45 protein-coding genes (1 of these 45 cut by a window edge) are annotated in these 57,454 nt (G+C 71.2%); 19 read left to right on the top strand and 26 right to left on the bottom strand.

From position 1 onward, the window contains the following. Positions 1 to 1,235, top strand: partial view of a glutamate--tRNA ligase gene (locus ACX9MN_RS20240; protein ID WP_489725254.1) — the 3' portion only. 106 nt of this gene lie to the left of the window's left edge; the window shows 1,235 of its 1,341 coding nt (coding positions 107-1,341); its start codon lies beyond the left edge, outside the window; the stop codon is at positions 1,233 to 1,235. Positions 1,236 to 1,239: 4 nt separating this feature from the next. Here ACX9MN_RS20240 and ACX9MN_RS20235 read toward each other — a convergent pair whose 3' ends face one another. The 4 genes from ACX9MN_RS20235 to ACX9MN_RS20220 form a co-directional block, all read right to left on the bottom strand. Continuing rightward, positions 1,240 to 2,016 (bottom strand): class I SAM-dependent methyltransferase, encoded by a 777-nt coding sequence (locus ACX9MN_RS20235; protein ID WP_103984872.1) that lies wholly within the window; start codon positions 2,014 to 2,016, stop codon positions 1,240 to 1,242. A gap of 16 nt (positions 2,017 to 2,032) precedes the next feature. Further along, on the bottom strand, positions 2,033 to 3,241 hold the full coding sequence (locus ACX9MN_RS20230) for an MFS transporter (protein WP_103984871.1): 1,209 nt from the start codon (positions 3,239 to 3,241) through the stop codon (positions 2,033 to 2,035). A 91-nt stretch (positions 3,242 to 3,332) separates the two neighbouring features. Further along, positions 3,333 to 5,465, bottom strand: coding sequence for an OmpA family protein (locus ACX9MN_RS20225; RefSeq protein WP_489725253.1), 2,133 nt, complete (start codon positions 5,463 to 5,465; stop codon positions 3,333 to 3,335). A gap of 79 nt (positions 5,466 to 5,544) precedes the next feature. Beyond that, complete coding sequence (locus ACX9MN_RS20220) at positions 5,545 to 6,624, bottom strand: DUF2865 domain-containing protein (RefSeq protein ID WP_489725252.1); 1,080 nt, start codon at positions 6,622 to 6,624, stop codon at positions 5,545 to 5,547. A gap of 160 nt (positions 6,625 to 6,784) precedes the next feature. On the opposite strand from ACX9MN_RS20220, the gene ACX9MN_RS20215 reads away from it, so the two are divergent. Further along, a complete protein-coding gene (locus ACX9MN_RS20215; protein ID WP_020092910.1) occupies positions 6,785 to 7,297 on the top strand; it encodes a CreA family protein in 513 nt (170 codons plus the stop codon). A gap of 62 nt (positions 7,298 to 7,359) precedes the next feature. On the opposite strand, the gene ACX9MN_RS20210 is transcribed toward ACX9MN_RS20215, so the two are convergent. Beyond that, positions 7,360 to 7,707 (bottom strand): hypothetical protein, encoded by a 348-nt coding sequence (locus tag ACX9MN_RS20210; protein ID WP_042672904.1) that lies wholly within the window; start codon positions 7,705 to 7,707, stop codon positions 7,360 to 7,362. Positions 7,708 to 8,017: 310 nt separating this feature from the next. On the opposite strand from ACX9MN_RS20210, the gene cysS reads away from it, so the two are divergent. Then, complete coding sequence (cysS, locus tag ACX9MN_RS20205) at positions 8,018 to 9,415, top strand: cysteine--tRNA ligase (RefSeq protein ID WP_091682054.1); 1,398 nt, start codon at positions 8,018 to 8,020, stop codon at positions 9,413 to 9,415. A gap of 119 nt (positions 9,416 to 9,534) precedes the next feature. Beyond that, complete coding sequence (locus ACX9MN_RS20200) at positions 9,535 to 10,326, top strand: trypsin-like serine protease (RefSeq protein WP_447680205.1); 792 nt, start codon at positions 9,535 to 9,537, stop codon at positions 10,324 to 10,326. An 82-nt stretch (positions 10,327 to 10,408) separates the two neighbouring features. Here the strand turns inward: ACX9MN_RS20200 and ctrA are convergent, their stop codons facing one another. Further along, entirely contained in the window at positions 10,409 to 11,110 is a 702-nt protein-coding gene (gene ctrA / locus ACX9MN_RS20195) for a response regulator transcription factor CtrA (protein ID WP_010683835.1), read from the bottom strand. A 419-nt stretch (positions 11,111 to 11,529) separates the two neighbouring features. On the opposite strand from ctrA, the gene fliI reads away from it, so the two are divergent. The 3 genes from fliI to ACX9MN_RS20180 all read left to right on the top strand — a co-directional run bounded on the left by fliI (position 11,530) and on the right by ACX9MN_RS20180 (position 14,650). Next, entirely contained in the window at positions 11,530 to 12,882 is a 1,353-nt protein-coding gene (gene fliI / locus ACX9MN_RS20190; RefSeq protein ID WP_020092905.1) for a flagellar protein export ATPase FliI, read from the top strand. A gap of 149 nt (positions 12,883 to 13,031) precedes the next feature. Further along, positions 13,032 to 13,439 carry a flagellar export protein FliJ gene (gene fliJ, locus ACX9MN_RS20185; RefSeq protein ID WP_012322462.1) on the top strand — a complete coding sequence of 136 codons (408 nt, stop codon included), beginning with the start codon at positions 13,032 to 13,034 and terminating at the stop codon, positions 13,437 to 13,439. Between the two features lie 143 nt (positions 13,440 to 13,582). Continuing rightward, a complete protein-coding gene (locus ACX9MN_RS20180; RefSeq protein WP_020092903.1) occupies positions 13,583 to 14,650 on the top strand; it encodes a lysylphosphatidylglycerol synthase domain-containing protein in 1,068 nt (355 codons plus the stop codon). A gap of 186 nt (positions 14,651 to 14,836) precedes the next feature. On the opposite strand, the gene flhA is transcribed toward ACX9MN_RS20180, so the two are convergent. Next, on the bottom strand, positions 14,837 to 16,984 hold the full coding sequence (gene flhA, locus ACX9MN_RS20175; protein ID WP_091682035.1) for a flagellar biosynthesis protein FlhA: 2,148 nt from the start codon (positions 16,982 to 16,984) through the stop codon (positions 14,837 to 14,839). A 237-nt stretch (positions 16,985 to 17,221) separates the two neighbouring features. Here flhA and ACX9MN_RS20170 point away from each other — a divergent pair, with 237 nt between their 5' ends. Next, complete coding sequence (locus ACX9MN_RS20170; RefSeq protein WP_020092901.1) at positions 17,222 to 17,818, top strand: hypothetical protein; 597 nt, start codon at positions 17,222 to 17,224, stop codon at positions 17,816 to 17,818. A 40-nt stretch (positions 17,819 to 17,858) separates the two neighbouring features. Here ACX9MN_RS20170 and ACX9MN_RS20165 read toward each other — a convergent pair whose 3' ends face one another. After that, a complete protein-coding gene (locus tag ACX9MN_RS20165) occupies positions 17,859 to 19,100 on the bottom strand; it encodes a KpsE/RkpR family capsule polysaccharide export protein (protein ID WP_091682051.1) in 1,242 nt (413 codons plus the stop codon). 140 nt (positions 19,101 to 19,240) lie between these two features. Continuing rightward, complete coding sequence (locus ACX9MN_RS20160) at positions 19,241 to 19,894, bottom strand: ABC transporter ATP-binding protein (protein WP_012322467.1); 654 nt, start codon at positions 19,892 to 19,894, stop codon at positions 19,241 to 19,243. A gap of 395 nt (positions 19,895 to 20,289) precedes the next feature. Between ACX9MN_RS20160 and ACX9MN_RS20155 the strand changes: the two genes are divergently transcribed. The 3 genes from ACX9MN_RS20155 (at position 20,290) to ACX9MN_RS20145 (ending at position 23,332) form a co-directional block, all read left to right on the top strand. After that, positions 20,290 to 20,763, top strand: coding sequence for a PAS domain-containing protein (locus ACX9MN_RS20155; protein WP_020092899.1), 474 nt, complete (start codon positions 20,290 to 20,292; stop codon positions 20,761 to 20,763). A 55-nt stretch (positions 20,764 to 20,818) separates the two neighbouring features. After that, positions 20,819 to 22,069 carry a formyl-CoA transferase gene (gene frc, locus ACX9MN_RS20150; RefSeq protein ID WP_020092898.1) on the top strand — a complete coding sequence of 417 codons (1,251 nt, stop codon included), beginning with the start codon at positions 20,819 to 20,821 and terminating at the stop codon, positions 22,067 to 22,069. An 84-nt stretch (positions 22,070 to 22,153) separates the two neighbouring features. Next, entirely contained in the window at positions 22,154 to 23,332 is a 1,179-nt protein-coding gene (locus tag ACX9MN_RS20145) for an HPP family protein (RefSeq protein ID WP_489725251.1), read from the top strand. 3 nt (positions 23,333 to 23,335) lie between these two features. Here ACX9MN_RS20145 and ACX9MN_RS20140 read toward each other — a convergent pair whose 3' ends face one another. From ACX9MN_RS20140 to ACX9MN_RS20110, 7 genes are all read right to left on the bottom strand, one after another. Continuing rightward, on the bottom strand, positions 23,336 to 24,031 hold the full coding sequence (locus tag ACX9MN_RS20140; RefSeq protein ID WP_489725250.1) for an alpha/beta hydrolase: 696 nt from the start codon (positions 24,029 to 24,031) through the stop codon (positions 23,336 to 23,338). A 280-nt stretch (positions 24,032 to 24,311) separates the two neighbouring features. Beyond that, on the bottom strand, positions 24,312 to 26,057 hold the full coding sequence (gene oxc, locus ACX9MN_RS20135; RefSeq protein ID WP_489725249.1) for an oxalyl-CoA decarboxylase: 1,746 nt from the start codon (positions 26,055 to 26,057) through the stop codon (positions 24,312 to 24,314). A 145-nt stretch (positions 26,058 to 26,202) separates the two neighbouring features. Further along, entirely contained in the window at positions 26,203 to 27,489 is a 1,287-nt protein-coding gene (gene oxlT, locus ACX9MN_RS20130; RefSeq protein ID WP_020092894.1) for an oxalate/formate MFS antiporter, read from the bottom strand. Positions 27,490 to 27,623: 134 nt separating this feature from the next. Next, positions 27,624 to 29,429, bottom strand: coding sequence for a DEAD/DEAH box helicase family protein (locus ACX9MN_RS20125; RefSeq protein ID WP_489726340.1), 1,806 nt, complete (start codon positions 29,427 to 29,429; stop codon positions 27,624 to 27,626). Positions 29,430 to 29,603: 174 nt separating this feature from the next. After that, positions 29,604 to 30,692 carry a branched-chain amino acid aminotransferase gene (locus ACX9MN_RS20120; RefSeq protein ID WP_020092892.1) on the bottom strand — a complete coding sequence of 363 codons (1,089 nt, stop codon included), beginning with the start codon at positions 30,690 to 30,692 and terminating at the stop codon, positions 29,604 to 29,606. A gap of 115 nt (positions 30,693 to 30,807) precedes the next feature. After that, a complete protein-coding gene (locus tag ACX9MN_RS20115) occupies positions 30,808 to 32,568 on the bottom strand; it encodes an ABC transporter ATP-binding protein (protein WP_489725248.1) in 1,761 nt (586 codons plus the stop codon). Between the two features lie 92 nt (positions 32,569 to 32,660). Then, positions 32,661 to 33,206: a Spy/CpxP family protein refolding chaperone gene (locus ACX9MN_RS20110; RefSeq protein WP_091682022.1), complete on the bottom strand. Its 546-nt coding sequence runs from the start codon at positions 33,204 to 33,206 to the stop codon at positions 32,661 to 32,663. Between the two features lie 155 nt (positions 33,207 to 33,361). Between ACX9MN_RS20110 and ACX9MN_RS20105 the strand changes: the two genes are divergently transcribed. The 4 genes from ACX9MN_RS20105 to ACX9MN_RS20090 all read left to right on the top strand — a co-directional run bounded on the left by ACX9MN_RS20105 (position 33,362) and on the right by ACX9MN_RS20090 (position 38,548). Then, positions 33,362 to 34,306 (top strand): metal ABC transporter solute-binding protein, Zn/Mn family, encoded by a 945-nt coding sequence (locus ACX9MN_RS20105; RefSeq protein WP_489725247.1) that lies wholly within the window; start codon positions 33,362 to 33,364, stop codon positions 34,304 to 34,306. Positions 34,307 to 34,479: 173 nt separating this feature from the next. After that, the gene (locus ACX9MN_RS20100; RefSeq protein WP_020092888.1) at positions 34,480 to 36,228 is read left to right on the top strand and encodes a heparinase II/III family protein; all 1,749 of its coding nucleotides are present in this window, start codon (positions 34,480 to 34,482) and stop codon (positions 36,226 to 36,228) included. 84 nt (positions 36,229 to 36,312) lie between these two features. Further along, positions 36,313 to 37,911 (top strand): bifunctional phosphoribosylaminoimidazolecarboxamide formyltransferase/IMP cyclohydrolase, encoded by a 1,599-nt coding sequence (purH, locus tag ACX9MN_RS20095; protein WP_091925093.1) that lies wholly within the window; start codon positions 36,313 to 36,315, stop codon positions 37,909 to 37,911. A 397-nt stretch (positions 37,912 to 38,308) separates the two neighbouring features. Then, the gene (locus tag ACX9MN_RS20090) at positions 38,309 to 38,548 is read left to right on the top strand and encodes a hypothetical protein (protein WP_020092886.1); all 240 of its coding nucleotides are present in this window, start codon (positions 38,309 to 38,311) and stop codon (positions 38,546 to 38,548) included. Positions 38,549 to 39,148: 600 nt separating this feature from the next. Here the strand turns inward: ACX9MN_RS20090 and ACX9MN_RS20085 are convergent. The 5 genes from ACX9MN_RS20085 to ACX9MN_RS20065 form a co-directional block, all read right to left on the bottom strand. After that, positions 39,149 to 40,783: an MFS transporter gene (locus ACX9MN_RS20085; protein WP_020092885.1), complete on the bottom strand. Its 1,635-nt coding sequence runs from the start codon at positions 40,781 to 40,783 to the stop codon at positions 39,149 to 39,151. Between the two features lie 294 nt (positions 40,784 to 41,077). Then, positions 41,078 to 42,760 carry a cation acetate symporter gene (locus ACX9MN_RS20080; protein WP_103984863.1) on the bottom strand — a complete coding sequence of 561 codons (1,683 nt, stop codon included), beginning with the start codon at positions 42,758 to 42,760 and terminating at the stop codon, positions 41,078 to 41,080. Further along, positions 42,757 to 43,128, bottom strand: a complete 372-nt coding sequence (locus ACX9MN_RS20075) for a DUF485 domain-containing protein (protein WP_020092883.1) — start codon at positions 43,126 to 43,128, stop codon at positions 42,757 to 42,759. Before ACX9MN_RS20075 ends, ACX9MN_RS20080 begins: the two co-directional genes overlap by 4 nt. Before the next feature lie 135 nt (positions 43,129 to 43,263). Next, positions 43,264 to 45,210: an acetate--CoA ligase gene (gene acs / locus ACX9MN_RS20070; protein WP_489725246.1), complete on the bottom strand. Its 1,947-nt coding sequence runs from the start codon at positions 45,208 to 45,210 to the stop codon at positions 43,264 to 43,266. Between the two features lie 266 nt (positions 45,211 to 45,476). Beyond that, the gene (locus tag ACX9MN_RS20065) at positions 45,477 to 48,107 is read right to left on the bottom strand and encodes a PAS domain-containing protein (protein WP_489725245.1); all 2,631 of its coding nucleotides are present in this window, start codon (positions 48,105 to 48,107) and stop codon (positions 45,477 to 45,479) included. A 259-nt stretch (positions 48,108 to 48,366) separates the two neighbouring features. Here ACX9MN_RS20065 and ACX9MN_RS20060 point away from each other — a divergent pair, with 259 nt between their 5' ends. Both ACX9MN_RS20060 and ACX9MN_RS20055 read left to right on the top strand, forming a co-directional pair. After that, positions 48,367 to 48,855: a phasin gene (locus ACX9MN_RS20060; RefSeq protein WP_012322487.1), complete on the top strand. Its 489-nt coding sequence runs from the start codon at positions 48,367 to 48,369 to the stop codon at positions 48,853 to 48,855. A 130-nt stretch (positions 48,856 to 48,985) separates the two neighbouring features. Then, a complete protein-coding gene (locus tag ACX9MN_RS20055) occupies positions 48,986 to 49,321 on the top strand; it encodes a hypothetical protein (protein WP_489725244.1) in 336 nt (111 codons plus the stop codon). A gap of 113 nt (positions 49,322 to 49,434) precedes the next feature. Here ACX9MN_RS20055 and ACX9MN_RS20050 read toward each other — a convergent pair whose 3' ends face one another. The 5 genes from ACX9MN_RS20050 to ACX9MN_RS20030 form a co-directional block, all read right to left on the bottom strand. After that, positions 49,435 to 50,082: a L,D-transpeptidase gene (locus ACX9MN_RS20050; RefSeq protein WP_020092879.1), complete on the bottom strand. Its 648-nt coding sequence runs from the start codon at positions 50,080 to 50,082 to the stop codon at positions 49,435 to 49,437. A gap of 147 nt (positions 50,083 to 50,229) precedes the next feature. Next, on the bottom strand, positions 50,230 to 51,048 hold the full coding sequence (locus ACX9MN_RS20045) for a transglutaminase-like domain-containing protein (RefSeq protein WP_042672245.1): 819 nt from the start codon (positions 51,046 to 51,048) through the stop codon (positions 50,230 to 50,232). A gap of 75 nt (positions 51,049 to 51,123) precedes the next feature. Then, complete coding sequence (locus ACX9MN_RS20040) at positions 51,124 to 52,053, bottom strand: transglutaminase family protein (RefSeq protein WP_042672246.1); 930 nt, start codon at positions 52,051 to 52,053, stop codon at positions 51,124 to 51,126. A gap of 72 nt (positions 52,054 to 52,125) precedes the next feature. Then, positions 52,126 to 52,722, bottom strand: a complete 597-nt coding sequence (locus tag ACX9MN_RS20035) for a NepR family anti-sigma factor (RefSeq protein WP_020092876.1) — start codon at positions 52,720 to 52,722, stop codon at positions 52,126 to 52,128. Positions 52,723 to 52,842: 120 nt separating this feature from the next. Continuing rightward, positions 52,843 to 54,009: a transglycosylase SLT domain-containing protein gene (locus ACX9MN_RS20030; protein WP_020092875.1), complete on the bottom strand. Its 1,167-nt coding sequence runs from the start codon at positions 54,007 to 54,009 to the stop codon at positions 52,843 to 52,845. Positions 54,010 to 54,238: 229 nt separating this feature from the next. Here ACX9MN_RS20030 and alaS point away from each other — a divergent pair, with 229 nt between their 5' ends. Further along, the gene (gene alaS, locus ACX9MN_RS20025) at positions 54,239 to 56,917 is read left to right on the top strand and encodes an alanine--tRNA ligase (RefSeq protein WP_489725243.1); all 2,679 of its coding nucleotides are present in this window, start codon (positions 54,239 to 54,241) and stop codon (positions 56,915 to 56,917) included. Between the two features lie 195 nt (positions 56,918 to 57,112). Next, a partial coding sequence (locus ACX9MN_RS20020; RefSeq protein WP_489725242.1) for a transposase occupies positions 57,113 to 57,454 on the top strand: 342 nt, incomplete at its 3' end.

Here is a 57,454-nt window from a genome sequence, read left to right as displayed (position 1 = left end):
TCCTGCTGCGCCTCGACGACACCGACGCGGAGCGCTCCACGGAGGCCTTCGCGCAGGCGATCGGCGAGGATCTCGCGTGGCTCGGCATCGTGCCCGACCTGTTCGCCCGGCAGAGCGACCGCACGGCGCAGCACGACGCCGCCGCCGACCGCCTGCGCGCAGCGGGGAGGCTCTACCCCTGCTACGAGACGCCGGAGGAGCTGGAGCGCCGCCGCAGGCGTCAGCTCGGCCGCGGCCAGCCGCCGATCTACGACCGGGCGGCGCTGCGGCTGACCGCCGAGGAGCGGGCGGCGCTGGAGGCCGAGGGCCGCCGGCCGCACTGGCGGTTCCTGCTCGAGGCGCGGACCGTCGGCTGGGACGACCTCGTCCGCGGGCCGGCCCATGTCGACTGCGCGTCCCTGTCGGACCCGGTGCTGATCCGCGCCGACGGCAGCTACCTCTACACGCTGCCGTCGGTGGTGGACGACGCCGATCTCGGGATCACCCACGTCATCCGCGGCGAGGACCACGTCACCAACACCGGCGTGCAGGTGCAGATCTTCGAGGCCCTGGGCGCGCCCGTCCCGGTCTTCGGCCACCACAACCTGCTGACGACGGCCGACGGGGAGGGGCTGTCGAAGCGCCTCGGCCACCTGTCGCTGCGCGGCCTACGCGAGGCCGGCTACGAGCCCGCGGCGGTGCGCTCGCTGGCGGTGCTCACCGGCTCGGCCGAATCGGTGCGGGCGGTGCCCGACCTCGACACCCTCGCGGGCCTCGTCGATCTCGGCGAGATCTCGCGGGCGCCGGCCCGGTTCGACCCGGCGGAGCTCGACGGCCTCAACGCCCGCTTGGTCCACGTCATGCCGTACCCGGAGGCGGCCGCGCGCCTCGCGGCTCTGGGGATCCCGGAGGACCGGGCAGAGGCCTTCTGGCTCGCGGTGCGGGCCAATCTCGGGCGCGTCGCGGAGGCGGCCGACTGGTGGCGGGTCGTGGCCGGTCCCGTCGAGCCGGTGCTCACCGAGCCCGCCGTGATCGCGGCCGCCCGCGAGACCCTGCCGCCCGAGCCGTTCGGCCCGGAGACCTGGAAGGCGTGGACGACCGAGATCCGGACCCGCACCGGGGCCAAGGGCCGCGGCCTGTTCATGCCGCTCCGGCTCGCGCTGACCGGCCTGGAGCACGGGCCGGACCTCGCCGGCCTGCTGCCGCTGATCGGGCGGGAGCGGGCGGCGCGCCGGCTCTCCGGCGCGGCCGCCTGAGCGATCAGCGGCCGGGCTTCGGGCGCGCCTCGATCAGCGCGGCGTCGAGCAGGAAGCTGCCGTCGGCCTCGATGGCGAAATGCGCCGCGACCTCCGCGGGCGCGGTGACCTGCAGCGCCCGGATCGCCGCGACGTGGGTCTCCGGCGTCCGCATCCGGGCGATCCAGCTCGCGAACTCCATGCGCGGCCGGCTCGGCGTCGCGTCGCCGGGCGCGAATCCGGCCGCCTCCAGCAGGGCCCGCCATTCCGACGCCCGGTAGTCGCGCACGTGCGAGGGGTCGCGCAGCAGCTCCAGCGCCTGCAGGTGCGTGTCCAGCAGCGGATCCTCGGGCGCGACGATGTCGCTGACGATGAGGAACCCGTCCGCCCGCAGCACCCGTCGCGCCTCCGCCAGGGCCGCCGGCACGTCGCGCCAGTGGTGGGCGCTGTAGCGGGTCAGGACGGCGTCGAAGCTCGCGTCGGGGAATGGCAGGGCCTCGGCGCCGCCCTGCCGGGTCTCGATCCGGTCGAGCCCCCGCCGGGCCGCCTCGGCCGCGACCGCCGCCAGCATCTCGGCCGACAGGTCGTAGGCCGTGACGGCGGCGCCAGCGGCGGCCGCCGCGAAGGCGACGTGGCCGCCGCCGCAGCCGAGGTCGAGCACCCGCAGGCCCGGTCGCGCGCGGACCCGCTCGCCGATCCGGTCGAGATCGGCGCCGGCGGCGTGCACGGCGCTGGTCACGTAGGCGGAGGCCTGCGCGCCGAACTGGTCGACGACGTGTCGGGCGTGGCTGCGGGCGTTCATCGGCGGATCTCCCGGATCAGGTCGCGAGCGGCTTCAGGCGGGACAGCCGCAGGGCGATCATCAGCGCCAGACCGTACAGCCCGCCCACGAACAGCACCACGCCGTTCCACCCGGAATGGGCGAAGAACCAGCCGCCCGCGGTCCCGAGGACCGACGAGCCCAGATAGTAGAGGCCGAGATAGATCGCCGAGGCCTGGGCCCTGTCGCGCAGCGCCCGCCGCCCGACCCAGCTGCTCGCGACCGCGTGGGCGCCGAAGAAACCTACCGTCGTCACTACGATGCCGGCCAGGATCAGCAGCAGGCGGTCCGAGAGCGTCATCACGATGCCGGCCAGGCCGACGGCTGTGGCGACCCAGAGGACACGGCGGCGGCCGAAGCGGCTCGCCAGCTCGCCGGTGACAGGGCTGCTGACCATACCGGCGAGGTAGACCGAGAAGATCATCCCGATCACCGCCTGGCTCAGCGCGTAGGGCGGCTCGAGCAGGCGAAAGCCGATGTAGTTGTAGATGCAGACGAAGCCGCCCATCAGCAGGAACGCCTCGGCGAAGAGCCAGGGCAGGCCGGCGTCGCGGAAATGATGGGCGAAGCTGCCCGGGACTTCCGCCCAGGCGAGCCGGCGCGGCACGAAGCGGCGCGAGGGCGGCAGCCAGCGCCAGAACGCCAGCGCGGCGGCGAGCGCGAGGCCGCCGATGACCGCGAGCCCGGCGCGCCAGCTGACGAAGTCCGCCATCACGCCGCTGATCAGGCGGCCCGACATGCCGCCCAGCGCGTTGCCGCCGACGAGCAGGCCCATCGACAGGCCGATGGCCTTGGCGTCCATCTCCTCGGCGAGATAGGCCATGGCGACGGCCGGGAGTCCGCTGGCCGTCAGCCCGGTGAGCGCGCGTAGCGCCAGGAAGCCGTACCAGCCGGGGACCAGGGCGGCCACGACCGTGAGCACCGCCGAAGCGACCAGCGAGGCCAGCATCACCGGCTTGCGCCCCCAGATCTCCGAGAGCGGGCTGACGACGAGCAGCGCCACCGCCAGCAGCCCGCAGGGCAGCGACAGGGCGAGGCTGCTCGCGGCCGGCGAGACGCCGAAATCCTCCGCGTAGATGGGCAGGAGCGGCTGGACCGCGTAGAGCACCGCGAAGGTCGAGAAGCCGGCCGCCGCCAGGGCCAGAGCCGTGCGGCGGAAGACCGGTGTGCCCGACCGGATGAGCCCGTCCTCCGCCTCGCTGTTCATGACCGTCCCGCGCCGCTGTCCTCAACCGGTGGTGAGGCGCTGTGGCCGCACGGTCAACTGCCGCGCAGGACAGGCCCGCGCGGCGACCGCCCTAGCGCGGCGGCGGAGGCGGCGGAGGCGCTGCCTGGCCCTGCCCCTGACCTTGCCCCTGCTGCAGCAGCGGCGTGATCCGCTGGACGACGACGCGGCGATTCTCCCGCGACGGGCCCTGCGTGTTCACTTTCAGGTACTGCTCGCCGTAGCCCTGGGTGGTCAGGTTCTCCGGCGGCACGCGGAACTGCTCGGTCAGCACGGTCGCCACCGACTGGGCGCGCCGGTCGGACAGCGACAGGTTGTCAAGCGCGGAGCCGACGGCGTCGGTGAAGCCCTCGATCAGAAACACCTCCCGCGGGTTGGCCTGGATGGCGCGGTTCATCGCGCCGGCGATCACCGACAGCTTGGCCGCCTGATCGGGCGTGACGGTGAACGAGCCGGTGTCGAAGGTGATCGTGTTGATGTCGACCGAGCGCAGGCGGGCGCGGAGGTCCGGGCTGTAGCGGATCTGGTCCAGCGTGTACCGGCGGTCGACCTGCACCACGGGCGGCGCCGTCAGCGCCTCGTAGACCTCCGCCTCGTCGGCCTGGGCGTAATCCACGATGTAGCGGTCCCGCGGGATGCGGATCTCCGGCGGCGGCAGCACCACCACGTCCTCGTAGATCGGGCGGAGCGGGCCGGCGTAGCTGTTGTCGATCAGGACGAGCTCGCGACCGTCGCGGTAGCGGAGGTAGCGGCGCAGCATCCGACCGTCATCGTTCGTGACGGTGACGATCTGCTCGCCGCCGGGCCGGTCGACGTAGCTGTAGAAGTCCGCGCCCTGCCGCTCGAACCGGTAGCCGCGCGGGTCGAGGGTGCGGAAGCGCTCGTTCTCGTCGTGGCGGATCAGGTAGCCGTCGCGGTCCTGCACGATGATGCGGCCCGGCTCCCGGTAATAGGTCCGGCCATCCTCCCGGAACTCGCGCCGGTCTGTGCGGACCTGATCGAAGTCGCGCACGCCGTCGTTCTGGCGGAAACCGCCGGGGACGTAGCCGGGCTGTCCCGGCCGGTTGAAGGCGTTCGGGTCGGCCGGACCGCCCGGGCCGCCCGCGGGCGGCTGTCCCGGCTGTGCCGGGGCCGTCCCGGGCTGCGGTCCGCCGGGCGGTGGGGCCTGTCCGGGGGCGGGCGCCTGGCCCGGCGGCACGAACGGCCGTCCCGGAATCCCGGGGGCCATGTTGGGCGGCACCGGCCGTCCGGGCTCGGCGCCGGGAGCACCGTTGGGCTGGGCCGGCGCCCGTCCCTCGGGCTGGGCTCCCTGCGGCTGGAACGGCCGTCCCGGAACGCCCGGAGCGGCGTTGGGCGCCTGCGGCCGGCCGGACTCGGCGCCGGGACCGCCATTCGGCTGGGCGCGGTTCTCGGGCAGGCGGTTGTCGGGCTGCGCGTCTGGGCGCTGGGCCGGTCGACCGGGTGCGCCGGGGGGCGCGTTCGGCGGCTGAGACCGGTCGCCGGGCGCACCCGGACCGCCCGGACGCTGACCCGGCGGTCCGCGATCCGGCGCGGACCGGTCGGGGGCCGCGTCGCGCTGCGCGGGACGGTTCGGCTGGTCGTCGGGACCGGGGCGATCCCGGTCGGGCGCCTGGCGCTGCTGCGGCGGGGCCGGCGGACGCTCCGGCGCGGGCCGCCCCTGGGGCGGCGGAGCCTGATCGCGATCCGGCGCCTGCTGACGCTCGGACCGCCCCGGGCCGGGCCGATCCTGCGGCCCGCGGTCCGGACGGTCCGGCTGCTGATCCCGCCGGTCTTGCTGTCGGTCCTGCTGCCGCTCCGGTTGGCGGTCCTGCCGATCCGGCGCCGGGGGACGGGCCGCCGGCGGCTCCGGCCGGCGCTCGGGCGCGCGCTCCCGCGGAGGCGGTTCGGCCTGCGGCTGGCGCTGGGCGGGCGGTTCGGGCCGCTCGCGCGGGGGCGGCGGCGCCCGCTCCGGCCGGGGTTCGGGCCGCTCGCGCACGGCCGGTGGGCCCGGCGGCGGGCCGGGACGCTCCTGCGGCGGCCGCTCGGGGCGCGGGCCGCCGTGCGGGGGTTCGCCGCCGCGGGGGCCGCGCTCCTCCGGTCCGCCCTGCGCCACCTGGATCCGGCCCGGCGCGGCGTCTGCGAGCTGCACGAGCGTCAGGCCCGGCAGCACCGTGCCGGTGAGGAGGATCAGGCGGAGCAGGCGCATCGCGGTCTCGTGTCGGTTCAGGCCGAGCCGAACACCGGACGTCGCGTATGGTTCCGCGCCCGTCGGCGCGAAACAAGTCTCAGGGGGTGAGGCGCTGGGGCACCGCGATGACGTCGGGCGCGATGATGCGCACGGCAACGTGATCCGGCTTGGCTTCCGCGGCCTCCGCGGCCTTCGTGCCGTCGGCCGCGGCAGGTTGGATCTTCGCCGCATCGTCGCGGCCGGGTCCCGCGCCGCCCTTCGTGTCGACGCCCGCGCGGCCGGCGGCGTCGGCGGCGAGCTCCGCCGCGGTCCGGTCGGCCCGGCCGACGAGGGTCAGGCGCACCTTCGGCCGGGACAGGGCCTCGGCCTGCATCGGCGTGACGAAGATGTCGCCCTTGTGCCGGACGAGCATGCTCTCGGCCTTCACCAGAGACTGCGCCCAGGACTTGCCCTCCGGCTTGCAGGAGCAGTTCGGCACGAATTCCTTGCGGAATTTGAAGGCGTTGGCGAGGTTCGTGTAGGCGCGGCTGCCCTTCACCGTGGCGGCGTGCTTCAGGGCGTCGTCGCCGTACGGCATGGAATAGGCCTGCGCCTCGGTCCCCGGGCAGAGCGCCTGACACATCTCGTCGGCGCCGCCGCGGCCCTCTGGCAGGTTCTTCATCGGGAAGTAGCCGCCGTCGCAGGTCCGCACGCAGACCATCTGCGGGCCGCCCCGGCCGTAGGCCTCACCGGAGCCGGCATAGGCCTCGCGCGGCGGGCAGGTGGAGGCGACCAGCCCCTGGAGCTCCCGCTTCCGGGCGCCGCTGTCGTCGATCACGGCGCCGCCGTAGGTGGCCTTGAGCGCGCGGATGCGCTGCTCCACCGCGCCGCACTGGGGCGGCCGGGTGTCGAAGAACAGGAACTTGCCGCCCTCGCAGTTCAGGCCGCGGAAATAGGCTTCGAGCCGACCGATCTCGTCGTTGAGCGCACGCGTCGTGCTGGCGCCACTCTGGAGCGAGGCCAGCTCAGCCCGGTAGCGCCGGCACTGCGGCGACGGCAGCTGCGGCGCCGGCCGCGCCTCGGCGGGCGCGGCCTCCTGCGCGCTGGCGGAGGTCGCGAGCGGAGAGGACAGTCCGAGGGCTATGGCCGCGCTCAGGATGAGGCGGCCGAGCGTACGGACGATCGGGCGGTGAGGCATAGGCTGCATCGCGTTGATCGGGTGCGCGGCGATCCGGAGTATCCGGAGCCCGCGCGCATCCGCGCTTCGGGACGGAAGCGGGGCCATTCTACGCCCCCTCGCAAGACCGCGACACCCCTCCTACATCCGGCCCGCAAGCGTGAGGGGGAATTGACCGGCGATGTTGTTTCGGAGTCTCACCTATGTTGGGCTTCTCGCACTGGGCCTGGCAGCGGCCGGTCCGGCCGCGGCGCAGGAGCCGGACCGGATCTTCGACAAGTCGACGGTCTGGCGCCCGCTGACGCCCAACGACAAGCTCGTGGTCTACGGCGTCGACGATCCGGCGGTCTCGGGCGTGTCGTGCTGGTACACCCAGCCTGAGAAGGGCGGGATCAAGGGCACACTGGGCCTGGCCGAGGATGTCTCGGACATCTCGCTGGCCTGCCGGCAGACCGGGCCGATCGCCTTTAAGGGCAAGCTCAGCCAGGGCGAGGTGGTGTTCAGCGAGCGCCGGTCGCTGATCTTCAAGTCGATGCAGATCGTCCGCGGCTGCGACGCGAAGCGCAACACGCTGATCTACATGGTCTACTCGGACAAGGTCATTCAGGGCTCGCCGAAGAACTCGACCTCGGCGGTGCCGCTGGCGCCCTGGGGCACCGAACCGGCGCAGAAATGCGCCGACTTCATGAAGTGAGCGGCGCCCGGTGACGCGAGCTTTCCGCGCGGCGGCCCGGCGACGGGCCGTCCGCGGCCGGCTCAGTCCTGGCAGGTGATCCGGATCGGGCGCTCGGACGGCGCCGGGACCGGCTGGCTGATCGCGCCGGTATACTCGTCGGCGGCGGCGACGCCGTAGGAGTTCGCCGCGGCGTAGCCCTGGGCCTCGCACCACGCGTTGGCGACCACCTGGCCGCAGGCGCTGCCCGGCGTCGTCAGGCACTCGCCGACGCCGTAGCCGTCGCTCGACGGGATCAGGAAGGTCTTCTCGACACGGGCCGGCGCCTTCGCGGGCGTCTCGCCGTCGGTGCCGGCCAGCGCGGCGTGGGTCAGGCCCGCGCAGGCGAGAACGGTGGCGAGAGCGAGGGAACCAACGGCCGAGCGTCGCATGGATTGTCCTTGGGCACAGGATCTGTGGCGTGAGGATCGTGGCCCGGACGGTCCGACGGCGCGGTTAAGGAAGCCTTACCCGCATGGCGCGCAAGCCATCTCGAATTCCTCACGCTTTTGGGTTAGCCCCATCGCGCGGGCCGCGCCGTCGCCGCGATGCAACAGGGTGCCGTGCCGGGGCTGGCCGATCCGCCACGTTTCGGCCGCTCTTCGCCGCGCGGGGCCCTCAGGTCGTTGAAGGCAGGGCCGGATTTCCGGCCACGGCTCCGGGCCGGACGTCATCCCCGGCGCCGGAGAAGGGATGGGTTTCATGGCGCCGATGTTGCGGCTCTACAACACGCTCACCGGCGCCAAGGAGGCGTTCGCGCCGATCGACCCGCAGCATGTCCGCGTCTACGCCTGCGGCCCGACGGTCTACGACGCCGCCCATATCGGCAACGCCCGGCCGATCATCGTCTTCGACCTGCTGTTCCGCCTGCTGCGCCACCTCTACGGGCCGGAGCACGTCACCTACGCGCGCAACGTCACGGACGTGGACGACAAGATCAACGCCCGGGCGGCCGAGCGCGGCATCACCATCCGCGAACTCACCGACGGGACGCTGGCGCAGTTCCACCGCGACGTGCGTGACCTCGGCGTGCTCATGCCGGAGGACGTGAACGTGCCGGGCGCGCGAGCCCGCTTCGTCGAGCCCCGCGCCACCGACCACATCGCCGAGATGGTGACGATGATCGAGGCCCTGGTCCGGGCCGGCCACGCCTATGTGGCGGAGGACCACGTGCTGTTCGACGTCCCCTCGATGCCGGATTACGGCGGCCTGTCGAAGCGGCCCCTCGACGAGATGGAGGCGGGGGCCCGGGTCGAGGTCGCTCCCTACAAGCGCTCGCCCCTCGACTTCGTCCTGTGGAAGCCGGCGAAGCCCGGCGAGCCGTCCTGGCCGTCGCCGGCCGGCATCGCCGCCGCCGGCCGCCCGGGCTGGCACATCGAATGCTCGGCCATGTCGGCCAAGCATCTCGGCCGGACCTTCGACATCCACGCGGGCGGCATCGACCTGATCTTCCCGCACCACGAGAACGAGGTGGCGCAGTCCCGCTGCTGCTTCGGCACGCCGGTGATGGCCAACGTCTGGCTGCACAACGGCTTCCTCCAGGTGGAGGGGGAGAAGATGTCGAAGTCGCTCGGCAACTTCATCACCATCCGCGACGTGCTGAAGGACTGGCCGGGCGAGGTCGTGCGCCTCACCATGCTCAAGACCCAGTACCGGCAGCCGATCGACTGGACCCTGCGCGGCCTCGAGGAATCGGCCCGCGTGCTCGACCGCTGGTACAACGCCGCCGGGGACGCGCCCGCCGCGCCCGACATCCCCGCCGGGGTCGTCGAGGCGCTCTGCGACGACCTCAACACGCCGGCCGCGATCAACGAGCTGCACCGGCTCGGGAGCGGTGCGGAGGCGCAGCCCGGGGCGCTCCGCGCCGGCGCGAACCTGCTGGGCTTCCTCGCGCGCACCCGCAGCGACCGCGAGCAGGATCAGGTCGCGGCGTCCGGGGTCGACGTCGCGGCGGTCGAGGCGCTGATCGCCGAGCGCCGGGCGGCGCGGGCCGCCAAGGACTGGCCCGCCTCGGACCGGGCGCGCGACGCTCTCGCGGCGATGGGCGTCGCCGTGAAGGACAACAAGGACGGCACCACGACCTGGACGGTGGCGCGCTGATCGCCGAGCCGGCCGTCGATGACACGGACGTGACGGCGGCCGCGTCCTCGCGCCCGCTTGCGCGGCGCGGCGCGGGCGGCATCTGTGGTCCGGGGGCTCGCGGCGGAGATGAGCAGCACGTGACCAGCTTCGGGACCAGCTTCGGGACGACCTTCCGGACCATCGGGGCGCGACGCGCCGCCGCCGCGTCGGCGCTCACCCTCGGTCTGGGCCTGTCGGGCCCGGCCGCCGCGATCGACGGCGGCTCGGCCGCCGGCCGGGATGCCCTGGCGCAGGCCACCGTGGCGATCGGCACGATCACCCAGCCCGAGGAGGCGCTGAAGCTGACCCGCTGCACCGGCGTGCTCATCGCGCCGGATCTCGTGCTCACCGCGGCCCATTGCGTGAACGGCGATCCGCTCGGCGCGCTGGTCGTGTTCTTCCGCGGCAGCGAGCCGGCGCGGCCGGTCTACGGCGCGCGGGTCGCCGCCCGCTACAGTCCCGATCCGGGGGAGATGCTGCCGAACGAGGCGTCGGGCGTCAGCCTCTCCGACCTCTCCCTCGACCTCGCGGTCCTGCGCCTGACCGAGCCGGTGCGCGACCGGCGGCCGGTTCCGCTGGCGGCGGATCCCGGCCGGGTCCCCAAGAGCCTGCGCATCGCCGGCGCCGGCCTCTCCGGTCGGACCGTCGGGCGCCTGCGCACCGCCACGCTGACGCCGGTGGCGGCGAGCAGCACCGGGCTGACCATCGCGCGGGCCAACGGCGCCCGGGTCTGCTTCGGCGATTCCGGCGGCCCGGTCGTCGCGCAGGATCGCCGCGGCACCTACATCTGGGGCGTGGCCAGCGCGGTGATCAGCCGGGCCGCGCCCTGCGGCGGCTACGTGGTGATCGCGCCCGCCGCGCAGGTCTTCTCGGCCACCGGGACGCGGTGAGGGCTGCGGATATCGCCGGAACGCGAAAACCCCGCGCGGCCGGACCGCGCGGGGTTTTTCAGGAGACGGTGCGACCGGCGGATCAGACCGCCATGCGCTCCTCGCCGTCCATCGGCTCCCGCAGCACGTAGCCGCGGCCCCAGACGGTCTCGATGTAGTTCTTGCCCTGGCTGGCGTTGGCGAGCTTCTTGCGCAGCTTGCAGATGAAGACGTCGATGATCTTCAACTCCGGCTCGTCCATGCCGCCGTAGAGATGGTTCAGGAACATCTCCTTGGTGAGCGTCGTGCCCTTCCGGAGCGAGAGGAGTTCCAGCATCTGGTACTCCTTGCCGGTGAGGTGCACCCGGGCGCCGCCGACCTCGACGGTCTTCTGATCGAGGTTCACGATCAGGTCGCCGGTGGTGATGACCGACTGGGCGTGGCCCTTCGAGCGGCGCACGATGGCGTGGATGCGCGCCACCAGCTCGTCCTTGTGGAACGGCTTGGTGAGGTAGTCGTCGGCGCCGAAGCCGAGGCCCTTCACCTTGTCCTCGATGCCGGCCATGCCGGAGAGGATCAGGATCGGGGTCTTCACCTTCGCCACGCGCAGCGAGCGGAGCACCTCGTAGCCCGACATGTCGGGCAGGTTCAGATCGAGGAGGATGATGTCGTAATCGTACAGCTTACCGAGATCGACACCCTCTTCCCCGAGGTCGGTGGTGTAGGTGTTAAAGTTCTCGGACTTGAGCATCAGCTCGATGCTCTGCGCGGTCGCGCTGTCGTCCTCGATCAAAAGTACCCGCATCGTCGGTCCCCAGCCCCGCCGGCCGCATCAGCGCGCAGACACGTCCCAGCCTTCGCCCGCCACCGGCCTGTGGACGGGCGCTCCGTCGCTCTTGACGTGGAACGCTATGGATTAATCGTTAACAAAACCTGATTCCTGCCCGCAAGCGTCTCGTTCGAAGTTCCGCGAGCTTGACAGGAGAAACACCGTTCCTCCGGCCTCGCCCTCGGCCCCGATTCCGATCCGCCCTCGTCCAGGCCGCTCGCCCCCTTCGGCGTAAGTACTTCCTGCGTAACGATTCGATCCCCGGTGTTGTCCGTCGGACACACCGGTACGACTTCGTCGGGCGCGATTGTGGTCGCGACCCGGATCGAGCCGCTACGAGCCCGTGACCCGCAGTGTTAAGGAGGCCGGTAAACGAAGCGTTGAGAGCCAGGCCGATGACACAGGATCCGGCAAGATCCGTTGCTTCGCTCGCGTCGGCGCAGGCCGCCCTCGAGCGGATCGAGGTGCTGGAGACGTTCGGGCGGGTCGTGGCGATCCGCGGCCTGCTGGTGGAGGTCGCCGGACCTGTGGCCGCGATGCGACTCGGTGGCCGTGTCGACGTCGAGGGTGCTAACGGCCACGGGCTGGTGCCCTGCGAGGTCATCGGGTTCCAGGGCGATCGGGCGCTCGCGATGCCGTTCGGCTCGCTCGAGGGCGTGCGGCGCGGATGCCCCGCCTATGTCCGCGACGAATCGGCCGGCGCGATCCGGCCCTCCGGCGCTTGGCTCGGCCGGGTGATCGACGCCCTCGGGCGGCCGGTCGACGGGCTGGGCCCCCTTGTGCAGGGGCCAGACGTCTACCCCCTGCGCGCGGACCCGCCCCCCGCCCATGCCCGCACACGCGTCGGCGGACCGCTCGATCTGGGCGTCCGGTGCATCAACACCTTCCTGACCATGTGTGCGGGCCAGCGGATGGGCATCTTCGCCGGGTCCGGCGTCGGCAAGTCCGTGTTGCTGTCGATGCTGGCCCGCTACACGGCCGCCGATGTGGCGGTGATCGGACTCGTGGGCGAGCGCGGCCGCGAGGTGCAGGAATTCCTCCAGGACGATCTGGGCGCCGCGGGGCTCGCGCGCTCGGTGGTCGTGGTGGCGACCTCCGACGAGCCGGCCCTGATGCGCCGGAACGCGGCCTACGTGACCCTGTCGGTCGCCGAGCACTTCCGCGATCAGGGCGCCAAGGTCCTGTGCATGATCGACTCGATCACGCGCTTCGCCATGGCCCAGCGCGATATCGGCCTCGCCGCCGGCGAGCCGCCCACCGCCAAGGGCTACACGCCGACCGTCTTCTCGGAGCTGCCGCGCCTGCTCGAGCGCGCCGGTCCAGGGGTGGGGCAGGGCACGATCTCGGCCCTGTTCACCGTCCTGGTCGAGGGCGACGACCACAACGAGCCCGTGGCCGACGCGGTGCGGGGCATCCTCGACGGCCACATCGTCATGGAGCGCGCCATCGCGGAGCGCGGGCGCTACCCGGCGATCAACGTTCTGCGCTCGGTCTCGCGCACCATGCCGCGCTCCTGCGACCCGGCCTACCTCCCGGTCGTGCGGCGGGCGAGGCGGCTGCTGTCGACCTACGCCGACATGGAGGAGCTGATCCGGCTCGGCGCCTACCGGGCGGGCTCCTCCCAGGAGGTCGACGAGGCGGTCGCGCTCATGCCCGATCTTGAGGCTTTTCTGGGGCAGGGTAAGGAAGAAGCAACGTCCATCGGCGATGGTTACGCACGGCTCACCGAGATCGTCGGCAGGGCCTAGGCACCATGGGCCGAGGCGTTAACGCTTCGGCGCGATCATGGTGCACGTGGGGGATCCGGGCGGGTCTGCCGTGGGCAGGCTCGCACACAGGCTCGGTCCGGGCACGATCCCGGGCGCGGCCTCAAGCGTTGCGTGGAGTGAGCGTCCTGATGAAATCGCGTGACACGCTGATCCGCCTGCGCCGCTTCCAGGTCGACGAGAAGCGCCGGCGCGTGACCCAGATCGAGATGATGATGGCCGACTTCCAGCGCATGGCGGTGGAGCTCGATCGCGAGGTCGCCGTCGAGGAGGCCCGGGCCGGAATCACCGACGTCGGTCACTTCGCCTACCCGACCTACGCCCGGGCCGCGGCGACGCGCCGGGACAACATGATCCAGTCCGCCCAGGCGCTCGAGGGTCAGCTCGCCGAGGCGAAGGCCGAGCTGGGCGAGGCGTTCGAGGAGCTCAAGAAGGTCGAGATCCTGAACGACCGCGAGCGGACCGCCGAGCGCGCTGCCGAATCGGCCCGCGATCAGGCCGCCATGGACGGGATCGGCCTCAACCGCGCCCGGGGCTGACGCGGCCCGTCGGACCGCTCGGCCGGCTTCCGCGGCACGAAACCGTCACGATCACCTGACAAGGGGGATCGCGGCGGCGCCATGCCGCTTGCAGCGCGTCGCGTGCCGGCGCATCAGGGGCTCTCCCCAGGGCGTCGGTGTTCATGAAGAAGATCAGCGAGTTCATCTGGCCCTTGATCGGCCTCGCGGCCGTCGTGATATCGGGCTACTTCCTCTACCAGGAATTGAAGACGACCTCGCTCGCGGCGATCTGGGCCGCGATCCTCGCGATCCCGCCCCACCGGATCCTGCTGGCGGCCCTGTCGACCCTGGTCGCCTACGCGGCGCTCGCCTGGTACGACCGGATCGCCCTGCTGCATCTGGGCGTGCGCCACATTTCGTGGCTCTTCGTCTCGCTCTGCTCGTTCACGACCTACGCGCTCTCGCACAATATCGGCGCCTCGGTTTTCTCGGGCGCCCTGGTCCGCTACCGGGCCTACACGGCCAAGGGCCTGACGGCGGCGCAGGTCGCCGTGCTGGTGGCGCTCTGCTCGTTCACGTTCTTCCTCGGGACCGTCCTCCTCGGCGGCTTCACGCTGGTGGTCGATCCGAACCTGCTGACGCGCCTCGAGGGCAAGCTCCCGGGCTTCCTCACCGATTCCAAGACCGCGCTGATCGTCGGCATCGGCATGCTTGGCTTCGTTGGCCTGTACGTGATCGGCTCGATCCTGCACCTGCGGCCGCTGCACATCCGGTCGTTCAAGCTTGAGTATCCCCGGCCCGGCATCATGGGGCGCCAGCTGCTCGCGGCGCCGCTGGAGCTCCTGGGCGCGGCGGGCATCATCTACTTCGCTCTGCCGGAGGCGATGAACCCGGGCTTCATCCCGGTCCTGGCGATCTTCCTGGCCTCCTTCTCGGTGGCGCTGGCCTCGCACGCGCCGGGCGGCCTCGGCGTGTTCGAGATCGTGTTCATCACCGCGATGCACATCACCGATGAGGCGCAGAAGGACGCGATCATCGCGGCGGTGATCATCTTCCGGATCTTCTACTTCTGGCTCCCGGCCCTGGTCTCGGTGATCGTGGTGATCGCCTTCGAGCGCTCGCGGCTGGCCGCGGCGATCGGCTCGGCCGCGCACGGGCCCAAGGCGGCCGCCGTGCCGGAACCTCCCGTCGTCGTTCCCGGTCTCGACGCGCACGAGTTGGAGCGGGAGCTCAAGCAGAAAGCGATCTGAGGGGCTGACCGCCGTCTCGACGCGGGGGTGACGTCGCCGCCTCGGCCCCCGCGCGCCACACCGCGAAACCCGGGATGCTTCGCCGCGCGCTTCGTCTGTGCGCGGCGCTCGCCGATCCCGTGATTGCTCCCTCGGCCCGTGCGCCGGCACGAGTCTGCCCACGCCGGTGTCGCGGCCTCTGGGTCCTCAGATCGAGTTCACCGTCCGCAGCCGCGCCCGCGGGTGGATCTCCGCCTGGCTCATCACCGGCGTCTCGCGGCGGAAGCGCTCGATGATCGAGCGCACGAAGGGCCGCGTCTGGGCGGAGGTGACGAGCACCGGCATCTCGCCCTGGCGCGCCGCCGTCTCGAAGCGGTCGCGCACGGTGTTGACGAACTCGCTGAGCTTCGAGGGCTGCATCGCGAGGTAGCGCTCCTCGCGCTCGCCGACGATCGACTCCATGAACGCCTGCTCCCAGGCCGGCGACAGGGTGATGATCGGCAGCATGCCGTTCGGGTCCTGGTACTGTGCGCAGATCTGCCGGCCGAGGCGCGCCCGGACGTGCTCGACCACGTCGCGGGGGTTCTTCACCGCGCCCGCCACCTCGGCGATCGCCTCCACGATCGCCCCGAGATCGCGGATCGAGACCCGCTCGGCGAGCAGGAACTGCAGCACGCGCTGGATGCCGGTGGTGGAGATCTGCGACGGCACGATCTCCTTGAGCAGTTCGGCGTGCTCCTTGGGCAGCTCGCGCAGCAGCTTCGAGACTTCGACGTGGTTGAGGAGCTCGGAGACGTGGGCCTTGATGATCTCGGTCAGGTGCGTCGACACGACGGTGGCGGCATCGACCACCGTGTAGCCCTTGAGCTGCGCTTGGTCGCGCAGGGCCGCGTCGATCCAGGTTGCCGGCAGGCCGAAGGTCGGCTCCAGCATGTGCTGCCCGGGTAGCTGGACCTGACCGCCCATCGGATCCATCGCCATGAACTGGCCCGGGAAGATCCGGCCGGTGCCCGCCTCGATCTCCTTGACCCGCACCACGTAGGCGTTGGCGTCGAGCTGGACGTTGTCGAGGATGCGCACCGACGGCATCACGAAGCCGAGTTCCGCGGCGAGCTGGCGGCGCAGGGCCTTGATCTGGTCGGTGAGCCGGTCCTGGCCCTCGCCGTTGACCAGGGCGAGGAGCGCGTAGCCCATCTCGAGCTTGAGGTCGTCGAGCTTCAGCAGGTCGGTGACCGTCTCCTCCTTGGCGGCGCTCGCCGCGGCGACCGCGGCCGCATCCATCGGGGCGCCCAGGGCGTCGAGCGGCGGCGCGAGCTTGGCGGTCTTGTTGATGCGCCACGCCGCGTAGCCGGCGCCGCCGCCCAGCAGGACGAAGGGCAGCATCGGCATGCCGGGCAGGAGGGCGATCAGCAGCATCACCGCGGCCGACATGCCCAGCGCCTTGGGATAGTGCGCGAGCTGCTTGCCGAGCGCCTTGTCGGCGGCGCCGCGCACGCCGGCCTTCGAGACCAGCAGGCCCGCCGCCGTCGACACGATCAGCGCCGGGACCTGGCTCGCGAGGCCGTCGCCGATGGTCAGCAGGGTGTAGCTCTTGGCGGCCTCGCCGAAGCTCAGGCCCTGCTGCGCCACCCCGATGATGATGCCGCCGACCACGTTGATGAAGGTGATCAGCAGGGCCGCCACCGCGTCGCCGCGCACGAACTTCGAGGCACCGTCCATGGCGCCGAAGAAGGAGGATTCTTCCTCGAGCGCCGCGCGCCGCGCCTTCGCGGTCTTCTCGTCGATCAGGCCGGCCGACAGGTCGGCGTCGATGGCCATCTGCTTGCCGGGCATCGCGTCGAGGGTGAAGCGGGCCGCGACCTCGGCGATGCGGCCCGAGCCCTTCGTGATCACCACGAAGTTCACGATGATCAGGATCGCGAACACGATGATCCCGATGACGAAGTTGCCGCCCATCACGAAGTGGCCGAAGGCCTCGATGACGTGCCCGGCCGCCGCCGTGCCCTCGTGCCCGTGCCCGAGGATCAGGCGCGTCGAGGCGAGGTTGAGGGCGAGCCGCAACATCGTGGCGATGAGCAGCAGCGTCGGGAAGACGGTGAATTCCAGCGGGTTGTCGATCGACAGGCCGGTCATCATGATCAGGACCGACAGGATGATCGACACGGCCAGCAGCAGGTCGAGCAGGATCGCCGGCAACGGGAAGATGAGGACCGCCAGGATCCCCAGCACGCCGGTCGCGAACAGCAGGTCCGACCGCTTCGACAGCGCCTGGAGATCGCCGCGCGTCGGCAGCGCGAGCTGGCCGAGGACGGCCGCCGCTCCTGTCTGTGCCGGCGCGCTCGCCGTCTCTGCCATCGATGCCATCCGCTGCCGTTCGCCCGGGACAGGCCCGGGACGTACCCGGCAAGATCTGCCGAGCGGATGGTTAGCGCGGCGTTAAGATGGGGCCGGCGCTCGCGGGAACCCGGGCCGCCGCGATCGCTTGATCGGTCGGCGAGAGCGTCGATCCGGCATCCGACCGCGCCCGCGTCCGGGCCGCCCGCGCCGCCGCCACGTCTCCGGGCCCGGGCCCGGACATACCGGGAGAGCTCGATGGCCCTGCGCGCCCTGACCGCCCTGTTCGACGATTACGACGCCGCCGCGGGGGCGGTGGACCGGCTGGAGGCCGCCGGCATCCCCCACGCGGACATCAGCATCATCGCGAATCGCAACGAGCCCGCGGTCCCGCCGCGGGCGCCCGGGACCGCCGTTCCCCGACCGGTGGACGCGGCGGATTCCGCCGGCACCGGAGCCACGGTCGGCACGGTCCTGGGCGGCGGCGCCGGCCTGCTCGCGGGGCTGGGCCTCCTGGCGATCCCGGGGCTCGGGCCGGTGGCGGCGGCGGGCTGGCTCGTCGCCACCGTGACGGGCGCCGGCGTGGGCGCCGCGGCCGGCGGCCTGATCGGCGGTCTGACCGCGGCGGGCCTCAGCGCCGACGAGGCCGAGACCTACGCCGAGGGCGTGCGTCGCGGCGGTACCCTGGTGACGGTGCGCGCCGACGAGTCCCGGGCCGAGCGCGTCCTGTCCATTCTCGACCAGGCGGGGTCGATCGATCTCGACCAGCGCGCCGAGGGCTGGCGCGCCCAGGGCTGGACCGGCGGCACCATCGGCCCGGCGGCGGATGACCGGGGCACCGGGGCCGGCCGCTGAGGATACCGGTCCGTCCCGGGCGAACCCGGCGGGACGCGCGTCAGGTCATCATCTTCCGGGCGAACATCGCGGCGCCGAACAGGACGCCGGCGCCCGCGGTGATCAACGCGATCATCAAGAGCCGCCGCGGTTCGGTGGAGGATTCGGCCTTCACCGGCTCGACGATCGGGCTGAAGAACTCGATCTGCCGGGCCGCGATGATGCGCGCGCGCTCGTGGGCGGTCAGCACCTGCTGATAGTACTTCTCGGCGTTCTTGCGGTCGTTCTCCAGGACCTCGAACTTGGTCAGCGCGTCGGAGAGCAGGCGCTTCTGCTCCGGATCCTGGCTGGCGGATTGCCGCTCGATCCGGGCGATGTTGTCGTCGAGGTCCTTCATCTGCTGCTTGATGTCGATGATCCGGCGCGCGTCGGGACCGAGGTCCCGCTGCCCGATCGCGAGCTGGAGCGCGAGGTTGATCCGCGAGGCCCGCATCTCGGCGATCATCTTGACGTTGATGTCGTTCGTCTTCTGCGCGTCGAGCACGCCCTCGCGGTTGCGCAGGTCGCGCGTCGCGAGGCGGATCTTGGTCATGCGCTCCTCGGCGAGCCGCAGCTCCCGCGTGCTCTCGGCAACGGCATCCTCGCGCGACTTGACGCTGAGGTCGTTCACCTTGCGCTCGGCCTCCTTCATGATGGCCTTGGCGATGGCGAGGGATTCCTGGGGATCGAAGGCCTCGACCTCCACCGACAAGATGCCGGATCCGGCCTCGACCTCGACGCCGACGCGCCGCTTCCAGTAGCGGACAAACTTCTCGATCGGCTTCTCCGGATCGAACCGCGAGAAGTAGTCGATGGACTCGTTGCTGAACCACTGGCGCAGCGGAAGCTGCGCCTCGAGGAGCTCCAGCATCGGACGGCTGAGGATGAACTCGCGCGTGATCAGCGTGTCCTGCGCCACCATCTGGTTCGCCGTGCCGGAATTTGTCCCGCCGGTCTCCGAGGACGTCTTCTCGGCGGAGCCGATGGCCGGCCGGATCGCGAATCGCGCCTCGCTGACGTAGCGGTCCGAGGCGATCAGGCCGTAATAGGCCGCCCCGGCGAGCGTCGGCAGCAGGAAGCAGACGACGAACAGGATCGGGATCCAGGGATCGTTCTTGGCGTCGGCCTGAAAGGACCGGATGCCCTTCTTGCGGTCGGCGAAGCGCGACATGCGCGCGATCTGCCGCAGCGACTCGCTCACCGCCTGCTGGCGGTCCGCGGGCGTGACCGGCTGCCCCTCGGCCTTCCGGATCTCCATGTTCATGGCCTGATTCCCGGCCTCCCCGGCCTCGAAGGTCGACCCGTTACCGGGATCCCGCGCGCGCCGCACCCGGCGCCGCGACCGTCTCTCGCACGGCGAGGCGGCAAAAGCATGTCGTCGCGGTCCGGCCGCCGCCGGCGCGGTCAGGCGTTGAGGCGCCGGTACACCTCGATGGCGTCGTTCACGTCCTCGTAGATGATCGCGCGACCGTTCAGCAGGACCAACCCCTGCGTGCACCACTGCCGGATGGTCTCCATGGAGTGCGAGACCATGATGATGTCGGCGTTCTTCCGGCGCTGCGAGAAGACCTCGTCGCAGCGCTTCGAGAACCGCGCGTCGCCGACCGAGGTGATCTCGTCGATCAGGTAGCAGTCGAACGGGATCGCCATGCTCATGCCGAAGGCGAGCCGCGCGCCCATGCCCGACGAGTACGTGTAGATCGGCACGTCGAGGTAGCTTCCGAGTTCCGAGAAATCCTCGACGAAATCGAGCACCTTGCGCGGGTCCTCGCCGTAGATGCGCGCCACGAAGGTGACGTTGTCGCGCCCGGTCATCTTGGGATGGAAGCCGCCGGCGAAGCCGAGGGGCCACGAGACCCTGAGGCCGCGGTGGATCCGGCCGCGCGTCGCGTCCTCGGTGCCGGCGATCAGCCGCATCGTGGTGGATTTTCCGGCGCCGTTGATGCCGAGGATGCCGTAGGACACGCCCGGCTTCAGGGTGAACGACACCTGTTCCAGGATGGTCCGCCGGTGGCCTTCCGTCCGGTAGACCTTGCTGACTTTCTCGAAACGGATCACCGAAATGGTCTCCCGGGCGGTGTGCCGAACCGCCGGTCCGAGCTGCCTGACGGGCGGAGTCCTGCTCGCCGAAAGCGGCAAATCTGAGAAGGACATGAGCGCCTTGCCGCGTCGCGCGGCGGCGATCGAGCGGCGCGCGTCGGCAGACGGCTTCGCCCGGAAAGCTCCACCGGTCGCTTGAAGAAAAGTGCCACCTGTCACCCCGTCGGTTGACGCCATTCTCCATTTGGCATACCAAATACCAACCGAAGAGGGCGGGTGACAGCCCTTCAAGGATGCGGGACCGGAATTTTACCGCCGTTTCCGCGCGTGACGTTCAGGAAGGGCCGCCCCATGACAAGGCGCCGGACTGCCGCGATCCACCTCTCATCCGCGCTGCCGACCGGGTGGCGCCCATGACGGCGACCGGGCCGACCCTGGCCGCGCCCGGTTCCCTCGAAATCCACGGTCTGGCCGAGGCGATCGGCGACGCGGTGGTGGTGTCCGATCCGGACGGCGCCATCACGGTCTGGAACCCGGCCGCGGAGCGCATCTTCGGCTTCACCGCCGCCGAGGCTCTGGGCCAGACCCTCGATCTGATCACACCCGAGCGGCACCGACGCCGCCACTGGGACGGCTACGCCAAGACCATGCGTACCGGCGTCACCCGCTACGGGGCAGAGACCCTGAGGGTGCCGGCGCTCCACAAGGACGGCCGCCAGCTCTCCATCGCCTTCACGGTGGGGATGGTGCGGGACGCCTCCGACCGGGTGACCGGGATCGTCGCCGTGATCCGCGACGAGACCGAGCGCTGGGCCGAGGAGAAGCGCCTGCGCCAGCGCGTCGCCGAACTCGAAGCTTCCTCGGATCCGGCCCGTCGGGCGCCTTGAGCCCGCCGGACCATCCGAAGGACCCGATCACCGAACCGCACAGGGAGAACGCCCAATGAGCAAGCCGCTGGAAGGCATCAAGATCATCGACTTCACCCACGTCCAGGCCGGCCCGGCCTGCACGCAGCTCCTCGCCTGGTTCGGCGCCGACGTGATCAAGGTCGAGCGCCCCGGCGCCGGCGATGTGACCCGCACGCAGCTGCGCCACGTCGAGGACGCGGACGCGCTCTACTTCACGATGCTGAACTCCAACAAGCGCTCGCTCACCCTCGACACCAAGACCCAGGCCGGCAAGGAAGTCCTCGAGAAGCTCATCCAGGACTCCGACGTCATGGTCGAGAATTTCGGTCCCGGCGCCCTCGACCGGATGGGCTTCTCCTGGGCCCGCATCCAGGAGCTGAACCCGGGCATGATCCTCGCCTCGGTGAAGGGCTTCTCGGACGGCCACCACTACGAGGACCTGAAGGTCTACGAGAACGTCGCCCAGTGCGCGGGCGGTGCCGCCTCGACCACGGGTTTCTGGGACGGGCCGCCCACCGTCAGCGCCGCCGCGCTCGGTGACTCCAACACCGGCATGCACCTCGCCATCGGCATCCTCACGGCGCTCCACCAGAAGAACAAGACCGGCAAGGGCCAGAAGGTCGCCGTGTCGATGCAGGACTCGGTGATCAACCTCTGCCGCGTGAAGCTGCGCGACCAGCAGCGCCTCGACGCGCTCGGCTACCTCGAGGAGTACCCGCAGTACCCCCACGGCGAGTTCTCCGACGTGGTGCCGCGCGGCGGCAACGCGGGCGGCGGCGGCCAGCCGGGCTGGGTGCTGAAGTGCAAGGGCTGGGAGACCGACCCGAACGCCTACATCTACTTCACGATCCAGGGCCACGCCTGGGCGCCGATCTGCAAGGCGCTCGGCAAGGAGGAGTGGATCACCGATCCGGGCTACAACACGCCGCGGGCCCGCCAGGACAAGATCTTCGACATCTTCAAGACGATCGAGGAGTGGCTCGCCGACAAGACCAAGTTCGAGGCGGTCGACATCCTGCGCACCTACGACATTCCCTGCGCGCCGGTGCTGTCGATGAAGGAGATCGCCGAGGACAAGTCCCTGCGCGAGAGCGGCACCGTCGTCGAGGTGGCGCACCCGAAGCTCGGCAAGTACCTGACCGTCGGAAGCCCGATCAAGTTCTCCGACATGCAGGTCGAGGTGAAGGCGTCGCCGCTGCTCGGCGAGCACACCGATGAGGTGCTCGCAGACCTGGGTTACACCCAGGAGCAGATCCGGGCGATGCACGAGGCCCGCGCGGTCTGATAAGGACCGCCCGACTTCAGCGACCCTGAGACAGGACGGCGCTCCCCGGGGCGCCGTCCTTTTCACGTGCGAGCCCCGGATCCGATGCGCGCATTCCTCAGCCGTTTCCTGCCGGAGCTGACCCCGGTCAGCAAGCGCGAGCGCCTGCGCTCGGCGGCCGGTGCCCTCGTGGGCATCCTGGCGACCGGCTTCGTCTGCCGGGTCTCCGTCCCGGCCGAGGCCCTGCCGGTGCTGATCGCCCCGATGGGCGCCTCGGCGGTGCTGCTCTTCGCGGTGCCGGCGAGCCCTCTGGCGCAGCCCTGGTCGATCCTCGGCGGCAACATCGTGGCGGCGCTCGTCGGTGTCACGGCGGCGGCCTGGATCGGCGACCCGTTCGTGGCGGCGTCCTGCGCCATCGGGGTGGCGATCGCGCTGATGATGGCCCTGCGCTGCCTGCACCCGCCGAGCGGGGCCGTGGCGCTGACGGCGGTGCTCGGCGGCCCGGCGATCCGGGAGCTGGGCTACGGCTTCGTGCTGTGGCCGGTGGCGGTCAACTCGCTGCTGCTGCTGACCACCGCCCTGCTGTTCAACAACCTCACCGGGCGCGCCTACCCGCACCTGCGCCCGGCCGGGCCCCGGACGGCGGATCCGCCCTCGGACGCCCGGGTCGGCTTCCGGGCCTCGGACCTCGACGCCGCGCTGGAGGATTTCGACCAGCTCCTGGACGTCGATCGGGGCGACCTGGAGCAGATCCTGCGGCGCGTGCAGATGCGGGTCTACGGCCGCCGTTCGGGCCCGATCACCTGCGCGGCGATCATGTCGCGCGACGTGATCGCGGTGGCGCCGGACGCGCCGCTCTCCGAGGCCATGCGGCTGCTGCGCCGTCACCGCATCAAGGCGCTTCCGGTCACCGACGAGGGCGCGCGCGTCCTCGGCATCGTCACGCAGACCGACCTGCTCGACAAGGCCGCCTGGGACCGGAGCGGGCCGCGCCTCGGTCTCGGCCGCCGCCTGCGCCTCACGGCCGAGCGCGGCCGCGCCCCCCACGGCTGCGCGGCCGACATCATGAGCGCGGTCGAGCCGGTCGGTCCCGACACGCCCGTGGCCGCCCTGGTGCCGCGGATGTCGGAGGCGGGGCTTCACCACCTGCCGGTGGTCGACGACGACGGCCGCTTGGTCGGAATCGTCTCGCAGACCGACCTGATCCCGGCGCTCCTGTCCGAGGCCGACGCGCCCGAGGCGCCGATCCGCACCCGCGCGCCGGCCCGGGCCGCCCTGGCCTGAACCTCAGCGCCCGGCGGGCGGATCCGCCAGGAAGAACCTGACCGCCTGCGCCACCACGGCCGGCTGGTGGGCGTGCGGTCCGTCATACTCGAAGTAGGTCACGGGATAGCCGGCCTCGCGCAGGGCCGGCACGTGGACCCGGGCGCTCCGGTCGATCGGGATCTGCACGTCCTGGGTCCCGTGTGACAGGAAGATGCGCGGCGCGCCGACCTGCAGGTGCACCGACAGGAACCCGGCCGACGAGACGATCAGGTGGCTCGCCACGTCGCCGTTCGCGAGCCCCGACGAGAGCGTGTAGCTGCCGCCGTCGGAATGGCCGGCGAAGCAGAGCCGCTGCGGATCGAGCAGGAACCGGTCGGCGACGTGACCCAGCGCCGCCGCGACGCGCTCCCGGTCGGGCCCGTGGCCGGCGATGACGATGTCCCAGGTCGGGAACAGGGATTGCGGCGCGAGGAGCAGGAAGCGCTCGGTCCGGGCGTGCGCCTCCAGCATCGGCAGGATGCGCTCGGCGCTGCCGCCGCCGCCGTGGAACAGCACCACGAGCGGGCAGGGCCGGCGCGGATCGAGGCCCTCCGGGACCACCAGCACCGCGTCGCGCTCGGCGAAGAGGCCGAGGTCGTGCCGGCCCGGGGCGAGGGGCTCCTCGGTCGGGAGCCGGTGGCGGAAGTGCAGGCGGCCGGCGAGGTCGGGGTCGATCATGGATGCACCGTCACCGAACGGATGACGGATCCGGCGCCGTCACTGCGGGCGCGGCGAAGCCATCCCCGCGCTCCGCGCGAAACTGGACCGCGCCGCCCCGGGTCGCTTCGCTTCGCTCGCGATGACGGTGCGGGGAAGGTCTCCCGGGGGCCGGGAGCTTCAGCGGAACACCGTCCCGCGCGGATCCGCGACGCCGTTCTCGTCAAGGCAAAGAGCCGGGCTCGACACGCGAGCCCGGCTTCGATGGTGTGGGATCAGAGATCTCGCGAGGGTCTCGCCCTCACTTCTTCTTCTTGATCCCGCTCTGCGGGTTGAGGCTGCCGATGTTGCCGCTCTCGCTGCCGGCCGCCGGGTCGATGACGGCGTTGACGAGGGCCGGGCGGCCCGAGTTCATCGCCTCGTTGACCGCGCGGGTCAGCTCGTCCGGCGTGGTGACGTGGTAGCCGACGCCGCCGAAGGCCTCCATCATCTTGTCGTAGCGGGAATCCGGCACGAACACGGTGGTGGCCGGGTCGCGGCCGGTCGGATCGGTGTCGGTGCCGCGGTAGATGCCGTTGTTGTTGAACACCACGATGCAGACCGGCAGGCCGTACCGGCAGATCGTCTCGACCTCCATGCCGGAGAAGCCGAAGGCGCTGTCACCCTCGACGCAGAGCACCGGCTTGCCGGTCTCGACGGCGGCCGCGACGGCGAAGCCCATGCCGATGCCCATGATGCCCCAGGTGCCGACGTCCAGGCGCTTGCGCGGCTGGTACATGTCGATGATGCCGCGGGCGAGGTCGAGGGTGTTGGCGCCCTCGTTGACGAGGATCGCGTCCGGCCGCTCCTTGACGATGGTGCGCAGCGCGCCGAGCGCGGCGTGGAAGTTCATGGGCGAGGCGTTGCTCATGAGCTTCGGCGCCATCTTGGCGACGTTCGCCTCGCGCTTCGACCTGAGCGTCTCGATCCAGTCGGACGGGGGCTGCTGCCAGCCCTGGCCCATGCCGTCGAGCAGCGCCTGCACGCAGGAGGCGATGTCGCCGACGACGGGCGCCACGATCTCGACGTTCGAGTCCATCTCGCGGGGCTCGATGTCGATCTGGATGAACTTGGTCGAGCCCGGCTCGCCCCAGCTCTTGCCCTTGCCGTGCGACAGCAGCCAGTTCAGCCGGGCGCCGACCAGCAGCACCACGTCCGAGTCCTTCAGCGCCGTCGAGCGCGCCGCGCCGGCCGAGAGCGGGTGGGTGTCGGGCAGGAGGCCCTTGGCCATGCTCATCGGCACGTAGGGGATGCCGCTGGTCTCCACGAGGGCACGGATGGCGTCATCGGCCTGGGCGTAGGCGGCGCCCTTGCCGAGCACGATCAGCGGCCGCTTGGCGGATTTCAGGACCTCGAGCGCCCGGGCGATCGCCTCGGGGGCGGGGTGCTGGGCAGGCGCCGGATCGATCACCTTGACCAGAGACTTCTGGCCGGCCTCAGCGTCCATCACCTGGGAGAAGAGCTTGGCGGGCAGGTCGAGGTAGACGCCGCCCGGGCGGCCCGAGCAGGCCGCGCGAATGGCGCGGGCGACGCCGATGCCGATATCGGCGGCGTGCAGCACCCGGAAGGCCGCCTTGCACAGGGGCTTGGCGATGGCGAGCTGGTCCATCTCCTCGTAGTCGCCCTGCTGCAGGTCGACGATCTCGCGCTCGGAGGAGCCCGAGATCAGGATCATCGGGAAGCAGTTGGTGGTGGCGTTGGCGAGGGCGGTCAGGCCGTTGAGGAAGCCCGGCGCCGAGACGGTGAGGCAGATGCCCGGCTTCTGGGTGAGGAAGCCCGCGATCGCCGCGGCGTTGCCGGCGTGCTGCTCGTGGCGGAACGAGATGACCCGCATCCCCTCGGCCTGGGCCATGCGCCCGAGATCGGTGATCGGGATGCCCGGGACACCGTAGATGGTGTCGATGCCGTTCAGCTTGAGCGCGTCGATGACGAGGTGGAAGCCGTCGGTCAGATCGGGCTCGGCCTCGACCTCGGGGGTGGTGTGGACGATCTTGGCGACTGCGGTCATCACGGTTTCTCCCGGAAGATCGGTTTGGACGGGCGGCGCTCGGCGCCGGCTGGCTGGAGGATCCCCCGCACTCCCGAGGAGGGGGAGGGTGGGAGATCCGCGAAGGTCGGGCGTCGCTCTCGCGACGTCGTGGGGCGGGGGCCTATCAGGCCGCCCGGATCGGCTGGGCGCCGAGCGCCGCGGGCTGATCCTCCGAGGCGAGGTAGCGGGCCCGCATCGGGCGCAGGACGAACATCGCCAGCGCCGCCGCCGTCACGTTGAGGACGATGATCAGCGTGAACACCGCCGACCAGCCGTAGGCCGCCGACAGGATGCTGGCGAAGGGGACGAGGAAGGCCGCGGTGCCCTTGGCAGTGTAGAGCAGGCCGGCGTTGCTGGCGGCGTACTTGGAGCCGAACGTGTCGCCGCAGGTCGCCGGAAACAGCGAGTAGATCTCGCCGAAGACCCCGAAATACACCGCGGTGGCCAGGACGAAGACCATCGGGACGTGACCGTAGGTCAGCAGCACGATCACCGCCAGCGCCGCCGTCGAGAAGGCGATGAACATCGTGTTCTCGCGGCCGATGTTGTCGGAGACGTAGCCGAAGAACGGCCGGCCGAACCCGTCGAAGACCCGGTCGAGCGAGATCGCCAGCGTCAGCGCCGCCATCTGGAGGCCGAACAGGCTCACCGGCACGCCGGCCACCTGGAAGTCGTGGGCGATCGGGGCGATCTGCGCCGCCGCCATCAGGCCGCCGGAAGCGACCATCACGAACATCACGTACATCACCCAGAAGACCGGGGTGCGCACCGCCTCGCGGGGGCTGCGGTCGACCTTGGTCTGCGGCAGGCGGGTCTTCTTGCGCTGGACCGGCGTGTTGGTCGACGGCTTGCGCAGCAGGAAGGCGAGGGCCAGCACCACGGCGCCCTGGCCGATGCCGAAGTACAGGAACGCGTCCTGGTAGCCGCTCGACGCGATCATGCGGGCGATCGGCACCACCGTGATGGCGGCACCCGCGCCGAAGCCGGCCGCGGTGGCGCCGGCGGCGAGGCCGCGGCGATCAGGGAACCACTTGAGCGCGTTGCCCACGCAGGTGCCGTAGACCGAGCCCGCACCGATGCCGGCGACGACGGCGCCGAGATAGAGCATCGCCAGGCTGTCGGCGTAGGCGTTGATGGTCCAGGCGAGGGCGATCATCACGCCGCCGAAGGCGACGACGATCTTCGGACCGTAGCGGTCGACGAACCACGCTTCGACCGGCACCAGCCAGGTCTCCGTGGCGACGAACAGCGTGAACGCGAGCTGGATCGCCGCGCGGCCCCAATGGTAGCGCTGGTCGATCGGGTCCACGAACAGGGTCCAACCGTATTGAAGGTTGGCGATCATGGCCATGCAGATCACGCCGAAGGCGAGCTGCCACCATTTCGCCGAAGGCGAATCCTGGCGTTCCATCCCTGAGCCTCTCTCTTGGGCGGCGCGGCCTTGCTCTGGCGGCGTCTCTCGTGCCCCGACGATCATGCACATCCGTTCTAGGTATGCAATATACCAGGGTGAGACGGACCGGGTGAAGTGTCAGGACGGCGATATTATTCCGTTTGCCCGGCCGGAGGAATCGGTCCCCAGGCACCGAGCGTCGGTGCCTCCGCGGGGCTCAGAATCTCGTCGAGGGCGGGGATCGAGGCCGGGTCGGCCGGGAAGCCGATGAGGGCGCAGGCGGCTTCCCAGTCGGGCCCCGACTTCACCGCCGCCAGGGTTCCCGGATCCAGCGCCGTGATCCGACCGCGGTCGAGACGCATGAAGGCCCGGCCGGTCTCGGCCTGAACGAAGCGGACGACCGCCATCCGGCGCAGGCATTCGCGCAGGAAGCTGGTGTTGGCGGAGGCCGAGAGGTCGGCGCCGTCGAACACGGCGTCGGGCCCGTGGGCGAAGATGTCGACCTTGCGGAAGCGGTCGATGTCGATCAGCCCCTTCACGTCGAGGATGTTGAGAGTTCCGTCCGCCCAGAACGCGATGGTGCGCGGGCGCTCGCCCAGCGGCACGCTGTTGTCGAGGAACTCGCAGACCACCTGCTTGTCCCGTGAGAGCGCCCAGTTGAAGAACAGGCGCGGCATGCCGGTATAGGCCTCGACGTTGTGGGCCAGGAGGTCCTCGACGGCCTTGTAGCGGCCGAACAGCTCGCCGCGCTTCCAGGCGCGCTCCACGGTGTCGGCCGGAGGCGTGACCATGAACTGCATGTAGACGCGGTCGCCGAACCGGGTGAGCAACTGGCCGCCGCCGTCCGAGCCCGCGTCGGCCTGGAAGCTGTCGAACCGGAACCGGTCGATCAGCAGGTTCGAGATCCGCCGCTCCGCCGCCTTTCGGGTGACGTAGCGGTCGAGCTTCATGTCGATGATCTCGACCTCGTAGCCGGTCAGCGTCCCGGCGTACCGCGAAGCTTCGCCCAGGCTGTCGTAGTCGAGGAGGTACTTGCGCCAGACGTCGGGGGTGATCACCGCGAAGTCCGACCACGCCATGCCCAGCCGCTTGGCGAGGCCGAGCTGGTAGGGGCGGATCGTGCTCTTTCCGGACGCCGAGGCGCCCTTCACGTTCATCACCACCGGATGATCCTGCGGCGCCAGCCGCCGGTAGCGCTGCGCCTCGACGACGGCGTCGATCCAGGGCTCGATCTGCTCGCCGACGCGCCGGCTGCCGTAGCCGTTCGAGACCAGCGTCCCCGCGATGGTCCGCAGCAGCGCGGCGTCGCGGATGACCGCATTCTGCCGCGCGATGAGGCCCGACACCACGGCGCGCAGGGCCTCGCAGGCGGCCATCTCCAGGGGGTCGCCGGCTTCGGCGGCGCGTCGCTGCCAGCTCTCGAGATGGCGCAGGGCCCGGGTCGCGAGATCCTCGCGCGGCGCCTGGACCGTCGGCGGGCGGCGCCCGAGCAGGCGGTCGAGCCAGCGCGGCTCTGGCGGCGGCGGGGGAGGTCTCTCCTCCAGGATGGCGGCGATCTCGCGGGCGAGCACCGCGTCGGCCTCGGCGCGGATCCGGTCGAGGGCGGACTCGACCTCGGCGAGGCGGGGCTCGATGCCCTCGCGCAGGATGGTCGCGACGATGGCGCGGAAGTTCACGCCGAGATCGGCGTAGACTTCGCCCACCGGCACGGAGAGATCCGACATCACCCGGATCAGGACCTCGTGGACGACGAGGCGCCCGGCCCGGAACCGGGTGAGCTGGCGGGCGGGCAGCCCGCAGAGATCGCTCAGGTCCAGGGCGTCGCGGAGCGGCGTCTCGACGTGCTCCGGCCGGTAGACGGTCACGAGGGGCAGGAAGGCGGACGGCAGATCGGACCGGACGCCCGGGTTCCAGGGGCCGATGGGCGGCTCGGGAGAGTGGACCGACGCGTCCGTCACGCGCGCGGCAGCCGTATCCGTCACCGCGCGCCCCGCTGAAGACCGCCCGAAACGTCCGCAACGCCCGCCGCGACCTCGGGACGAGGGCGTGGACCGGGCAGACGCCTGCCCGGTCCTCGCGGCGAACCCGGCAGTCCCGACCCCGACCACACGGCCGCGGGCGGACGCCGGCTCTCAGAAGATCTTCTGGAACCAGCCGTGGGCGTCATTGGAATTGCCCCGCTGGATGTCCACCAGCAGGCTCCGCAGCCGCTGGGCCACGGGGCCGGCCTTGCCGTTCCCGATGGTGAAGCTCTCCTCCCGGCCCTTCACGGTGCCGATCGGCGTGATCACCGCGGCGGTACCGCAGGCGAAGGCCTCGGTCAGGCGCCCCTCCCGCACGTCGGCGCGCCACGCGTCGATCGTGTAGGGCTCCTCCTTCACGGTCAGGCCCGCCTCCCGCGCCAGCGTGATCACCGAGTCGCGGGTGATGCCGGGCAGGATGCTGTCCGAGAGCGGCGGCGTCACCAGCGTGCCGTCCTCGAAGACGAAGAAGACGTTCATGCCGCCGAGCTCCTCGACGTAGCGGCGCTCGGCCGCGTCGAGGAACACCACCTGCTCGCAGCCCTGGGACGCCGCCTCCGACTGCGCCGCGAGGCTCGCCGCGTAGTTGCCGCCGCACTTGGCCGCGCCCGTGCCGCCCGGGGCCGCGCGGGTGAAGTGCTCCGAGACCCACACCGTCACGGTGCCGGTCGGATCCTTGAAGTAGGAGCCGACGGCCGAGGCGATCGTCACGAACAGGTATTCCGAGGCCGGCTTGACCCCGAGGAAGGCCTCGCTGGCGATCATGAACGGGCGCAGGTAGAGGCTGCCGTCCGGCGTGTCGGGGATCCAGGCGCGGTCGATCTCGACGAGCCTGCGCATCGCCTCGACGAAGGCGTCCTCCGGGAAGGGCGCCATCGCCATCCGCTCGGCGGAGCGGCGGAAGCGCAGGGCGTTGGCCTCCGGCCGGAACAGGGCCGCGCCGCCGTCCGCGGTGCGGTAGGCCTTCAGGCCCTCGAAGATCTCCTGCGCGTAGTGCAGCACCGCGGCGGCGGGATCCAGGGGAATGGCCTCGCGCGCCTGGATCCGCGCGTCGTGCCAGCCGCGGCCGGCGGTGTAGCGCGCCACCACCATGTGGTCTGTGAACACCTTGCCGAAGCCAGGATTCGCCATCAGCGCGGCCCGCTCCTCGGCGGTCCGCGGGGCCGGATGACTTTGGATCTCGAACGTCAGGTCGCTCACGGTGTGGTCCTCATCGACTGAGGCCCTTATGGCGCGCTCCGGCGCGCGAATCTACGGAGCCGGCGCATGACGGCGTCGCCGTATATGCGAGTCACTCGGCGAGTCACTCGGCGCGTCACTCGGCGGTCGCGGGCTCCGACAGCTGCAGACGGTGCAGGCGCGCGTAGGCGCCGCCGGCGGCGAGCAGGTCGTCGTGGCGCCCGGTCTCGATCACCCGGCCCGCCTCCATCACGGCGATCTGATCGGCGTCGCGGACGGTCGAGAGCCGGTGGGCGATCACCAGGGTGGTGCGGCCGCGCATCAGCCGGGTCAGCGCCTCCTGGACGAGCCGCTCCGATTCGGAATCGAGGGCCGAGGTCGCCTCGTCGAGGAGCAGGATCGGCGCGTCCTTGAGAAAGGCGCGGGCCAGCGCCACCCGCTGCCGCTCGCCGCCCGAGAGCCGGCCGCCGCCCGGGCCGACCCGGAACCCGTAGCCTTCCGGGAGGGCCGAGACGAAGGTGTGGGCCGCGGCGGCCTCGGCCGCCGCCTCGATCTCCGCGGGCGTCGCCCCGGGCCGGCCGAAGCCGATATTGGCGGCGACCGTGTCGTCGAACAGCACGACCTCCTGCGAGACGACCGCCACCGCGGCGCGCAGGGAGGCCAGCGTCACGTCCCGGACATCCTGGCCGTCGATGGTCACGGCGCCGCCGGTGACGTCGTAGAGGCGCGGAACGAGGTTGAGCAGCGAGGACTTGCCCGAGCCCGAGCGCCCGACGAGCGCCGTCACCGATCCGGCCGGGACCGCGAGGTCGATGCCCTCCAGCGCCGGCGCGTCCGGCCGGTAGCGGAACCGGACGTCGGCGAAGCGGATCGCGCCGCCGGTCACCGCCAGCGGCCGGGCCTCCGGCGCCTCGCGGATCGTGGCACTCTCGTCCATGACGTCGAAGTATCGCCGCAGCGCGGCGGCGGCCTCCTGCAGGATGGCGTTGAGGTTGCCCAGCGCCCGGGCCGGCTGGGCGGCGAGGAGCAGGGCCGCCACGTAGCCGGTGAAGTCGCCGACCGTCTTCTCTCCGGCCAGGACCCGCTGGCCGACCAGCACCAGGACGCCCGCCACCGCGATGCCGCCGCCGATCTCGAGCAGCGGGTCGAGGCGGCCGCGGGCATTGGCGGCCTTCATCTTGAGGCGCCGCACCTCGTCGAGGGCCTCCGCGGCGCGACCCTTGAGGTATGTCTCCATCGCGTAGGCCTTGGCGACCCGGGCCCCCTGCAGGCTCTCGGAGATCAGGCTGGCGGTGGCGCCCATCTGCTCCTGGGTCGAGGTCGAGACCCGCCGGAGCTTCCGGCCGATCCGCCCGATCGGTCCCGCCACGAACGGGACCGTGACGCCGGCCACGAGGGTCAGCACCGGATCCATCCAGATCAGCGCCGCCACGAGCCCGATCAGCATCGCGATGTCGCGGAGCAGGACCGTCGAGATCCGGGTCAGCGCCTCCTTGATGAAGGCGAAGTCGGTGGTGAAGCGCTGGGTGAGCGCCGCCGGGCTCTCGCGGCCGAGCTGGGCGAGATCCGAATCGATGAGATGCCCGTAGAGCGCCGCCTGCATGTCGGCCTCGACCCGGGTCACCACCCGGTTGGTCAGGACCGTCTGGCCGTAGAGGGCGAAGCCGCGCGTGGCCGTGACGACGATCACCACCAGCGGTCCGTACGCGATGGCGGCGGCGTCCTTGCGGTCGAAGGCGTCGAAGGCGGCCTTGATCAGCGCCGGGTAGAGCCCGGTCGAGGCGCCGACCAGGGCGATCAGCACCAGCACCACCGCCAGGGTGGCCCGGTGCGGGTACAGCCACGTGCGCCAGAGCCGGGCGAGGAGGGGAGCCGTGTCGCCGGGAAGGCGCGCCATGAGACCTACCGGGTCGGATCAGTGCCGCCCCGGGGCAGGATGCGCGGCGGCTGCGGTTTGCCGCCGCCGCCGCCGCGGATCAAGGCTTTTGCTCAGCGGCCGTCGCCGCGCGGCCCGTGATCGTCGCCGCGATCGTCACCGCGGTCCCGGTGCCAGCCGCCCCGCATGCCGTGGCCGCCCATCGGGCCCATCGGCCGGGCGAGGATCATGGCGCGCCGCTTCTGGTCCTGGTCGAGGCTGGCGTAGAGCGGCTGGGACGCGTCGGCGAGCTTGCGCAGGGCATCGCCCCGCGCGCTCGCCGCGTCCGCCATCGCCCGCAGCGCCGCCGGGGCGTCGTCGCTGAACTTCGGCCGGTCGCGCATCGCCTCGCGGCGCTGCTGGCGCAGCTTGGCCATGTCGCGGATCGCCGTCTCCACCGGCGGCCACAGCTTCTCCTGGTCGGCGTTGAGCTTCAGGCCGGCATGCAGGGCGGCGATGCGGGCATCCGTGAAGGCCGCGCGGTCCTCGGGGGTCAGCGCGCTCCAGCGGCCGTGCCCGCGGAAGCCCTCGGGTCCGTGATCGCGCGCGACCGCCGCGCCGGCGAGCCCGAGGCCGAGCGCCCCGGTCACCAGGATGGCCGCCGTCAAAGGTCGGGACATGGAAATCTCCGTCTCACGCTCGGGACGTCGCCGCGGCCCGCGGCGGCGCCCAACGCCGCGCATAGGGCACCCGCCGTGTATCCCGCTTGTGTATGTAACAATGTTACATTAGTGGCAGGCGCGACGGGTTTGCGGCAGGTGGAGCGGTGCGGCGCGTGGCAAGAACATTCCGGATCGCGGCGCTCGCGATCCTGTCCCTGTGGTTCGGATCGGCGGGGCCGGCCTCGGCCGCACCGCAGGACCGGCCGGTGCGGGCGGTGGCGACCTTCTCGATCCTGGGCGACCTCGTCCGGCAGGTCGGCGGATCGCACGTGACGGTGGCGACGCTGGTCGGTCCGGACTCCGACGCGCACGGCCTGAGCCCGTCCCCGGCCGACGCGCGCAAGCTCGCGGAAGCCGACATCGTGTTCGTCAACGGCCTCGGGCTGGAGGGCTGGTTCGACCGGCTGATCCGGGCCTCCGGCACGCGCGCCCCCGTGGTGGTGGCCTCCGCGGGCGTGAAGCCGATCCCCGCGCAGGACGAGCACGCCCACGAGGACGGCGATCACGCACACGGACACGGCGACCACGCCGTGGACCCGCATGCTTGGCAGGACGTCGCCAACGTGCGGACCTACGTGGCGAACATCCGGGACGGCCTCGCCAAGGTCGATCCGGCCCATGCCGACGCCTACCGGGCGGCGGCGGCCGCCTACCTCGCCGAGCTCGACGCGCTGGAGCGGGACGTCCGGGCGGCGATCGCCCGCATCCCTCCGGAGCGGCGGCGGATCATCACGACCCACGACGCCTTCGGCTACTTCGCGGCGGCCTACGGCCTGCGCTTCATCGCGCCGCAGGGCGTGTCGACGGACAGCGAGGCGAGCCCGCGGGACGTGGCCGCGATCATCCGCCAGATCCGGAAGGAGCGCGTGCCGGCGGTGTTCCTCGAGAACATCAGCGACCCGCGCCAGATGCAGCAGATCGCCCGCGAGAGCGGCGCCCGCGTCGGCGGCAAGGTCTATTCCGACGCGCTCTCGGCGCCGGACGGCCCGGCCGCGACGTATCTCGACCTGATGCGGTCGAACCTGAAGGCGTTCGACGCCGCGCTGATGCCGGGCTAGCCCGCCGGGAGGGCGCGCCGCCGTGATCCTTCGCCTTCACGGCGTCGGACATGACATAGCGTAAACCGCCGGTTAAGAGGCCCCCACTAGCCTTACGAAACGGGTGCCAGCCGATCCTCGTGCGCGAGGGCTCAAGGCCTTGGGGCCTTCAGAACGCGTAGCTCGGAGATCGCGTGGCTTGGGGGCCTGACCGCTGGCGCTTCTATCGGCTCGTCGCGCGCGAGACCGCGCGCGCGGTCCGCGCCGCCGGCGCCAGCGTCACAGCCCCGCCCGACATCCTCGCCCGGATGCGGGTCGCCGGCCTGGTGATCGCGCCGCAGGACCTGCGCACCTCCGACGCGACCTTCGCGGACGACATCTATGCCGGGTTGTTCGTCTTCGCCGGCCGATCGCTCGCGGCGAGCGGCGGCTCGCCCTTCGACTACGCGGCACCGTCGCCGGAATGGGCCGACGAGCTCTACGGCTTCGGCTGGCTGCGCCACCTGCGCGCCGCCGACACCGCGCTGGCCCGCGCCAATGCCCGCGCCTTCGTGGCCGATTTCATCGCCGGCCGCGGCGACGCGGCGCTCGCCCGCCAGACGCCGGTGGCGGCGCGCCGGCTGATCTCGTTCCTGTGCCAGTCGCCCCTCGTTCTGGAGGGGGCCGACCACGGCTTCTACCAGAACTTCCTCAAGGCGATCGGCCGCAACGCCCAGCAGCTCGAGCGCGACCTCCGGCGCGGTGTGCCGCCGCAATGGCGCCTGAACGCCGCGGTGGCGCTCTGCTACGCCGGCCTGTGCTGCGACGGCATCCAGCCGATCCTGCGCCGGGCGACCCGCATCCTGACGCGGGAGCTCGACCGGCAGATCCTGACCGACGGCGGCCACCGCTCCCGCGACCCGCGCTACGCCATGGAGCTGCTTCTCGACCTCCTGCCGCTGCGGCAGAGCTACCTGAGCCGCAGCGTCGAGCCGCCGCTGGCGCTCCTGCGCGCGGTCGACCGGATGCTGCCGCTGCTGCGACTGCTCCGCCACCCGGACGCCTCGCTGAGCCACTTCAACGGCATGGGCGCCACGGACGCGGACCATCTCGCGACCCTGCTGGTCTACGACGGCGCGCTCGCCCGCCCGCTGATGCACGCGCCGAATTCGGGCTACGAGCGCCTGGAGGGCGGCCGGGTGGTGATCGTCGCCGATGTCGGTGCCAGCCCGCCGCTGCCCTACGCGGTGAATGCCGGTGCGGGCTGCCTCGCCTTCGAGATGTCGAGCGGGCCGCAGCGCATCGTGGTCAATTGCGGCCTGCCGGCCAGCGGCGCGGATCTGCGCCTCCTCGCCCGCTCGACGCCGGCCCATTCGACGGCCTCGGTGGCCCACGCCTCATCCTGCCGGTTCCTCACCCGCACCGGGTGGTGGGGCGAGCGGCTGCTGGCGGACTGGCTGATCGGTCGGCGCGGGCCCGTGGTCCTGAGCGGTCCATCGGCGGTGGCGGCCGAGCGGGCCGAGGAGGCCGACAGCGTCGTCCTCGCGGCCCGGCACAACGGCTACGCCCCCGAATTCGGCATCGTGCACGAGCGCCGCTGGCAGCTCTTCCACGCGACGGCGCGCCTGGAGGGCCGCGACGCCTTCCTGCGCCAGGGCAAGGGGCTCAGCCGCGGGCGGCGGCTGCGCCCGCAGGACGTGGCGATCCGTTTCCACCTGCATCCCGGCATCGCGGTGCGCAGCGTCCCGGAGGGGCTGGAACTCGCCTCGGCGCTCGGGGAGGTCTGGGTGTTCAGCGCCGAGAACGCCGAGATCGCCATCGAGGAGAGCGTCTACTTCTCGGGCCTGACCGGACCGCGCCGGACCGACCAGATCGTCCTTCATCTGCGGGTATCCGACGATGTGGAAGTCCGGTGGAACTTCGAGCGTCGGGCCTCCGCGCCCCTGCGCGGCGTGGCGCCCTGACGGGTCTCCGGACAGGGCCGGCTGGCCGGGCTCACCGTTTCCATGCTACCGCGCCGGAAAATCTCGAACTTTCGGCACGAAGCTATGGCGCACGATCAGGTGCGGGTCTCCCGCGCGCTCCTCTCGGTCTCGGACAAGACCGGCCTCGTCGACTTCGCCCGGGCGCTCCACGCCCGCGGCATCGCGCTGGTCTCGACCGGGGGCACTCACCGGACCCTGCAGGAGGCCGGCCTGCCGGTCACCGAGGTCGCCGACCTGACGGGGTTCCCGGAGATGATGGACGGCCGGGTCAAGACGCTGCACCCGGCGGTCCACGGCGGCCTGCTCGCCATCCGCGACAACCCGGAGCACCAGGCCGCGCTCGCCGCCCACGGCATCGGCGCCATCGATCTCCTCGTGGTCAACCTCTACCCGTTCGAGGCGACCATCGCGGCCGACCGGTCCGACGCCGACTGCATCGAGAACATCGATATCGGCGGCCCGGCCATGATCCGCGCGGCGGCCAAGAACCACGCGGATGTCGCCGTCGTCACCGACGTGTCGGACTATGCCGGCGTCCTCGCCGCCCTCGAGGCGCAGGACGGCGCACTCGGCGCGGATCTGCGCCGGAGCCTGGCGCAGAAGGCCTTCGCCCGCACCGCCTCCTACGATGCCGCCATCGCCAACTGGATGGCGGGCCGCTTCGGCGCCGAGGCGCCGGCCCGCTTCCGGGCCTTCGGCGGTTCCCTGGGCCAGGAACTGCGCTACGGCGAGAACCCCCACCAGTCGGCCGCCTTCTACCGCGCCCCCGGTAAGGTCCGGGCGGGCGTGGCCACCGCCCGCCAGCTCCAGGGCAAGGAGCTGTCCTACAACAACTTCAACGACACGGACGCCGCCTACGAGTGCGTGGCCGAGTTCGACCCGGCCCGGACCGCCGCCGTGGCCATCATCAAGCACGCCAACCCCTGCGGCGTCGCCGAGGGGGCGAGCCTGCTCGAGGCCTACGAGCGGGCCCTGAGCTGCGACCCGACCTCCGCGTTCGGCGGCATCGTCGCCCTGAACCGGACCCTCGACGCCGAGGCGGCCCGCCGGATCGTCGAGATCTTCACGGAGGTGATCATCGCCCCCGACGCCACGCCCGAGGCGGCGGCCATCGTGGCCGGCAAGAAGAACCTGCGCCTGCTGCTGGCCGGCGGCGTGCCCGACCCGCGGGCCGGCGGGGAGACCGTGCGGACCCTCGCGGGCGGGCTGCTGGTCCAGAGCCGGGACGCGGCGGTCGTCGACGACATGCCGCTCACGGTCGTGACCAAGCGCGCGCCGAGCGAGGCCGAGCTGGCCGATCTCCGGTTCGCCTACCGGGTGGCCAAGCACGTGAAGTCGAACGCCATCGTGTACGCGAAGGCCGGCGCCACGGTCGGCATCGGCGCGGGCCAGATGTCCCGGGTCGATTCCTCGCGCATCGCCGCCTGGAAGGCCGCCGAGGGGGCGAAGCGTCTCGGGCTGGCCGAGAGCCTCGCTGTCGGCTCGGTGGTGGCGTCGGACGCGTTCTTCCCGTTCGCGGACGGCCTCATGGCGGCCGCCGAGGCGGGCGCCACCGCGGTGATCCAGCCCGGCGGCTCGATGCGCGACGCGGACGTGGTCGCGGCGGCCGACGAGGCCGGTCTCGCCATGGTCCTGACGGGGCACCGCCACTTCCGGCACTGAGCCGGCGGGCCGTCTCCCGCCCTCCGGGACGGCGCGCCACCTCGGGGGCGGCCGCACCGGTCCGGACGCCCCGGAACGCTCGCGGTCGCGCCGCCGCGCCGCGTTAACGATACGCCGCGATCGGATCGGCCGGGTCGATTGTTTGCCGAGCGGGCGCTTCCGCCCAGCATTGCCGTGAACAGACGCGGTGCTCGACCAAGCTCGGCAATGAATGGTCGGCGTTCGGGAAAACTATCTTTGGTGCAACATTACGGGTGTAATATTCCAAACTTATCGAATAGGCGCGGTGTCTGCGCCGCGGGTTGAAATTTTCTCGGCCGCACGCCATCATCGCGGGGAAATGCGCCGGAAGCTCGCGTGGAGAACTTCCTGGAACAGCTCCGGGTCGAGTGACGAGATGGTGGTCGCAGCGCTGTTGTTTCTCGTGGGATGGCTTCTCGGCCGATCCTACTCGGTGATCATCCTCGCCCTGACCTCGTCGGTGATCCTGTTCACCGCCACGACGATCTTCGTGTCGGTCTACGGGATCGACCTGCTGCGCGTCCTGATCGTGTTGGGATATCTCACCGCGCATCAGGCGGGGTATCTCCTCGGCGCCTATCTCACCGGGTACCCCGAGAGCGATCGGGGGCGGTGAGGCGCATCACCACCACCAGACCAGCCGTCCGGCGTACCCGTTGATCAGAATCCAGAGCCCAGCGGCGACGAGGGACCAGGTAATCACAAGGAGAAGCGGTGGCTTCGTGCCGGGCTGACTGCGCAGAAGTGTCAGGACGGTGTTCACGTTCGATATCCCAGGGGCCCGGTGCGGAGGGAAAGCCGATACGGGCTCGTACCGCATCGGGTTCCACCGGGCCGATTGTCGGCAGGTTAAATCTTGTCCAGGCTCGGGTGACGGGCGCGCCCTCGATGAGCTCAGGGTCGTCGGTCAGATTACTTGCAGTTGCAATAAGTCGCCTCTCGCAACATCAAAAGTTTGAACCAGGACAATTGACTCTCCGGATCCGGTCGGTGGAGGCCTGTTTCCGCCGGGCCTCGATACTTGACACATCCGTATAGGATCAGACGAAACGCAATCCGTGAGGAACCGCACGGGTCGCTATTTCGCCGCCGCGTTGCAGGCCCGACACAAGCGGGACGGCCGCGTCGTGCCGTACGAACGAGAACGCCCAGGCAGCGTGAGCTGCCTGGGCGTCTTTGACACGCGCCGGACCTCGGTCTGGCCGGCTCGCGCCGATCAGGTGTCGGCGAAGATGTCGCGATCCTTGGTCTCCGGCACGAAGAACACGCCGATGATCACTGTCGCGACCGCGATGACGATCGGGTACCAGAGGCCGAAATAGATATCGCCGGTCTGGGCCACCATGGCGAAGGCGGTCGCCGGCAGGAGGCCGCCGAACCAGCCGTTGCCGATATGGTAGGGCAGCGACATCGAGGTGTAGCGGATCCGGGTCGGGAACAGCTCCACCAGCATGGCGGCGATCGGGCCGTAGACCATCGTGACGAAGAGCACGAGGATGAACAGCAGGCCGATCACCTGCGCGACCTGCGGCCGGAAGATGTCGAACGGGTTCGACATCTTGACGATCTCGGGGTCGCCGGCCTTCGGGTAGCCCGCGGCCTGCAGCGCGGCGGTCGTGGCCTTGTTGGCCTCGACGTTGCCGCCCTGCGGGTACGGGATCTCGGTGTCGTTGACCCGGATCGTGGTGGGCTGGCCGGCCGCGCCGGGGGCGGTCGAGTAGCGGACCGACGACTTGGACAGGAAGTCGCGGGCGAGGTCGCAGGGCTGGGTGAACACCCGGGTCCCGACCGGGTTGAACAGGGTTCCGCAGGCGGCCGGATCGGCCGTCACCGTCACCTTCACGTTCTCGATCGCCGCCTCGAGCTTCGGGTTGGCCGTCGAGGTGATCCCCTTGAAGATCGGGAAGAACGTCGCCGCCGCGATCGCGCAGCCCGCCAGGATGATGACCTTGCGGCCGATCTTGTCGGACAGCCAGCCGAAGACCACGAAGAAGCCGGTGCCGAAGAGCAGCGACCACGCGATCAGCAGGTTGGCCGTGTAGCCGTCGACCTTCAGGATCGATTGCAGGAAGAACAGCGCGTAGAACTGGCCCGTGTACCAGACCACGCCCTGGCCGGCGACGAGGCCGAACAGGGCGATGATCGCGAACTTCGCGTTCCGCCACTGGCCGAACGCCTCCGTGAGCGGCGCCTTCGAGGTCTTGCCCTCCTCCTTCATCTTCTGGAAGGCCGGGGATTCGGAGAGCTGGAGACGGATCCAGACCGAGATGCCGAGCAGCAGCACCGAGACCAGGAACGGGATGCGCCAGCCCCACTCGGCGAAGGCGGCCTCGCCGGTGATGGTCCGGGTCGCCAGGATCACCATCAGCGACAGGAACAGGCCCAGGGTCGCGGTCGTCTGGATCCAGCTCGTGTAGAAGCCGCGCCGGCCGTTGGGGGCGTGCTCGGCCACGTAGGTCGCCGCGCCGCCGTACTCGCCGCCGAGCGCGAGGCCCTGGGCGAGGCGCAGGACGATCAGGATGATCGGCGCCGCGATGCCGATGGTCGCCGCGTTGGGCAGGATGCCGACGATGAAGGTCGACAGACCCATGATCAGGATCGTGACGAGGAAGGTGTACTTGCGGCCGACGAGGTCGCCGACGCGGCCGAACACGAGGGCGCCGAACGGGCGGACGATGAAGCCGGCCGCGAAGGCCAGCAGGGCGAAGATGTCGCGCGTGGCCGGCGGGTAGGCCGAGAAGAATTGCGCGCCGATGATCGCCGCCAGCGAGCCGTAGAGATAGAAATCGTACCACTCGAACACGGTGCCGAGCGAGGACGCGAAGATCACCCGCTTCTCGGCCGACGTCATCGGCCTCGCGGCGTCCCCTGTCCGCGCACTCGCGGTTGCCACAGCCATGAAACAGGTCCTCCCAGACGCATTTGGGCGGCCCGCGACACGGATCGCCCGCTCACCGGCCCGATTCCCGGGCGGTTCTGCGCACGGCGCAGATCACCTATGCGTTATCGCACCGATTGGAGCGGTCAACCGGTAAAGCGATCGTGAAGACTCCCATCAACATGGGCGCGTACGCAGTTGTCACCGGAACGACGAAGGGCGCGGCTCGCGCCGCGCCCTCCGCCTGTTCGACGCTTCGGAAGGCCGTCAGTGCGCGTGCGCGCCGGCCGCCCCGATGCCGGTCTCGGAGCGCACGTACTGCGCCTCGAAGGCGGCCCGCTCGCGCTGGGCCCGGCGGGACTTGTCCACGAGGGAGACGACCCAGATCGTCGCGAAGGCCAGCGGCATCGAGAACAGCGCCGGGTTGTCGTAGGGGAAGAGCGGGGCGGGATTGCCCAGCGTGGTCACCCACACGGCCTTCGACAGCACCACCATGATGACCGCCGCGAGCAGGCCGACGAGGCCGCCGGCAAGCGCGCCCCAGGTGGTGGTGCCGCGCCACAGGATCGACATGGCCAGCACCGGGAAGTTGCAGCTCGCCGCCACCGCGAAGGCGAGGCCGACCATGAAGGCGACGTTCTGGTTCTCGAACACGTAGCCGAGGTAGATCGCCACGATCCCGATCACCACGGCCGAGATCTTCGACAGGTTGACCTCGTGCTTCTCGGTGGTGCGCCCGCGGGCGATCACCTGGGCGTAGAGGTCGTGGCTGATCGCCGAGGCCCCGGCGAGCGTGAGCCCGGCGACGACCGCGAGGATCGTCGCGAAGGCCACCGCGGAGATGAAGCCGAGGAAGTACGGCCCGCCCACCGCGTTGGCGAGGTTCACCGCCACCATGTTGGTGCCGCCGATCATGTCCTTCAGCTTGTCGAACGCGCCGGCCGGACCGAGCTTGAAGTAGACCGGGTCCGACATCAGCAGCGCGATGCCGCCGAAGCCGATGATGAAGGTCAGGATATAGAAGTAACCGATCAGGCCGGTGGCGTAGAACACCGACTTGCGGGCGGCCTGGGCGTCCGAGACCGTGAAGAACCGCATGAGGATGTGCGGCAGCCCGGCGGTGCCGAACATCAGGCCGACGCCGAGCGAGATCGCCTCGACCGGGTTCGACACCAGACCGCCCGGCGCCATGATCGCGTCGCCCTTCGGGTGGACCTGAACGGCGTTGGCGAACAGCGATTCCGGGTTGAAGCCGTACTTGTACAGAACCGCGCCGGCCATGAAGGTCGCGCCGCCGAGCAGCAGGCAGGCCTTGATCACCTGCACCCAGGTGGTCGCCTTCATGCCGCCGAAGGCGACGTAGACGATCATCAGGACGCCGACGATGATCACCGCGTAGAGGTAGGGCAGGCCGAACAGGAGCTGGATCAGCTTCCCCGCGCCGACCATCTGGGCGATCAGGTAGAAGGCCACCACCACCAGGGTGCCCACCGCCGAGATGATGCGGATCGCGGTCTGGTCGAGGCGGAAGCTCGCCACGTCGGCGAAGGTGAACTTGCCGAGGTTGCGCAGGCGCTCCGCGATCAGGAACAGCACGATCGGCCAGCCGACCAGGAAGCCCGTCGAGTAGATCAGCCCGTCGAAGCCCGAGGTGTAGACGAGGCCGGAGATGCCGAGGAACGAGGCCGCCGACATGTAGTCGCCGGCGATCGCGAGCGAGTTCGTCCCGGCCGAGATGCCGCCGCCCGCCGCGTAGAAGTCGGCGGCCGACTTGGTGCCCTTGGCGGCCTTGTAGGTGATGCCGAGCGTCAGCAGCACGAAGAACAGGAACATCAGGATGGCCGGCCAGTTCGTGGCCGATTGCGCGACGGCACCGAGATCCGGGCCGGCCGCGTAGGCGGCGCTCGCGACGATGGTGGCGAGCGTCAGGCCGAGGAGGAGGCGGTTCATCGGGCCACGCTCCGCTTCAGGGCTTCGCTCAGCGCGTCGAAGCGCGTGTTGGCCCGGGCGACGTAGACCCCCGTGAGCGCGAAGGCGAACAGGATCACGAACACGCCCGCGAACAGGCCGAGGGAGGCGGTGCCGCCGACCTTCACGGCGAGGAGCGACTTGTCGAAGGCGATCAGGCCGATGAAGCCGAAATAGACGACCAGCATCAGGATCGTCAGGATCCAGGCGAAGCGGGTGCGCTCGTGAACGAGCTGCTGGAACTCGGGTGTCCGGGCGATCCGCTCGACCTGCGGATCGGCGGCGGTCTCGCGTGGGCGTGGTCCCGGGGGCGCCGCGCGCCCTCGGGTGTTCAGTGTCGTGCCGCTCATGGGTGTTCCTCCCGCGAGGGCCTGCTCTGGCCCCCCGGTTCTTCGCGTTGAGACTCGTGGTTCTTGTTGGGAGCGGGCGCCGCCCCGGCACCCGCCCCGGTCCGAACCCGCGCCGCCGGGGCGGCGCGGGTACGATCAGCCCCGGTTCTGCCGGTTCTCGATCAGGTCGTCGACGACGGCCGGCTCGGCGAGCGTCGAGGTGTCGCCGAGCGAGCTGAAATCGTCCTCGGCGATCTTGCGCAGGATCCGGCGCATGATCTTGCCCGAGCGAGTCTTGGGCAGGCCGGGCGCGAACTGGATCAGGTCCGGCGAGGCGATCGGCCCGATATCCTTGCGGACCCAGGTCACGAGCTCCTTGCGCAGGGCGTCGTCGCCCTCCTCGCCGTCGTTCAGGGTCACGTAGGCGTAGATGCCCTGGCCCTTCACGTTGTGCGGGTAGCCCACCACCGCGGCCTCGGCCACCTTCGGGTGGGCGACCAGGGACGACTCGACCTCGGCGGTGCCCATCCGGTGGCCCGAGACGTTGATGACGTCGTCGACCCGGCCGGTGATCCAGTAGTAGCCGTCCGCATCGCGGCGGGCGCCGTCGCCGGTGAAGTACTTGCCCGGGTAGGTCGAGAAGTAGGTCTGCTCGAAGCGCTCGTGGTCGCCGTAGACCGTGCGCATTTGGCCCGGCCAGGAATCGGCGATGCAGAGATTGCCCTCGCAGGCGCCCTCCAGGACCTTGCCCTCGGCGTCGACCATCTCGGGCTTCACGCCGAAGAACGGCCGGGTCGCCGAGCCCGGCTTCAGGGCGGTGGCGCCCGGCAGCGGGGTGATCAGGATGCCGCCGGTCTCGGTCTGCCACCACGTGTCGACGATCGAGCAGCGCTGGTCGCCGACGACGTTGTAGTACCACTCCCAGGCTTCCGGGTTGATCGGCTCGCCCACGGAGCCCAACACGCGGAGCGATTGCCGCGAGGTCTTCTTCACCGGTCCCTCGCCGCCGCCCATCAGCGAGCGGATCGCGGTCGGCGCCGTGTAGAAGATGTTGACCTTGTGCTTGTCGACCACTTCCCAGAACCGGGAGGTCGACGGGTAGGTCGGGATGCCCTCGAACATCAGCGTCGTGGCGCCGTTCGCGAGCGGCCCGTACACGATGTAGCTGTGGCCCGTGACCCAGCCGACATCGGCGGTGCACCAGTACACGTCGCCTTCGCGGTAATCGAAGACGTACTCGTGCGTCATCGACGCGTAGACTAGGTAACCGCCGGTGGTGTGCACCACGCCCTTCGGCTGCCCGGTCGAGCCGGAGGTGTAGAGGATGAAGAGCGGGTGCTCGGCCTCCACCGCCACGGCGGGGCACTCGTCCGTCACCTGCTCGGCGGCCTCGTCGTAGTAGACGTCCCGGCCCGCCTCCATGGCGACGCTGCCGCCGGTGCGGCGCACGACGATCACGTGGTCGACGAGGTCGGTCCCGAGACGCTTGATCGCCTCGTCGACATTGGCCTTCAGCGGCACCTTGCGGCCTCCGCGCAGGCCCTCGTCGGCGGTGATCACCACCTTGGAGCCGCAGCCCTGGATGCGCGAGGCGAGGGAATCCGGCGAGAAGCCGCCGAACACGATGGCGTGGATCGCCCCGAGCCGCGCGCAGGCGAGCATCGCGTAGGCGGCCTCCGGGACCATCGGCATGTAGAGCGTGACGCGGTCGCCCTTGCCGACGCCGCGGTTGCGCAGGACGTTGGCCATCCGGCAGACCTGCGCATGCAGCTCGCGGTAGGTGATGTGCTTGGATTCTTCGGGGTTGTCGCCTTCCCAGATGATCGCGGTCTGGTCGCCGCGGGTCTCGAGATGGCGATCGATACAGTTATGGGCGACGTTGGTCTTGCCGTCCTCGAACCACTTGATCGAGACCTTGCCGGGCTCGAAGCTGGTGTTCTTCACCGTCGAGAACGGCTTCATCCAGTCGATGCGCTTGCCGTGCTCGGCCCAGAACGCGTTGGGATCGGCGACCGAAGCCGCGTACATCTCCCGGTACTTGGCATCGTCCACGTGCGCACCCTCGCGCCACGCGGATTGAACCTCGATCACCTTGCCTACCATGGCGTCCCATCCCTGTTTTGGCGCCCGATCGTATCGCGGTCTCCGCCGCGCAGCCAGGACTTCCAAAGTAACGTAGCCGCCAATCTACGATGACGATATCATCGCAGTTTGGCGCGCTCCTGCGCAGCTCAATTCCCGTGAATAGATTGGGCGCAATGTAAGGGCTGATTGGGGCTTCGATGCTGCGCTGTCAAGCGCGCGCGCCCGAGGCCGCTGTCACCGGCGGCCCTCTGTTTCCGCCCCGCGGGGGTGGGGGGCGCTCACCCCTAGCCGTTGGCCGCCCGCCGCGCGGGCATGATGATCTCCACGAGCGTGCCGTCTTCCGGTCGGGCGGAGAGCTGCAGGCGCCCGCCATTGGCCTCCACGAGCGCCCGCGGCAGCGCCAGCCCGTCCTCGACATCGCCCTGCGGCGCTGCCGCCCGCGGCGCGTGGCCGGCGCCGGTCTCGCGCACCCGCACGGCGATCCCCGCCCGCTCGGCGGACCCGGTGGACACGATGATCTGGCTGCCGGCCGTGGAGCGTCGGATCGCGTTCTCGATCACCAAGCTGGCCGCGCGGCTGACCGAGCGCTCGTCGGCCTCCAGGTCGCCGATATCGGTCGAGAAGCTCGTCCGCATCACGATGCGCCCCCGCGCTGCCTCCCCCTGGAGCTGGGCGACACAGCTCGCCACGACGTCGTTGAGGTCGAGGGCGCGCGGCTCCAGGTGGAGCGCGCCGGCCTCGACGGCGGCGAGGTCCAGGAGCTTCCCGACGCGCTCCAGCATCGCCTCGCCCGAGGCCTTGATCTCGGCGAGGCAGCCCCGGTAGCGCGCGTCCCCGAGGGGGCCGAACGGTTCCTTCAGCATCGCGCCGGCCAGGTCGACGATCCCGGACACGGGCTCGCGGACGGCGCAGCCGAGCCGGTCGAGGGCATCGGCGCGGCCCGGCGCGGGTTCCGGGCCGCCCTCCGCGCTCCGCGCGAGGGCCTCGTCCTCGGCTCGGGCGATCTGGGCCACGCGCCGGCCCGCCGTCGCCGCCACAGTCAACGACATCGGAGCGCCGTCGATGCGCACGATCCGCCGCCCCGGGGCGGTGCCCCTCAGGGCATCGGCGACCGTCAGGACGCTCTCCCGGTCGAAGAGCGTGACGAAGCTGCTGCCGACGATCTCGCGCGGATCGCAGCCGAACAGGCCGGCCGCCGCGCGGTTCAGCGCGACGATGCGCCCGGCCCCGTCGACCGTGACGACGCCCGTCTCCAGCGCGTCCAGAGTCGCCTCGGCGCTGGCCGTCCGCTCGGTCTCAGCGGCGCGGGCGAGGCGCTCGGCCGTGAGGGCGTCGGCGACGTCGGCGTCCTCGACCGGGCGCACGACCAGGCACGTCGCGGTCGCGCCCGACCAGGGGAGGGCGCCGGCCCGGATTTCGACGGGACGAGCGCCGCCGTCGGCCGTCGCGACGGTCGTCCGGCGCGCGGACGGGTCGACCGTCTCCGCCGGGGGGAGGCCGGGCAGCAATCCCGGAAGACCGAGGCGCGCGAGGCTCGGCAGGTCGGGGTGGCCGGTCAGATCGAGGAAGGCGCGGTTCGCCGCGACGATCGCTCCGTCGCGATGGACCAGCACCGGCACCGGCAATCCGCCGAGGAGATCGGATTTCGGGGACGGCGGCGCGTCGGCGACCGGCTCGGCCTCCACCGGCCCGGTCTCGACATCGGGATCCGCGGCGGTCGCGCCGGTCTCCGCCGGACCGGCCTGCGGCGCCGGGAACGGCATCACCGCCCCACCCGCGGTCCGGGGCGCCCCCGATCCGGCCTCGTCACCGGCGTAGCGGGCGCCCAGCGCGCGGGCGATCTCGCGGAACGCGGCGTGCTCGTCGTTCGACAGCGGCGCGGCGACGGGATCCGCGTCGACCGCGACAGGAATCGCGACAGGAATCGCGACAGGGATCGCGGCGTCGCCGGTCCCAGCCGGGCCAGCAGCGGGCTTGGCAACCTCGGACGTTGCCGGCTCCGGCGTCGCGGAGGGCACGGGCATGGGAACGCGCTCGGGAACGCGCTCGGGAACGCGCTCGGGAACGCGCTCGGGCATGGGCTCCGGGGTCGGCTCCGGCGTCGCGACCGGTCTCGGGCTGTCGGCCGGGGCGCTGCGGATCAGGCCGAAGCCGCCGAAGCCCGAGAAGGCCGCGTCGCCCCGCCCGAGCGGGGCTCCGGACAGGTCGACCCGGAACGCCCCGGTGCCGGCATCGAGGACCGCCGGTTCCCCGCGGAAGGTGCGCCGGTCGCGCAGGGCCGCCAGCACGGCGTCGGCGCCGAAGAGGCGCCCGCTCTCGGCCAGATCCTGCCAGCGCTGCCCGACCAGCCCGGCGAGCGCCTCCGGGCCTGTGAGGGTCGTCAGGACACCCGCGGCATCCAGGCGCCAGAGGAAGCGGTCGTCGCGCCGGAGCGGCGTCGCCGGAGGCGATTGCGGCTCCTGGGGAAGCGCCCGCGCCGCCACCGGATGCCCGGCGGGCGCGTCGACCGGTGGATCGAGCGGGCGGATCGGACGCGCGCGGCCAGCCGCCACCGGCGCGGTCGGGACGATGAGGATCGCGGGCCGGCCGTCGGCCTGCGCGCCGCGCGCCAGCCAGCACAGGACCGGCGGCGCGATCCGGCGGACATCGAGGCGCAGGCGCGCGAGGCGGGGCGCGGCGTCGCCCGCCACCGCGGTCGCGATCTGCCGGGTCAGGTCGGCGAGGGCCGGGCCGTCCAGGACCGCGGCGAGACCCGCCGCCGCTTCGGACGCGGACAGGATCCGGGCCTCCGACGGATCGATCACGAGATGCACGGCGTCGCGCGCGCCCAGAGCGGCCGCCAGCGCGGGCAGGCGCTCCCAGGTCGCGAAGGCAGTCCCCAGCCCGGGCGGGGCTGCAGCGGCCGTCGGTGTCACTGTCGTCTCCAAAGCCCGCGACCTCGAACCCTAACGCGATCCTGACGCTCAACGGTCCCGCTTTGCCCGAGAAACGCGCGCGACCGTAGCCCTATTGTAAACTCCCCCGCGCCGCGGCGCTGGACTCTCGGCGCAACCGTCACACGTTTACGTTATGTCAACCTTAACGCCATGAGCGCGGGTGGCATATGGCGGCGAATCAGTTATTGTGCACCGCACAAAGCGCCATCCACAGGCCAATGAAGAGAGGAGACGACGTATGAGCAACCCCCCGAACTACGAAGTTCCGGCCGAGATGCGCGACTTCGCCGAGAAGAGCGTCGAGCAGGCCCGGAAGGCGTTCGACAGCTTCATCGGCGCGGCTCGCCGCACCGCCGACACCGTGCAGGGCTCGGCCGAGCTGGCGCGCTCCAACGCGCTGGACGCGTCCTCGCGCGGCTTCGAGTATGCCGAGCAGAACGTGAACGCGGCCTTCGACCTCGCCCAGAAGCTCGTCCGCTCCCGGGACATGCAGGAGGCGATGCAGCACCAGGCCGAGTTCGTCCGCAGCCAGTTCGCCGCCATCCAGGCCCAGGCGAAGGAGTTCAGCGGCCTCGCGCAGAGCGCGATGCAGCAGGGCGCCGAGCGCGCCAAGTCGGCGATGCAGCAGGGTGCCGACGAGGCCCGCAAGGCCATGGAGCAGGGCCAGGACGCCGCGAAGCAGACGGCCCAGAACGCCCAGGACGCCGCCGAGCGCGCGTCGCACTGACGCTCGCACCGACGAACGGGGCCGCGGCCCGCTCCCGATCCGGGGGGCGGGCCGTCTCGTTTTCGCCGGTATTGCCGCCGAGAGCCGCCGGGCGGACGCGTTGGGTCCGCGCCGAGTGAAGGGTTCAGGGATGCGCCTCACTGTTTCCGGCCGATCCGGCCTGCGTGGACCTCTCCGTCTGGCGGTCGCCGCCCTGGCGCTCGCCGCCGTCGCTCCGAGTAGCACGGCCTTCGCCCAGTACTACGACGATCCGGGCTACGACGGCGGTTACCGGCCGGTCCCGCGCCGGGCGCAGCGCCCCCCGGTCGGCTACAATTGCGACGCCGTCCAGCAGGGAATCACCGGCCCGAAGCCGTATTCCTGCCCGCTGCCGGGGCCGCGGCCCCTCGGCGTGCGCTGCTTCTGCGACATGCCGATCGCCTCGTTCAGCCCGCCGCAGACGGCCGTCGGCCGCGTCGTTCCCTGAGGCACAGCCCCGCGCAGGCGACCGCACACGCGACGGGCCGCGCCCCCGGGTGGGATGACGCGGCCCGTGCGGCACAGGCGGGCAAGGGGCGCGGGTGATCCCGCGCCGCGCGCTCAGTTCAGGACGACGACCTTGGCGCCGACCTTCACACGCTCGTACAGGTCGGTGACGTCGTCGTTGGTCATCCGGATGCAGCCCGACGAGACCGCCTGACCGATCGTGTCCGGCTCGTTGGAGCCGTGGATACGGTACTCGGTGCTGCCGATATACATGGCCCGGGCGCCGAGGGGGTTCTCGATGCCGCCCGCCATGTAACGCGGCAGGTCGGGACGACGGGCGATCATGGCCTTCGGGGGCGTCCACGACGGCCACTCGCGCTTGGCGGTGATCTTGTTGGTGCCGCTCCAGCTGAAGCCCGGACGGCCGACGCCGACGCCGTAGCGGATCGCCTCACCGTTGCCGAGCACGTAGTACAGGCGCCGCTCGGCGGTGGAGACCACGATCGTGCCGGGCGCGTAGGGCGCGTTGAACGCGACGATCTCGCGGGGGATCGGCTGGACCTGCGCCTGCGGCGCGGCCTGCACGCCCTGGCCGTAGCCCGGGGCGTAAGAGCCCTGGTAACCGTACTGTCCCTGATCGGAGTAGTACTCGTCGGCACTATCCGTGCCGAAGGGATCGTACGACGAAGCGGCGAGGACGGGCGTGGCGGCAAGAACAGACACGCCGAGGAGCGCGGCGAGTGCGGTGACCGTGGTCTTCATGAGTGGCCTACCTGTGCAATAACCTTTGCCATTACAAGCGTGAGCATAGGCTAGCAGTTCCATACTTCCGCCCGGAATTTGCTGTCCGGCGGAATACGCAGGCCGGCTTGGCCGTGCGGTGCGCGATATCACGAACGCGTGCGCGGCTCAGGGGGCCTCGTCCGTGTGGACGTCGAAGCGCGCGAGGTGGGCGTAGCCGAAGTTCGTCGAGATGGCGCAGTCGGTGGCGTCGCGGCCGCGGGCCATGACGATGCGGCCGATGCGGGGCCGGTTGTGGCGGGCGTCGAACGTGTACCAGCGCGGCCCCTCGGGCCCTTCCAGGAAGACCTCGAACCACGCGGAGAAGTCCATCGGCGCCGGGTCCTTCGGCACGCCGATATCGCCGAGGTATCCGGTGGCGTAGCGGGCCGGGATGTTCATGCACCGGCACAGGGTGATCGCCAGGTGCGCGAAGTCCCGGCACACGCCCTCGCGCTGCATGAAGGCGTCGTGCGCGCTCCGGGTCGCGTCGGCGCGCTGATAGTCGAAGCGGATTCGCTCGTGCGTGTAGTCGACGATCGCCTGGACGCGGGCCCAGCCCTCCGGCGTGCCGCCGAACAGGGACCACGCGGTCTGCGAGAGCTTGTCGGTGTCGCAGTAGCGCGAGCCCAGGAGGAAGATCAGGACGTCGTCGGGCAGGTCCTGGACCGGGATCTGCCGGGCGTCCGGCACGACCGGATCGGGCTCGCCCGAATCCTCGACCGTGAAGTCGGCCGCGATGGTCAGCTGACCGGGCGGCGCGACGATGCGGTGGCAGATGTTGTCGAAGCCGTCCCGGTACGTCCGCGCCTCGAGCGGCGGATCGAACCCGATCGCGTGCGGGGTCAGCACGTCGTCGATCCGCGAGGGATGGACGCTCAGCATCAGGATCATCGGTGTCGGCTGCGACAGCGTGAAAGCGATATCGAAACCGGTCCTGATCTTCATCGGGGCCACCTTGCTCTGTCGCCGTCCGCGCGGAGTCGCCACGCACGCTCGTTCCGAGTCCGGGTGCGCGCGAACTCAACGCGCCAGGGACGTCTCCGGCCCCTGCACGGTTCGGGCCGCCGGCCCGTCGGCAGGCAGTTCCACCACGTCGACGTCGACGCGCATGCCGAGATCGTCGCTGGCGAGGCCGAAGAAGGAGCCGTGCAGCGGCACGGCCTGGGCCGGATCGCGGGTCACCGCCACGCGGATCAGGTCGCGGTTGCCCACGATGCCGTTGGTCGGGTCGAACTCGACCCAGCCGGCGCCCGGCAGGTAGACCTGCAGCCAGGCGTGGGTGGAGCCGCCGCCGACGTGGCGCGCCCGGTCGTTGCGCGGGTTGTAGAGGTATCCGGAGACGAAGCGGGCGGCCATGCCGAGCGCCCGGACGCCCTCCATCATCAGCACCGCGAAGTCCCGGCACGAGCCGAGCTTCGTGCGCAGGGTCGTGAGCGGGTCCTGCACGCCCTTCTCGGAGCGGGCGAGGTAGGTGAAGTTCGCCCGCACGCTGCGCGTCATCGCGGCCAGCAGCTCCTGCGTCGGGATACGGCCCTGCGGCGGCAGGAAGCTCCGCGCCCAGGCATCGACCTCGTGCCGCGGGTCCGGCCATTGCCGCTCGATGGAGCGGGCGAGGTCCGGCATGTCCTCCGCCCCGTAGCCGAACGGGTAGTGGGTCGCGTGCGGCGCCAGGGGGAAGACCGGTGCGTGCTCCGGGGTGTGGTCGAGGGTGATGCCGCAGTCGAAGGTCAGGGTCTCGGCGCGGGTGTCGAAGGTCGCGACCGCCACGCAGTTGCCGAACACGTCGAACAGCCAGCGCAGGGCGGCCGGCTCCGGGGCAATGTCGAGGGTCGCCGCGATCAGCCGCTGATCGTAGCTGTCGCGCGGCCGGAACATGATCCGGTGCTCGCCGAAGGCGACCGGACGCCGGTACCGGTAGACCGTGCGGTGGCGGACGGAGAGGATCGGCAAGTCGCAGGCTCCGGGCTCGCGCCGACGCGGTCACCGGCGATGCAAGGGCCGGGCCCGGCCGCGCGGAACGCCTCAGACCACCGGCGGGGCCGGGTCGGCGGCGGCGCGCTCGGCCTCGACCAGCACGTCGAGGGGGCGCCACGGCTTGGCGATGAAGACGGCCTCGGCCGGCAGCTCGGGGCGGGGAATGCCGTGGCCCGAGGTGATCACCAGACGGGCCCGGGGCCACAGGGTCGCCACCGCGCGGGCGAGCTGGAGGCCGTCCATCTCGCCGGCCAGCCGGACGTCGGCGAAGACGAGGGCGACGTCGCCCCCGCGCGCCTGGAGGACCGACAGGGCGGCCTCGGCGCTGTCGCACCCGACCACGTCGAGTTCGGTTTCCTCCAAGAGGGTCTCGGCGAGCGCGCGGATCTCGGGATCGTCCTCCACGACGAGCGCGAGACGCGGCGGACCGGCCTCGGCCGCCACGACGCTCGGCGCGCCCAGGGCGGCCTCGTCGCCCTCGTTCTGCCGCACGCGGCGGACAAGGGCCGCGAGGTGTTCGGGCACACCCTCGGTGACCAGATCATCGTAGAACGACGCCAGTTTCTGACCGATCTGATCGAGCGGAATACCCGGTGACAGCGTATCGGTGAGCGGCAGGGGTGCGCTCGTCTGGTGCTTTTTCAAGGACTCCCCCCGAAGTCGACTTCCGCGCCGCTCGAGGATGCGGCGCTCGAAGGAGGAAAGTCGGCAATCCGCCGCTGGTTGCGCCGGGCGTTCGGAATCACGCCCGGCGTCACAGAGCCGTTACTGCGTGGCGAGCCCGGCGTCCGCGTCGGCATACGCCATGATTCCAGAGACTTGGCGGACGTTCTGGTAGCGCGTCCCGCGGGTGCTCATCATCGCCTCGAACTTCTCGTGCACCTGAGCGACCGACAGGCTCAGGGGCTTGCGGTGGCGGCCGCGCCCGACGAAGCGCCCGGCGGCGAAGAAGATCGAGCGGTTGGCCCGGGCCGGCCCCGGGAGCAGGGCCGCCGCGGCGGCGGCCGGCTTGTTCACGACGTTGGCGAGGAACTCCTCGGCGTCGTCCGGTCCGAGGAAGTGGGCGAGGTAGACCTCGCCGAGGGTCAGCTCGCGGCCGATGCGCAGGGCGATGCGGGCCGCGTCGCGCTTCAGCATCTCGCCGGCCATCAGCGCCGAGAGGTACGGGTCGCGGCGCAGTTCCAGCACCCGGGCGCGCTCCGCCGGATCGGTGATCACCGGCCGGTCGTTGGCGTCGGAGGTGATCAGCGCCGCGTCCTTCTCCAGCCCGTACTTGGCGCCGAAGTCGCGAACCACGCCGAGCCAGGTCCGCTCGATGAACTGGTAGAGGCCCGTCGCCGAGGACGTCTTGGCCTGGACCGCCGTGACGAAGCTCGATTCCTTGTCGGCTACCGCCATCAGCAGCACCGGATCGGTCTGGACGGCCTGGGCCGCCCGGACGATCGTCTGCACGAGGTGGCGCCGGATCTTCATCGGGCCGAACTCGAGGATGTCGTTCGGATCGCCGACGGCGCTCTCGGAGAGCAGGAAGTCGTACGACACGCGGTCGACCGTGTTGGAGCCGAGTTCGGTGTCGAGGTCGTGCACCGGGGCGAAGCTCGCGGCGGCGCGCAGCGGCGTCTGCTCCAGCGGGGTGGTGAGGGCGACGGTGTGGATGCGCGGGCGCGGCATCGGGAGCTCGGTGGCGGCCTCCGCGACCGACACGGCCGGCGACAGGCCGACCTTGGCGAGGTCCACGCCCGACCCGATCAGCGCGGCGCTGAGGCCGCCGGCGATCATCGAGACGGTGAGCAGGGAGCGGAACAGCGCGGGGCGGCTGCCATGGGCACGGCCCAGCATGGGCTGTGCGGCGATCACGTCGGCGCGGCCCGAGCCGAAATGGCCCTGCTTGCCGGTGATGGTCCTCGGCGATCCGACCGTGCGGCCCTGCATCGTTATCCCGACTCTCCACACGCCGCTGTGGCGCTACGGACTCACCATCGCTTGACAGATGTGGCGACAACACGGCCGCGCTTGTGGCCGAGTTGCGGCGTCCCGTGGAGATTTCGGGGCAGGCCGCCCGTGACTCGCGCGGCATCCCTCCTTAAGAGGGCGCCATGCGGGTGCCGGGCGGATGACGCGCGGCCGCCCTTTCCCGTCCGTCCTGCCAGAGTCAGCCCCGATGAGCGGCGTCAACGAGATCCGGTCGACCTTCCTCGACTACTTCGCCAAGGCGGGCCACGAGGTCGTGCCGTCCTCGAGCCTCGTGCCGAAGAACGACCCGACGCTGATGTTCACGAACGCCGGCATGGTGCAGTTCAAGAACGTCTTCACCGGGATGGAGAAGCGCGCCTACGACCGGGCGACGACGGCGCAGAAATGCGTGCGGGCCGGCGGCAAGCACAACGACCTCGACAATGTCGGGTACACCGCGCGCCACCACACGTTCTTCGAGATGCTCGGCAACTTCTCGTTCGGCGACTACTTCAAGGACCGCGCGATCGAGCTGGCCTGGACGCTGATCACCAAGGAGTTCGGCCTCAAGCCCGACAAGCTCCTCGTCACCGTCTACGCCGACGACGACGAGGCCGCAGGCCTGTGGAAGAAGATCGCCGGCTTCTCCGACGACAAGATCATCCGGATCGGGACCTCCGACAATTTCTGGCAGATGGGCGATACCGGCCCCTGCGGCCCCTGCTCGGAGATCTTCATCGACCAGGGCCCGGCGCTGCAGGGCGGCCCGCCCGGCTCGCCGGACGAGGACGGCGACCGCTTCCTCGAGTTCTGGAACCTCGTGTTCATGCAGTACGAGCAGCTGGAGCCGGGCGTCCGGAACCCGCTGCCGCGGCCGTCGATCGACACCGGCATGGGCCTGGAGCGCATGGCGGCGATCCTCCAGGGCGTCCACTCGAACTACGACACCGACCTGTTCCGCGCCCTGATCGACGCGGTGGCCCACGCGGTCTCGCGGACGCCGGAGGCGGCCACGATGGCGTCCTACCGGGTGATCGCCGACCACCTGCGGGCGGCCTCCTTCCTGGTGGCCGACGGTGTGCTGCCGGGCAACGAGGGCCGCGGCTACGTGCTGCGCCGGATCATGCGCCGCGCCATGCGCCACGCCGAGATCCTGGGGGCCCGCGAGCCCACCATGTTCCGCCTCGTGCCGACCCTCGTGCGCGAGATGGGCCAGGCCTACCCGGAGCTGATGCGGGCCGAGAGCCTGATCGCCGAGACCCTGAAGCTGGAGGAGACCCGCTTCCGCCGCACGCTGGAGCGGGGCCTGTCGATCCTCGACGCCGAGAGCCGCGACCTCCGGGAGGGCGACAAGCTCTCCGGCGAGACCGCCTTCACCCTCTACGACACCTACGGCTTCCCCCTCGACCTGACGCAGGACGCCCTCAAGGCCCGCGGCATCGGCGTGGACACCGACGCCTTCGCGGCCGCGATGCAGCGCCAGAAGCAGGCGGCCCGCGAGGCCTGGAAGGGCTCGGGCGAGGCGGCGACCGAGACGGTGTGGTTCGGACTGCGCGAGCGCGTCGGCGCCACCGAGTTCCTGGGCTACGAGACCGAGACCGCCGAGGGCATCGTGACCGCGCTCCTGCGCGACGGCGCCGAGGTGAAGGCCCTCGAGGCTGGTCAGACCGGCCTCGTCCTCGTCAACCAGACGCCGTTCTACGGGGAGTCGGGCGGCCAGGTCGGCGATACCGGCCTGATCCTGGCGCCGGGCGTGCGGGCGCGGGTGACCGACACGCAGAAGAAGCTCGGCGACGTGTTCGTCCATCACGTCACCGTGGAGGAGGGGACGGTGGGCCTCGACCAGCCGGTCGAGCTGAAGGTCGACAACGCCCGCCGCAGGGCGATCCGGGCCAACCACTCGGCCACCCACCTGCTCCACGAGGCCCTGCGGCAGGTGCTGGGCGACCACGTTGCCCAGAAGGGCTCGCTGGTCAGCCCCGACCGGCTGCGCTTCGACATCAGCCACCCGAAGCCGATCGAGGCCGACGAGCTCGGCCGCGTCGAGGACATCGCCAACGCGGTGCTGCTGCAGAACGCACCCGTCGTCACGAAGCTGATGGCCGTTGACGACGCGATCGCGTCGGGCGCCCGCGCGCTGTTCGGCGAGAAGTACGGCGACGAGGTCCGGGTGGTCTCGATGGGGCTTCCGGTTGACGGCGACGCCGCGCAACTGCGCGCCAAGAACTTCTCCGTGGAGCTCTGCGGCGGCACTCACGCCGCGCGCACCGGCGATATCGGGGCGATCACCATCGTGGCCGAGAGCGCGGTGGGCGCGGGCGTGCGCCGGATCGAGGCGCTGACCGCCGACGCGGCGCGCCGTCACCGCGCCGAGGAGGCCCGGACGCTGGCGGCGCTCGCCGGCATCCTCAAGGCGCCGGTCTCGGAGGCGCCCGACCGCCTGACCGCGCTGATGGAGGACCGGCGCCGCCTGGAGCGCGAGCTGGCCGAGACCCGTCGCAAGCTCGCCATGGGCGGCGAGGGCGGCCCGGGCTCGGGCGCGCAGCAGACCGAGATCGGCGGGGTGGCCTTCCGCCGCTCCGTCATCGAGGGGCTCGACATGCGCGACCTCAAGCCGATCGTCGACGAGGAGAAGAAGCGCCTGGGCTCCGGCATCGTGGCGGTGGTCGGCATCGGACCGGACGGCAAGGCCGGGCTGGTGGTCGGCGTCACCGACGACCTGACCGCGCGCTACGACGCGGTCGGGCTGGTCCGGGCCGGGGCCGGGGCGCTCGGCGGGAAGGGCGGCGGCGGCCGCCGCGACATGGCGCAGGCCGGCGGCCCGAACGGGGCCGGGGCCGAGGCCGCCCTCGACGCCGTCGCGCAGGCCCTCACCGAGGCCGCCTGAGGCGCGACGCGCCGTGGAAGGGCCGCACCCGTCACGGGTGCGGCCCGATCGTCCTCCGCGAGACCGGCGCGGTCGGCCCGAGAGAGCCCCGCGCCCGTTCTAGAGCGTTTTCGGTTTGGGCTGAGTCGGCTTGGTGGGGTTCACGCGGCGCTGGGAGGCTGATTCACTCAGGCCGGTCGACAGCCGGAGTGATGCATGGGCCGCCCCTACAGCTTGGACCTGCGCGAGCGGGTGGTGACCGCGGCTGCGGCGACCTCGCGCCGTCAGGCGGCCGCCCGCTTCGGGGTCGGCCAAGCAACCGCGATCCGCTGGATGGCGGCGCTCGCCGCGACTGGGACGGTGGCCGCCCGGCCGCAGGGGCGTGCCCGCCGCTCCAAGCTCGACCCGTACGAGACGTTCCTGCGTACGCTGATCGACGAGACGGTCGACATCACCCTGGAGGAGATGCGCGCCCGGTTGCAGGACGAGCATGGCCTCACCGTCGGGCTCGGCACGTTGTGGGCCTTCCTCGACGCGCGCGACCTGACGTACAAAAAA

This window comes from Methylobacterium sp. 1A (assembly GCF_058072805.1).
Note: the sequence above shows the minus strand (reverse complement) of the source record. Positions and strands in the feature narration are given on the sequence as shown.

Excerpts from the sequence above, each read along its gene's own strand:
- ACX9MN_RS20235 (WP_103984872.1), bottom strand. The coding sequence starts at position 2,016 with ATGAACGCCCGCAGCCACGCCCGACACGTCGTCGACCAGTTCGGCGCG.
- ACX9MN_RS20230 (WP_103984871.1), bottom strand. The coding sequence starts at position 3,241 with ATGAACAGCGAGGCGGAGGACGGGCTCATCCGGTCGGGCACACCGGTC.
- ACX9MN_RS20225 (WP_489725253.1), bottom strand. The coding sequence starts at position 5,465 with ATGCGCCTGCTCCGCCTGATCCTCCTCACCGGCACGGTGCTGCCGGGC.
- ACX9MN_RS20220 (WP_489725252.1), bottom strand. The coding sequence starts at position 6,624 with ATGCCTCACCGCCCGATCGTCCGTACGCTCGGCCGCCTCATCCTGAGC.
- ACX9MN_RS20215 (WP_020092910.1), top strand. The coding sequence starts at position 6,785 with ATGTTGTTTCGGAGTCTCACCTATGTTGGGCTTCTCGCACTGGGCCTG.
- ACX9MN_RS20210 (WP_042672904.1), bottom strand. The coding sequence starts at position 7,707 with ATGCGACGCTCGGCCGTTGGTTCCCTCGCTCTCGCCACCGTTCTCGCC.
- cysS (WP_091682054.1), top strand. The coding sequence starts at position 8,018 with ATGGCGCCGATGTTGCGGCTCTACAACACGCTCACCGGCGCCAAGGAG.
- ctrA (WP_010683835.1), bottom strand. The coding sequence starts at position 11,110 with ATGCGGGTACTTTTGATCGAGGACGACAGCGCGACCGCGCAGAGCATC.
- fliI (WP_020092905.1), top strand. The coding sequence starts at position 11,530 with ATGACACAGGATCCGGCAAGATCCGTTGCTTCGCTCGCGTCGGCGCAG.
- fliJ (WP_012322462.1), top strand. The coding sequence starts at position 13,032 with ATGAAATCGCGTGACACGCTGATCCGCCTGCGCCGCTTCCAGGTCGAC.
- ACX9MN_RS20180 (WP_020092903.1), top strand. The coding sequence starts at position 13,583 with ATGAAGAAGATCAGCGAGTTCATCTGGCCCTTGATCGGCCTCGCGGCC.
- flhA (WP_091682035.1), bottom strand. The coding sequence starts at position 16,984 with ATGGCAGAGACGGCGAGCGCGCCGGCACAGACAGGAGCGGCGGCCGTC.
- ACX9MN_RS20170 (WP_020092901.1), top strand. The coding sequence starts at position 17,222 with ATGGCCCTGCGCGCCCTGACCGCCCTGTTCGACGATTACGACGCCGCC.
- ACX9MN_RS20165 (WP_091682051.1), bottom strand. The coding sequence starts at position 19,100 with ATGAACATGGAGATCCGGAAGGCCGAGGGGCAGCCGGTCACGCCCGCG.
- ACX9MN_RS20155 (WP_020092899.1), top strand. The coding sequence starts at position 20,290 with ATGACGGCGACCGGGCCGACCCTGGCCGCGCCCGGTTCCCTCGAAATC.
- frc (WP_020092898.1), top strand. The coding sequence starts at position 20,819 with ATGAGCAAGCCGCTGGAAGGCATCAAGATCATCGACTTCACCCACGTC.
- ACX9MN_RS20145 (WP_489725251.1), top strand. The coding sequence starts at position 22,154 with ATGCGCGCATTCCTCAGCCGTTTCCTGCCGGAGCTGACCCCGGTCAGC.
- ACX9MN_RS20140 (WP_489725250.1), bottom strand. The coding sequence starts at position 24,031 with ATGATCGACCCCGACCTCGCCGGCCGCCTGCACTTCCGCCACCGGCTC.
- oxc (WP_489725249.1), bottom strand. The coding sequence starts at position 26,057 with ATGACCGCAGTCGCCAAGATCGTCCACACCACCCCCGAGGTCGAGGCC.
- oxlT (WP_020092894.1), bottom strand. The coding sequence starts at position 27,489 with ATGGAACGCCAGGATTCGCCTTCGGCGAAATGGTGGCAGCTCGCCTTC.
- ACX9MN_RS20115 (WP_489725248.1), bottom strand. The coding sequence starts at position 32,568 with ATGGCGCGCCTTCCCGGCGACACGGCTCCCCTCCTCGCCCGGCTCTGG.
- ACX9MN_RS20110 (WP_091682022.1), bottom strand. The coding sequence starts at position 33,206 with ATGTCCCGACCTTTGACGGCGGCCATCCTGGTGACCGGGGCGCTCGGC.
- purH (WP_091925093.1), top strand. The coding sequence starts at position 36,313 with ATGGCGCACGATCAGGTGCGGGTCTCCCGCGCGCTCCTCTCGGTCTCG.
- ACX9MN_RS20090 (WP_020092886.1), top strand. The coding sequence starts at position 38,309 with ATGGTGGTCGCAGCGCTGTTGTTTCTCGTGGGATGGCTTCTCGGCCGA.
- ACX9MN_RS20085 (WP_020092885.1), bottom strand. The coding sequence starts at position 40,783 with ATGACGTCGGCCGAGAAGCGGGTGATCTTCGCGTCCTCGCTCGGCACC.
- ACX9MN_RS20080 (WP_103984863.1), bottom strand. The coding sequence starts at position 42,760 with ATGAACCGCCTCCTCCTCGGCCTGACGCTCGCCACCATCGTCGCGAGC.
- ACX9MN_RS20075 (WP_020092883.1), bottom strand. The coding sequence starts at position 43,128 with ATGAGCGGCACGACACTGAACACCCGAGGGCGCGCGGCGCCCCCGGGA.
- acs (WP_489725246.1), bottom strand. The coding sequence starts at position 45,210 with ATGGTAGGCAAGGTGATCGAGGTTCAATCCGCGTGGCGCGAGGGTGCG.
- ACX9MN_RS20060 (WP_012322487.1), top strand. The coding sequence starts at position 48,367 with ATGAGCAACCCCCCGAACTACGAAGTTCCGGCCGAGATGCGCGACTTC.
- ACX9MN_RS20055 (WP_489725244.1), top strand. The coding sequence starts at position 48,986 with ATGCGCCTCACTGTTTCCGGCCGATCCGGCCTGCGTGGACCTCTCCGT.
- ACX9MN_RS20050 (WP_020092879.1), bottom strand. The coding sequence starts at position 50,082 with ATGAAGACCACGGTCACCGCACTCGCCGCGCTCCTCGGCGTGTCTGTT.
- ACX9MN_RS20045 (WP_042672245.1), bottom strand. The coding sequence starts at position 51,048 with ATGAAGATCAGGACCGGTTTCGATATCGCTTTCACGCTGTCGCAGCCG.
- ACX9MN_RS20030 (WP_020092875.1), bottom strand. The coding sequence starts at position 54,009 with ATGCAGGGCCGCACGGTCGGATCGCCGAGGACCATCACCGGCAAGCAG.
- alaS (WP_489725243.1), top strand. The coding sequence starts at position 54,239 with ATGAGCGGCGTCAACGAGATCCGGTCGACCTTCCTCGACTACTTCGCC.